This window comes from Roseibium sp. Sym1 (genome assembly GCF_027359675.1).
GTDB lineage: Bacteria > Pseudomonadota > Alphaproteobacteria > Rhizobiales > Stappiaceae > Roseibium.
This window is the reverse complement of sequence record NZ_CP114786.1, coordinates 2505367-2563037: the sequence shown is the minus strand read 5'-3', so window position 1 is coordinate 2563037 and position 57671 is coordinate 2505367. Positions and strand designations below refer to the sequence as shown.

49 protein-coding genes and 1 tRNA gene (1 of these 50 running past the window's edge) are annotated in these 57671 nt (G+C 61.8%); 19 read left to right on the top strand and 31 right to left on the bottom strand.

Annotated elements, in window-relative coordinates; genetic code table 11:
• Window positions 1-120: 120 nt before the first annotated feature.
• Both O6760_RS11700 and pyk read left to right on the top strand, forming a co-directional pair.
• Window positions 121-552, top strand: a complete 432-nt coding sequence (locus O6760_RS11700; protein ID WP_269585537.1) for a DUF1036 domain-containing protein — start codon at window positions 121-123, stop codon at window positions 550-552.
• Complete coding sequence (pyk, locus tag O6760_RS11695; RefSeq protein WP_269585536.1) at window positions 549-1985, top strand: pyruvate kinase; 1437 nt, start codon at window positions 549-551, stop codon at window positions 1983-1985. Before O6760_RS11700 ends, pyk begins: the two co-directional genes overlap by 4 nt.
• An 80-nt stretch (window positions 1986-2065) precedes the next feature.
• Here pyk and O6760_RS11690 read toward each other — a convergent pair whose 3' ends face one another.
• The 5 genes from O6760_RS11690 to cpdR all read right to left on the bottom strand — a co-directional run bounded on the left by O6760_RS11690 (window position 2066) and on the right by cpdR (window position 4849).
• Complete coding sequence (locus tag O6760_RS11690) at window positions 2066-3091, bottom strand: alpha/beta fold hydrolase (protein WP_269585535.1); 1026 nt, start codon at window positions 3089-3091, stop codon at window positions 2066-2068.
• A 47-nt stretch (window positions 3092-3138) separates the two neighbouring features.
• A complete protein-coding gene (locus tag O6760_RS11685) occupies window positions 3139-3801 on the bottom strand; it encodes a tetratricopeptide repeat protein (protein ID WP_269585534.1) in 663 nt (220 codons plus the stop codon).
• A gap of 162 nt (window positions 3802-3963) precedes the next feature.
• Window positions 3964-4089, bottom strand: coding sequence for a type B 50S ribosomal protein L36 (gene ykgO, locus O6760_RS11680; RefSeq protein ID WP_006932207.1), 126 nt, complete (start codon window positions 4087-4089; stop codon window positions 3964-3966).
• Window positions 4090-4242: 153 nt separating this feature from the next.
• Window positions 4243-4317: transfer RNA gene (locus O6760_RS11675), tRNA-Val, on the bottom strand.
• 172 nt (window positions 4318-4489) lie between these two features.
• Complete coding sequence (gene cpdR, locus O6760_RS11670) at window positions 4490-4849, bottom strand: cell cycle two-component system response regulator CpdR (protein WP_068409675.1); 360 nt, start codon at window positions 4847-4849, stop codon at window positions 4490-4492.
• A gap of 263 nt (window positions 4850-5112) precedes the next feature.
• On the opposite strand from cpdR, the gene O6760_RS11665 reads away from it, so the two are divergent.
• Both O6760_RS11665 and hisN read left to right on the top strand, forming a co-directional pair.
• The gene (locus tag O6760_RS11665; RefSeq protein WP_269586263.1) at window positions 5113-5976 is read left to right on the top strand and encodes an N-formylglutamate amidohydrolase; all 864 of its coding nucleotides are present in this window, start codon (window positions 5113-5115) and stop codon (window positions 5974-5976) included.
• 275 nt (window positions 5977-6251) lie between these two features.
• Window positions 6252-7049 (top strand): histidinol-phosphatase, encoded by a 798-nt coding sequence (gene hisN / locus O6760_RS11660; RefSeq protein WP_269585533.1) that lies wholly within the window; start codon window positions 6252-6254, stop codon window positions 7047-7049.
• Window positions 7050-7054: 5 nt separating this feature from the next.
• On the opposite strand, the gene O6760_RS11655 is transcribed toward hisN, so the two are convergent.
• Both O6760_RS11655 and O6760_RS11650 read right to left on the bottom strand, forming a co-directional pair.
• Window positions 7055-8176, bottom strand: a complete 1122-nt coding sequence (locus tag O6760_RS11655; protein ID WP_269585532.1) for an alpha/beta fold hydrolase — start codon at window positions 8174-8176, stop codon at window positions 7055-7057.
• Between the two features lie 173 nt (window positions 8177-8349).
• The gene (locus tag O6760_RS11650) at window positions 8350-8793 is read right to left on the bottom strand and encodes a hypothetical protein (RefSeq protein ID WP_269585531.1); all 444 of its coding nucleotides are present in this window, start codon (window positions 8791-8793) and stop codon (window positions 8350-8352) included.
• 275 nt (window positions 8794-9068) lie between these two features.
• On the opposite strand from O6760_RS11650, the gene O6760_RS11645 reads away from it, so the two are divergent.
• Window positions 9069-9515 (top strand): Hsp20 family protein, encoded by a 447-nt coding sequence (locus O6760_RS11645; protein ID WP_269585530.1) that lies wholly within the window; start codon window positions 9069-9071, stop codon window positions 9513-9515.
• 279 nt (window positions 9516-9794) lie between these two features.
• On the opposite strand, the gene O6760_RS11640 is transcribed toward O6760_RS11645, so the two are convergent.
• From O6760_RS11640 to O6760_RS11620, 5 genes are all read right to left on the bottom strand, one after another.
• Window positions 9795-10853 carry a threonine aldolase family protein gene (locus tag O6760_RS11640; protein WP_269585529.1) on the bottom strand — a complete coding sequence of 353 codons (1059 nt, stop codon included), beginning with the start codon at window positions 10851-10853 and terminating at the stop codon, window positions 9795-9797.
• 42 nt (window positions 10854-10895) lie between these two features.
• Window positions 10896-11474 (bottom strand): DoxX family protein, encoded by a 579-nt coding sequence (locus O6760_RS11635; RefSeq protein WP_269586262.1) that lies wholly within the window; start codon window positions 11472-11474, stop codon window positions 10896-10898.
• 36 nt (window positions 11475-11510) lie between these two features.
• Window positions 11511-12302: an HvfC/BufC N-terminal domain-containing protein gene (locus tag O6760_RS11630; RefSeq protein ID WP_269585528.1), complete on the bottom strand. Its 792-nt coding sequence runs from the start codon at window positions 12300-12302 to the stop codon at window positions 11511-11513.
• Window position 12303: 1 nt separating this feature from the next.
• Window positions 12304-13200: an MNIO family bufferin maturase gene (gene bufB, locus O6760_RS11625; RefSeq protein ID WP_269585527.1), complete on the bottom strand. Its 897-nt coding sequence runs from the start codon at window positions 13198-13200 to the stop codon at window positions 12304-12306.
• Between the two features lie 109 nt (window positions 13201-13309).
• Entirely contained in the window at window positions 13310-13609 is a 300-nt protein-coding gene (locus O6760_RS11620) for a BufA1 family periplasmic bufferin-type metallophore (RefSeq protein ID WP_269585526.1), read from the bottom strand.
• A 721-nt stretch (window positions 13610-14330) separates the two neighbouring features.
• On the opposite strand from O6760_RS11620, the gene gltB reads away from it, so the two are divergent.
• Window positions 14331-19064, top strand: a complete 4734-nt coding sequence (gene gltB, locus O6760_RS11615; RefSeq protein ID WP_269585525.1) for a glutamate synthase large subunit — start codon at window positions 14331-14333, stop codon at window positions 19062-19064.
• A gap of 84 nt (window positions 19065-19148) precedes the next feature.
• Window positions 19149-20579 carry a glutamate synthase subunit beta gene (locus O6760_RS11610; RefSeq protein WP_269585524.1) on the top strand — a complete coding sequence of 477 codons (1431 nt, stop codon included), beginning with the start codon at window positions 19149-19151 and terminating at the stop codon, window positions 20577-20579.
• Between the two features lie 38 nt (window positions 20580-20617).
• Here the strand turns inward: O6760_RS11610 and O6760_RS11605 are convergent, their stop codons facing one another.
• The 3 genes from O6760_RS11605 to O6760_RS11595 all read right to left on the bottom strand — a co-directional run bounded on the left by O6760_RS11605 (window position 20618) and on the right by O6760_RS11595 (window position 24698).
• Window positions 20618-21895, bottom strand: a complete 1278-nt coding sequence (locus tag O6760_RS11605; protein WP_269585523.1) for an SGNH/GDSL hydrolase family protein — start codon at window positions 21893-21895, stop codon at window positions 20618-20620.
• Window positions 21896-21925: 30 nt separating this feature from the next.
• On the bottom strand, window positions 21926-23212 hold the full coding sequence (locus tag O6760_RS11600) for a lytic murein transglycosylase (RefSeq protein ID WP_269585522.1): 1287 nt from the start codon (window positions 23210-23212) through the stop codon (window positions 21926-21928).
• A 76-nt stretch (window positions 23213-23288) separates the two neighbouring features.
• Window positions 23289-24698: an outer membrane beta-barrel protein gene (locus tag O6760_RS11595; protein WP_269585521.1), complete on the bottom strand. Its 1410-nt coding sequence runs from the start codon at window positions 24696-24698 to the stop codon at window positions 23289-23291.
• A gap of 297 nt (window positions 24699-24995) precedes the next feature.
• Here O6760_RS11595 and O6760_RS11590 point away from each other — a divergent pair, with 297 nt between their 5' ends.
• From O6760_RS11590 to O6760_RS11580, 3 genes are all read left to right on the top strand, one after another.
• Window positions 24996-25964: a KpsF/GutQ family sugar-phosphate isomerase gene (locus tag O6760_RS11590; protein ID WP_269585520.1), complete on the top strand. Its 969-nt coding sequence runs from the start codon at window positions 24996-24998 to the stop codon at window positions 25962-25964.
• A 159-nt stretch (window positions 25965-26123) separates the two neighbouring features.
• Complete coding sequence (locus tag O6760_RS11585; protein ID WP_269585519.1) at window positions 26124-26891, top strand: motility protein A; 768 nt, start codon at window positions 26124-26126, stop codon at window positions 26889-26891.
• A gap of 24 nt (window positions 26892-26915) precedes the next feature.
• Entirely contained in the window at window positions 26916-27773 is an 858-nt protein-coding gene (locus O6760_RS11580) for an OmpA/MotB family protein (RefSeq protein WP_269585518.1), read from the top strand.
• A 35-nt stretch (window positions 27774-27808) separates the two neighbouring features.
• Here O6760_RS11580 and O6760_RS11575 read toward each other — a convergent pair whose 3' ends face one another.
• From O6760_RS11575 to O6760_RS11530, 10 genes are all read right to left on the bottom strand, one after another.
• A complete protein-coding gene (locus tag O6760_RS11575) occupies window positions 27809-28264 on the bottom strand; it encodes an NfeD family protein (protein ID WP_269585517.1) in 456 nt (151 codons plus the stop codon).
• A complete protein-coding gene (locus O6760_RS11570; protein WP_269585516.1) occupies window positions 28261-29250 on the bottom strand; it encodes an SPFH domain-containing protein in 990 nt (329 codons plus the stop codon). The genes O6760_RS11575 and O6760_RS11570 overlap by 4 nt, the downstream gene beginning before the upstream one ends.
• A 200-nt stretch (window positions 29251-29450) precedes the next feature.
• Window positions 29451-30530, bottom strand: coding sequence for a ferrochelatase (gene hemH, locus O6760_RS11565; RefSeq protein ID WP_269585515.1), 1080 nt, complete (start codon window positions 30528-30530; stop codon window positions 29451-29453).
• 285 nt (window positions 30531-30815) lie between these two features.
• Window positions 30816-32054 (bottom strand): phenylacetate--CoA ligase family protein, encoded by a 1239-nt coding sequence (locus tag O6760_RS11560; RefSeq protein WP_269585514.1) that lies wholly within the window; start codon window positions 32052-32054, stop codon window positions 30816-30818.
• A 40-nt stretch (window positions 32055-32094) separates the two neighbouring features.
• Window positions 32095-32949 carry an ABC transporter ATP-binding protein gene (locus tag O6760_RS11555; protein WP_269585513.1) on the bottom strand — a complete coding sequence of 285 codons (855 nt, stop codon included), beginning with the start codon at window positions 32947-32949 and terminating at the stop codon, window positions 32095-32097.
• 58 nt (window positions 32950-33007) lie between these two features.
• Complete coding sequence (locus O6760_RS11550; RefSeq protein WP_269585512.1) at window positions 33008-34339, bottom strand: ABC transporter substrate-binding protein; 1332 nt, start codon at window positions 34337-34339, stop codon at window positions 33008-33010.
• Between the two features lie 106 nt (window positions 34340-34445).
• Window positions 34446-35522, bottom strand: a complete 1077-nt coding sequence (locus tag O6760_RS11545) for a branched-chain amino acid ABC transporter permease (RefSeq protein ID WP_269585511.1) — start codon at window positions 35520-35522, stop codon at window positions 34446-34448.
• A 17-nt stretch (window positions 35523-35539) separates the two neighbouring features.
• Window positions 35540-36493, bottom strand: a complete 954-nt coding sequence (locus O6760_RS11540; RefSeq protein ID WP_269585510.1) for a branched-chain amino acid ABC transporter permease — start codon at window positions 36491-36493, stop codon at window positions 35540-35542.
• Window positions 36494-36508: 15 nt separating this feature from the next.
• Entirely contained in the window at window positions 36509-37330 is an 822-nt protein-coding gene (locus tag O6760_RS11535; protein ID WP_269585509.1) for an ABC transporter ATP-binding protein, read from the bottom strand.
• Complete coding sequence (locus O6760_RS11530; protein WP_269585508.1) at window positions 37327-39312, bottom strand: AMP-binding protein; 1986 nt, start codon at window positions 39310-39312, stop codon at window positions 37327-37329. The genes O6760_RS11535 and O6760_RS11530 overlap by 4 nt, the downstream gene beginning before the upstream one ends.
• Before the next feature lie 369 nt (window positions 39313-39681).
• On the opposite strand from O6760_RS11530, the gene O6760_RS11525 reads away from it, so the two are divergent.
• A complete protein-coding gene (locus tag O6760_RS11525; protein WP_269585507.1) occupies window positions 39682-40077 on the top strand; it encodes a VOC family protein in 396 nt (131 codons plus the stop codon).
• Window positions 40078-40353: 276 nt separating this feature from the next.
• Complete coding sequence (locus O6760_RS11520; protein ID WP_269585506.1) at window positions 40354-42321, top strand: C1 family peptidase; 1968 nt, start codon at window positions 40354-40356, stop codon at window positions 42319-42321.
• Between the two features lie 41 nt (window positions 42322-42362).
• Here the strand turns inward: O6760_RS11520 and O6760_RS11515 are convergent, their stop codons facing one another.
• A complete protein-coding gene (locus O6760_RS11515; protein WP_269585505.1) occupies window positions 42363-43391 on the bottom strand; it encodes a LacI family DNA-binding transcriptional regulator in 1029 nt (342 codons plus the stop codon).
• A gap of 154 nt (window positions 43392-43545) precedes the next feature.
• On the opposite strand from O6760_RS11515, the gene O6760_RS11510 reads away from it, so the two are divergent.
• The 3 genes from O6760_RS11510 to O6760_RS11500 all read left to right on the top strand — a co-directional run bounded on the left by O6760_RS11510 (window position 43546) and on the right by O6760_RS11500 (window position 46639).
• Complete coding sequence (locus O6760_RS11510; protein ID WP_269585504.1) at window positions 43546-43848, top strand: hypothetical protein; 303 nt, start codon at window positions 43546-43548, stop codon at window positions 43846-43848.
• A gap of 97 nt (window positions 43849-43945) precedes the next feature.
• Entirely contained in the window at window positions 43946-45904 is a 1959-nt protein-coding gene (locus O6760_RS11505; RefSeq protein WP_269585503.1) for a PAS-domain containing protein, read from the top strand.
• 9 nt (window positions 45905-45913) lie between these two features.
• Window positions 45914-46639 (top strand): response regulator transcription factor, encoded by a 726-nt coding sequence (locus O6760_RS11500; protein WP_269585502.1) that lies wholly within the window; start codon window positions 45914-45916, stop codon window positions 46637-46639.
• A gap of 29 nt (window positions 46640-46668) precedes the next feature.
• Here the strand turns inward: O6760_RS11500 and O6760_RS11495 are convergent, their stop codons facing one another.
• From O6760_RS11495 to O6760_RS11480, 4 genes are all read right to left on the bottom strand, one after another.
• The gene (locus tag O6760_RS11495) at window positions 46669-47067 is read right to left on the bottom strand and encodes a GFA family protein (protein WP_269585501.1); all 399 of its coding nucleotides are present in this window, start codon (window positions 47065-47067) and stop codon (window positions 46669-46671) included.
• A 130-nt stretch (window positions 47068-47197) separates the two neighbouring features.
• On the bottom strand, window positions 47198-49864 hold the full coding sequence (locus tag O6760_RS11490) for a TRAP transporter large permease (RefSeq protein ID WP_269585500.1): 2667 nt from the start codon (window positions 49862-49864) through the stop codon (window positions 47198-47200).
• Window positions 49865-49885: 21 nt separating this feature from the next.
• Window positions 49886-50920, bottom strand: a complete 1035-nt coding sequence (locus tag O6760_RS11485) for a TRAP transporter small permease subunit (protein ID WP_269585499.1) — start codon at window positions 50918-50920, stop codon at window positions 49886-49888.
• Between the two features lie 76 nt (window positions 50921-50996).
• On the bottom strand, window positions 50997-52097 hold the full coding sequence (locus O6760_RS11480) for a TRAP transporter substrate-binding protein (protein WP_269585498.1): 1101 nt from the start codon (window positions 52095-52097) through the stop codon (window positions 50997-50999).
• A 188-nt stretch (window positions 52098-52285) separates the two neighbouring features.
• Here O6760_RS11480 and O6760_RS11475 point away from each other — a divergent pair, with 188 nt between their 5' ends.
• The 3 genes from O6760_RS11475 to O6760_RS11465 all read left to right on the top strand — a co-directional run bounded on the left by O6760_RS11475 (window position 52286) and on the right by O6760_RS11465 (window position 55152).
• On the top strand, window positions 52286-53647 hold the full coding sequence (locus O6760_RS11475; protein ID WP_269585497.1) for a cache domain-containing protein: 1362 nt from the start codon (window positions 52286-52288) through the stop codon (window positions 53645-53647).
• 7 nt (window positions 53648-53654) lie between these two features.
• The gene (locus O6760_RS11470; RefSeq protein WP_269585496.1) at window positions 53655-54323 is read left to right on the top strand and encodes a response regulator; all 669 of its coding nucleotides are present in this window, start codon (window positions 53655-53657) and stop codon (window positions 54321-54323) included.
• Window positions 54324-54393: 70 nt separating this feature from the next.
• Window positions 54394-55152, top strand: coding sequence for a gamma-glutamyl-gamma-aminobutyrate hydrolase family protein (locus O6760_RS11465; protein ID WP_269585495.1), 759 nt, complete (start codon window positions 54394-54396; stop codon window positions 55150-55152).
• Between the two features lie 25 nt (window positions 55153-55177).
• On the opposite strand, the gene O6760_RS11460 is transcribed toward O6760_RS11465, so the two are convergent.
• Window positions 55178-57055, bottom strand: a complete 1878-nt coding sequence (locus O6760_RS11460) for a HoxN/HupN/NixA family nickel/cobalt transporter (RefSeq protein WP_442969923.1) — start codon at window positions 57053-57055, stop codon at window positions 55178-55180.
• 293 nt (window positions 57056-57348) lie between these two features.
• Between O6760_RS11460 and O6760_RS11455 the strand changes: the two genes are divergently transcribed.
• A protein-coding gene (locus O6760_RS11455) for a Glu/Leu/Phe/Val dehydrogenase dimerization domain-containing protein (protein WP_269585493.1) crosses the window boundary here: on the top strand, window positions 57349-57671 show its 5' end (the start). 751 nt of this gene lie beyond the right edge of the window; only the first 323 of its 1074 coding nucleotides appear in the window; its start codon is at window positions 57349-57351; the stop codon falls past the right edge of the window.

The window sequence follows — 57671 nt, the reverse complement described above, 5'->3', positions numbered from 1 at the left end:
ACAAGTTCCTCTTGTCCACGCAAAAAGCAATTGTCTGTGAAGCAGCAAAGTGAACGACTGCATATGTTTAAGGTTGGGGAACGGTACCAGGGCAGGTCTCGGGCACGCATGAACGCGCCCATGAAAGCTGTCTTTGCCAGTATCCTCAGCGTGCTGCTTCTTTCCGCCTTCAGTGACGAAGCCAGGGCCGATCTGCGTCTGTGCAACAAGACGGACAGCCAGGTTGGGGTAGCCATCGGTTACAAGGACAAGACCGACTGGGTCACGGAAGGCTGGTGGAACCTTGCTTCAAATTCCTGCGAGACCCTGGTGCCGGGTGCGCTCGTATCGCGATACTATTACATCTACGCGGTCGACTATGACCAATTCGGCGAATGGGGTGGCCGGGCCTTCATGTGCACCCGGGAAAAGGAATTCACCATTCGCGGAATTGAAGACTGCGTGGCACGCGGATTTGAGCGGACAGGCTTCTTTGAAATCGACACGGGCGAACAGAGCAGCTGGACGGTCCAGCTGACCGAACCCGTGCAACAAGGGACAGGTGGGCGATGAGGCGTAACCGACGAGTCAAGATACTGGCAACTCTCGGACCCTCCTCCTCAGAACAAGACATCATCGAAAAGCTGTATTGCTCCGGTGCGGATGTGTTCCGCATCAACATGAGCCATACTGACCATGATCGTCTGAAGATGCTCGTCGAACGCATCCGTTCTGTTGAGGAGAAACTGGGGCGGCCGATCGGCATTCTGGCGGATCTGCAAGGACCGAAACTGCGTGTTGGGACCTTTGCCGACGGACCGGTAATGCTGGAAACAGGCGAGACCTTCACGCTGGACGCGGACACCTCGGGCGGCACCGTCAAACGTGTTCACCTCCCACATCCCGAAATTCTTCAGGCTCTCGAGCCCGGCCACAGGCTGCTGCTCGATGACGGCAAGATCCAGCTGAAGGTGACCGAGGCCAGCGCGACCAAGGCCGTCACCGAAGTGATTGTCGGCGGCAAGCTTTCGGACCGCAAGGGCGTCAGCGTTCCCGATTCCGAAATCAAGACCAGCGCCATGACCGAGAAGGACCACAAGGACCTGATCGCGGCACTGGACCAGAATGTCGACTGGGTCGCCCTGTCCTTCGTGCAGCGCCCCGACGACATTGCCGAAGTGCGCAAGATCACGCGCGGCCGCGCCGGTGTCCTTGCCAAGATCGAGAAGCCGCAGGCCATTGGCCGGCTGGACGAGATCATCGAATTGTCCGACGCCATCATGGTCGCCCGCGGCGATCTGGGTGTGGAGCTGCCACTGGAACAGGTCCCGGGCCTGCAGAAGCGCATCACCCGCGCCTGCCGCCGCGCCGGCAAGCCGGTCGTGATCGCGACCCAGATGCTGGAATCGATGATTTCCGCGCCGGTCCCGACCCGTGCCGAGGTTTCCGATGTTGCAACGGCGGTGTTCGAAGGCGCCGACGCCGTGATGCTGTCGGCCGAGTCCGCTGCCGGCGAGTTTCCGCTCGAAGCTGTCGCCACCATGGACAAGATTGCCCAGCAGGTGGAACAGGACAGCAACTACCGCAACATCATCTACGCACAGCGAACGGAGCCGGAAGCCACCGGTGCCGATGCGATTTCCGCCGCGGCGCGCCAGATCGCCGAAACGCTCAACCTTGCGGCCGTCGTCTGTTACACGACATCCGGCGCCACGGGCCTCAGGGCCTCGCGCGAACGGCCGGCCTCACCGGTGATCGTGCTGTCTCCCGTTCTGGCAACCGCGCGCCGCCTGGCCCTCGGCTGGGGCCTGCACTGCGTTGTCAGTGAGGATGCCGCCAACGAGGAAGACATGATCGACCGCGCCTGCCGCATCTCCTGCTCCGAGGGGATCGCCAAGCCCGGTCAGCGGATCATCGTCACGGCCGGCGTGCCCTTCGGCACACCCGGTTCCACAAACATGCTTCGGATTGCCTTTGTCGGCAATGACGGCCAGGGCGGCATTTGACGATCTAATCGGTTGAATGCCGGACTTGCATTGCATGCAAGCACGCAGTTTGAAAAAGGCGGCCTTGAGCCGCCTTTTTTTCAGGAAGCGATTTTCGACGCGACCTTGCCGCGATCGCCCTCCTTCCGAGAGGTGCTCTCGATCCGATCGACCAGTTTCTCCAGAGCCTCGACAACGTCGGATTTATGGGTGTGATGCGGCATGTGTCCCCCATTGCTCAGGACGACGAGTTCCGCATTCGGCAAGTCCCTCAGCAAACCCTCACTGTGGATCGACGGCCAGACCACGGTGTCATCGGTACCGGTGATGATCACCGCGGGTTGATCAAGTTCATGATAGCTGGCCGAATGACGGGTCACGTCTTCCTTGAGAAACGCGATGTCCGCGGAATTCGCCCTGAAGGATCGCGGCCGGAACAGGAGCGGCAGGTTGATGGCTTCCGCATAGCCTTCGGGTGCCTCTCCTGGGGCGAAGACACGCAGTATCGCGGCCGGCGCCAGCCGCTCGGCCAGCGGCAAGGTCACCGTGCGCGTGAACAGTGGCCCGACAACGGGAAGAGCCGCGATCCTGTAATAAAGGTCAACCCCTCCCGGCCAGGGATGGCTGACAGGCGCGATGAAGGCGAGACCCGCGACCCTGTCCGGCTCGATCAACCCCAAAACGGCTGTCACGGCGGCGCCGTAGCTGTGGCCGACGACAATGGCCCGCTCGATTTCCAGGTGCTTCAGCAGCCCGCCGACCAGCCTGGCCTGTCCTTCCAGGGAGCTGTCCCTCGCGAAACTGCGCTCCGAAAAACCCAGCCCCGGCCGATCGATGAACAGCAATGGGTACCGGCCGGAGAAGGCTCCCTCGAATGCCAGTCTGGTGTCATAGGAATTTCCGCTCGCGCCATGCAGGAACACCAGAACGGGGCGCTCCGGATCAGGATCGCGCCCGGGCGTGAAATGATAATGCAGGTCGACGCCGTCTATCTCCGCAATGCTGCCATCGGGTTCGAAACGCTCGGAGATTTGCTGGACACGCCACGCGGTGTAAATCGCGGACAGCGACAGCAGGAAGAGGATCAACAAGAAGAAATACATGACCGTGCGAACTAGAAACATCATGGGAGTACCGGTGCAGCTTCGCGAACCCTATCGGTACGTTGCCCCGGTCAGGTCGGTTCACCCTCGGCGTCCTTTTCCAGGCTCTCGATCGCCTCGGCGGCGTTTTCGAGACCCGGGTTGACCTCCAGCGCGCGCTTGAACGACTTCAGGGCATCGTCTTCGAAACCCAGGCGGCGCTGAATGATCGCAAGGCCCGACAGGGCGCCCCAGTGCCGCGGCTCCAGGGCCAGCGTCCGTTCGATGTCCACGAGGGATTTGCCGAAGTCCTCGCGCATGTAGTGCACGGTCGCCCGCCGGTTCCAGCCTTCCGCATAGGACGGCTTCAGGATCACGACGACATCGAGCAGATCAAGCGCAAGCGCGTGGTCTTCCAGCTGGATGGCCTTGCCTGCCCGCGACATCAGGACATCGACGGTGGCGCTGCCGGAGTCCATCCACATGAGCTGGATGTCCCGGGCGATGCGCTCGGCCTCCTGGGGGGTGTCCGCCTCGGCCAGGCCGGCAAAGAGTTCCTCCAGACGGGATTTCTCCTCGTCCGGGTCGCTTTCCTCGACGGCCACCTGACCGCCCTCCTCGGGCAGGTCTTCGGGCAACGAATGGAAATCCTCCGCAGACGGCGGCGTGGTTTCCGGACCGAGATCCGGCACCGGCTGGGCTCCGGCAGCAGCCGGTCCGAGGATCAGAAGAAGGGCAAACACAAAAATCCGCATGCAACGATTATGGGTCGCTGCATGCGGCGGTCAATCCGGGAATTTGACACATCTTCGTGCGCCGGGCCGGAAACCTGAACCACGCTTAGGGAAAAGGAGGCCTAACCGCCTCTTCCAGAACACGTTTTCAGGCCCAAAACCACCTTGGGCGCACCAACAGGATCAGCCCTGGCGTGCCTTGAAACGCGGGTTTTTCTTGTTGATGATGTAGACACGGCCTTTCCGGCGAACCATGCGGTTGTCGCGGTGGCGGGTCATGAGCGCTTTGAGCGAGTTCTTGATCTTCATGTCACTGTCCCCCTCAGAGGGTCCTGCTTCTGTAAAACCAAATGAGCGCCAAAGGCGCTCACATTCGATTGGATCGGCCTGGAAGCAGCAGCAGAAGATGCGCCTGTCTTCAGTTCAATCCGCGCTGCCTGAAACCTTCAACCAGCGCAATAATGGTGGGCGTGACAGGGATTGAACCTGTGACCCCTTCGATGTCAACGAAGTGCTCTCCCGCTGAGCTACACGCCCGAATTTCTCGGTAGTCCGGCGCCCCAACGCCGTGGTGGAGTGCGATATAACGGGGATCCGCATTCTGTGCAACCCCCCTTTTTCATCGAACCGTCAAAATTTCCCCAGTCCGGTTCGCAACTCCAATCGCCCCCTGGGGCAACCCGGAATGCGGGCCAATCAGACCCGGCATTCACGCTGCCAGCATGCGCTCCACTTCCTGCACCAGATCCTTCAGGTGGAACGGCTTTGAGAGAACCTTGGCGTCCTTGGGAGCATCGGATTCCGGGTTGAGGGCAACCGCGGCGAATCCGGTGATGAACATCACCTTGAGATCGGGATCGAGTTCCGTCGCCCGGCGCGCCAGTTCGATGCCATCCATTTCCGGCATCACGATATCCGTCAGCAGAAGCGAAAACGGTTCCTCGCGCAACCTTTCATAGGCGCTTTTCCCGTTATCGAACGACACGACGTCGTAACCGGCATTCTCCAGCGCCTTGGCCAGAAAGCGGCGCATGTCATTATCATCTTCGGCAAGCAGGATACGCGGCATTGTTATCGACCATTTCCCTTTTACTTCGGTGGCGGTGCGGGTTCCCCGGAGCGCAACACGCTTGCTGCCGGTTATAGCTCGAATTCCACAGAATGATAGGGAGAATTGGTTCTCCTGAGGTTTTGATGGCACCACTGTGGACTGAGTGTTGATTCCTTGGCACGATAGGCAACGGCCTGAGCCGGGTGACAAACGGAAACCATCATTTGACGGACGACAACCAGCCCCCTGCGAAAGCATCCTTCGAAGCCGACTTCAATGGCTTGCCAGCCTTCGATGTCCTTTGCCCGGCCGACCAGCGGGTTCCGTTCGTGTTCAATTCGCCCCATTCCGGGCGTCAGTATTCCAAGAGTTTCCTTCAGTCCTCCAGACTTGACGAAAAGGCCATCCGCCGCTCCGAGGATGCCTATGTGGATGATCTTTTCGCCCATGTGGTTCCGCTCGGCGCTCCGCTGTTGAGAGCCCATTTCCCCAGGGCGTACCTGGACGTGAATCGCGAACCCTATGAACTTGATCCGAAGATGTTTGACGGCAGGCTGCCGGCCTATGCCAACGTCCGTTCGATCCGGGTCGCCGGGGGGCTTGGGACGGTGGCGCGGATCGTCAGCGAGAATCACGAGATCTACCGGCACAAGCTGCCCGTTGCCGAAGCCCTCGGCCGGGTGGAGGAACTCTACAAGCCCTATCACTCGACATTGCGGCGCCTTCTTGCACAGACCCATGTCACGTTCGGCTATGCGGTCCTGATCGACTGCCATTCAATGCCGTCCAGCGTCAAATGCCAGACGACTGACACCCGCCCGGACTTCATCCTCGGCGACCGGTACGGCACGAGCTGCAGCAGCGACCTGACCGAATTCGCCTGCACCATCCTGAGAGGCATGGGGTACACCGTCAGCCGCAACAAGCCCTATGCCGGCGGTTTCATCACCGAGCATTACGGACGACCGGCGAGCGGCCTGCATGCATTGCAGATCGAGATCAACCGGGGCCTCTACATGGACGAGGTCACGCACGAGCCCTCGTCGGGCTTCGGCGACCTGTTCCACAATTTGCGCAGCTTTGCCCGCGAGCTGACATCGATGCCCGACGCGGCCCTTCCGGCAGATTCCATCGCAGCAGAATAAAAAAAAGGCCGCACTCAAAATATGAGGCGGCCCGAGTCTAGGGAGGAAACGCCCAAGGAGGGCGGCGCGACACAACGTATCGCACCGCAATAATTTCGCATTGCACCGCACAAAGGTCAATACTGAGCCACCCGTTAAACTGAACAAAATATGAGCAGATAGTCAGGTTTTGCCGATCCATTTTTTTGCAGAACAGGTTATACAGGCGGCAATTCGAATAAAGCCGTTGTCAGGCGGCCCGAGTCTGGCGGCCCGCCGTCCGGTGGAGGATATTGATGTCGCAGCCTTTTTCCAGCCCACACCCGTTTGCCCCTTTTCTGGACAGGCTGGCCGATGCCGCCAGCGGCGCCATCATGCCGCACTTCCGGCAGGGGTTCGACATCGACAACAAGTGGGAGACCGGCTTCGATCCCGTCACCGTCGCCGACAGGAATGGTGAAACCGCCATGCGTGCGCTCATCAACAGCACTTATCCCGACCACGGAATTCTGGGTGAGGAGCACGGCCCGGAAAACCTGGATGCCGAGCATGTCTGGGTTCTGGATCCCATTGACGGCACCCGGGCTTTCATCACCGGCCTGCCGACCTGGGGCACGCTGATCGGCCTCACGAGCGCGGGCAAGCCAAGCCTCGGCATGATGATCCAGCCTTATATCGGCGAACGGTTCGGCGGTGATGGTTCCATGGCCTGGTACCGGGGCCCGCTCGGCACGCAGCCGATCAAGAGCAGATCCTGCGCCCGGCTGGAAGATGCCACGATTTTTACCACCACCCCGGCCCTGTTCAACGACACCGAGCGCAAGGCCTTCGACCGCGTCGAGGAACAGGTAAGGCTCTCCCGCTACGGCACCGACTGTTATGCCTATTGCATGGTGGCTGGAGGTCATGGCGACGCTGTGATCGAGTCCGGACTGCAGGCCTATGATATCGTTGCCCTGGTCCCGATCATCGAGGGAGCCGGCGGCGTCGTGACCACCTGGACGGGCGGGTCTCCTGCCGATGGCGGCCAGATCCTCGCGTCAGGCGACCCGAGGCTGCACGAGGTCCTGCTGAAGGAACTCTCAAGGGTCTGAGCGTCTCAGGCGTTGCTCAGGCGCTCCAGGTCCTGTTCCGCTTCAAGACCGGGCACGAAGGCATCGAACGCCGCCCAGAACTGATCCCGATAGACATCCCGCTCGGTCAGGAGTTCATGCTCAGCGCCCGCGATCTCCACATAGGCCGCGGACTTCGTTCTCGAAACAAAATCCTCGATCATCGGCGTGGAAACGATCCGGTCGTTGCTGGCCGCCAGGACAAGGCAGGGCAGCTTGATTTTCGGCCCCGCGTCCCGCCGCCTGAGGGGCATGACCGTTCTGCCGACAGCGCCGAGCCACCCCAGGGTCGGCGAGCCGATGCCCAGTTCCGGTGCTGTTTCAAGGACCTTGTTGAACCTGTCGAACCGGACCCGGTCGGAAGTCTGCCGGTTCTTCTCGAACGAGACAAAGAGTTTGGCATTGCCACCTGGAACGAACAGGCGCCCGAATCCGGCAAGCGAGAGCAGCCTGGCAACCGGAAACGCCACAGTGTCGATGATCCAGGACGTCTTCGGGGCCTGAGCCTTCAGCTTTTGCCTCCCGAGAAGGCCCAGGCTGAAGATACGCAACATGCGCCGTCCCATCCCCTGCAGGCCCGGAGGCAGGGCGTTGGCTGTCAAGCCAAGCAGGGGAGAAGTCAGCACGGCCCTGTCCAGCATGGTGCGCAACCGGTCGGTGTCGGACAGGAGCACAAGCGCACCCGTGGAATGGGCCAGCGCGAAATGCGGTCCGGGATAGGTCGCCAGCGAAACATCCTTCAGGACCGTTCTGAGATCCGTCCGGAATTTCCTGAAACTGGAAACATGCCCCCGTCTTGGATTGCGGGTCAGCCGCTGCGAGCCGCCTTGCCCGCGCCAATCGAAGGTGACAACGGCAAAGCCCCGCGCGCGCAGGTCCTGCACCACTTCAAAGTATTTTTCGATGAATTCCGCCCGTCCCTGCAGCAAGGTCACCGTGCCCTTGCGCCGTGCCCCTGCGGCCGGCCAATGAGCATACCGGATCCGGATACGGTCCGGCGTGGTGACGAAGCCGCACCGGGCACCGTCGGGCACCGGATTTTCGGGAATATCAACAAGCTTGGCGCGCTCTGTTGCGCCCGGATCCGCCGAGGTCTTTTTCTTTTTCAATCGAATACCCGTTTCGCTCAGCACATCTGGCGCCGGACGGCTTGCCGTGTCTGCTCTCCGGCGCCCCCGACCATGCATCCTTCAAGTGATAGCGGGCTTGCGGGTCGCCGACAACAGACTTCAGGCCGGTTCCGGGAGGGAACCGGCCCTGAAAGGTCATATTCCGTACCGGCTCAGTACCAACGGCCCGACCAGTGTCCGTGCCGCCCGCCGCGATGACCGATCGGCCGGCTGCGAACAATCTGGGCATTGCGCGAATCGACCACCAGCCGGAACTTCTGACCACCCCAGGCGCGGGCCTTGACGATGAACATAGGGCCGCGGCGGTCCAGGATGCGGATCTTGTGAAAACCGCGGTGACGCAGGCTCCGGCGGATCTGCCTCGGGCCCATGGCATGGTGACCCCATCCCTGGTGACCGTTCCAGCCGCCGCGATCATGGCCCTTGCGGCCGTGTTTCTTGCGATGGTCGACCTTGACGACCATTTCGGACATCGGAGCCTGCAGCAGCAGGCCGTTTGCCTGCGGCGCGGCGGAGGCGGTGGTCGTGAACCCGACGGAGGCCAGCAGAATGGCGCCGGCGATCGGGGCGGACAATTTCGAAACTTTGGTGAACATCTTGGTCTCTCCTGTGTGTTCCGCCAGCGCCGCGCTGACGTTGGAAAGACATTGCACCGGGCCACTTGAACGCAGTCGGAAGGCCCCGTTCATGTGGCATTCATTTTCGAAACGCCCGCTGTCGCCGCCCTCTTGAAATGAAAAACCGAATTCCCAGATTCACAAGTGCAGGCGCCAATGACGGGTCTGCGCCGCTTTCCTGTCCCGCCAGACCGGGGGACACCGGATTGCACACAACCAGTGAAGTATCAGTTGCTCAAAGAGAGGACAGACACATGCGTCACTTCGACTTTTCCCCGCTTTACCGCTCCACCGTCGGTTTTGACCGGCTTTTCTCGATGCTGGATTCCGCCGGCACCGACACGCCGAGCTATCCGCCCTACAACATCGAGCGCACCGGCGAAAACGCCTACCGCATCACCATGGCCGTGGCCGGCTTTACCGACGACGAACTGAGCGTTGAAGCCAAGGAACACGTGCTCACCATCAAGGGTGAGAAGGCGGAAGAGAGCGAGGACCGCGAGGTTCTTTACCGCGGCATTGCCTCACGCACCTTCGAACGCCGTTTCCAGATCGCCGAACATGTGCGGGTGGAAGGCGCGAGCCTTGAAAACGGCCTGCTCCATGTCGATCTCGTCCGCGAGATCCCGGAAGCCATGAAACCGCGCAAGATCGAGATTTCCTCGGGCGCGGCCAAGCAGATCGAATCGACGGCGCACTAAATCGCCGTCACTGCAACGGCAGTTGATGAATGTGGGGCGCCTGGGAAACCAGGCGCCCTTTTTGGTATTGGCGTGATGTAATACCAACCGCAATTAATAGGAACCCATCTGACCGCGGATGGAAGCGTCACCCCGGACGACCGGAAGGAGAGCCGGGGCCTACTCGTTTCCAGAGCGCTGACGCTTTGACAAGCGGATCGGAGAGTGGGTGCCGGATCTGCGCTACGCTTGTCCGGGACGACACCGGGGATGACGTAATTCCCGTATCAAAACGGAAATTCAGTCAGTCTGTGCCAGCACCTTCAAAAACGCGTCGACCTCCTCCCCGGTCGTGGCGAAGCTGCAGACCATACGGAAGCAGACCTCGTCATCGGACGGGGCATGATCGGCGGCAAGATCCTTGGCCGGCCACTCGTAGATCATGGCACCGGCAGCCTGCAACGCATCGAACCGGCTGCGCTTCAGGATCGGGAAGAGTTCGTTGGCCTCCACGGGCCAGGCCGTCCGGCCGCCGAGGTCCCGGATGCCTTCGGCAAGCCGGGTTGCCATGCCGTTGGCGTGAGCCGCGGTTTCGAGCCAGCTACCCTCCTCGAAATAGCCTTCGAACTGGGCGGCCACGAAGCGGCTCTTGGAAAACAGATGCCCGCCGCGCTTGCGGAAATACTCAAACCCGTTCGCGGCTTCCGGGTCGAAAAAGACAACCGCTTCCGCGCACCAGCAACCGTTCTTGGTGGCGCCGAAGGACAGGACGTCGACACCGGCCTTCCAGGTCATGTCGGCGGGCGAACAGCCAAGCGTCGCCAGTGCGTTGGCAAAGCGGGCGCCATCCATGTGCAGCGGCACGGAGCGGGAATTGCAGACCTCCTTGATCGCGGCGATCTCGTCGAGCGTGTAGACCGTGCCGCTTTCCGTCGCCTGGCTGATCGACACCGTGGCCACCTGGCCATGGTGCACGACGCCGTCGGGAAACGCGGCCATGGCGTCGCGCAGCGCGTCTGCCGAAAACTTGCCGCCGCCGCCATAGACGCTGACCAGCTTGCCGCCCGAGGTCATGAACTCGGGGCAATTGCATTCATCCACCTGGATGTGGGAATCCCTGTGGCAGAAGATCGCCCCGCCCGGCTTGGCGAAAGCTGCCAGCGACAGGGCGTTGGCCGCCGTGCCGGTCGCAACGAAAAAGACCGCGACCTCGCGTTCGAAAATGTCGTTGAAGGTTTCAGATACGGACGCCGTCAGGGGATCCGTTCCATAGGCCGGCGAAACGCCGGTGTTGTGGCGGGACAGCGCCGACATCACCGCCGGAGCCGCACCCGCCCAATTGTCGCTGGCAAAATTCATGCGCCGGTTTAAGCAGTTGGTGCGAAACCCGGCAACCTGAATTTAATCGTAGTACATTTCCCGCCGGCGATAGGACCGGCCGAACAGCCAATCCAGGGAAACGACACCCGGACCCTTCAGGGTCGGCACCAGCAAGAGGAAGATCCACAGAAGACGCACGCTGATGATCTGTTTGTCTGGGGTCGTACTGAACAAAATTCCTATGTCAACGCCGTGACCGGTCACATCGACATAGGTCATTACGCAGATAAACACGATCATACCGAGGCTAGCAAAACGTGTGAACAGACCAAGAACGACAAGCGCAGGTAAAATGAACTCAGCCCATGTCCCAAGGAGCACGATCAGACCATAAGGGAAGAAAGCAATTTGGCTGATATCATAACTCACGGCTTCCGTCATTTTTGGAAGGATCTGGGCATACGCTCCGGCCCCCGGCGTAAAGATATTCATGATACTGCCGTCAATCTTGATCTTGGCGGAATTCCAGAAATACTGCAGCAGCACGGCCGCAAAAATGAAGCGCGCGGCCAATCCCAGGAACCAGCCGTTGGTCAGCCGTTCCAGGGCCCCGAAAACCATCGTGTACAATCGCACGAAAAACCCGATCAAAGCACCCATCATATCCCCCTTCCCGGCTTCCTTGTCCTGCCGGGTTCAGTCGGTTTCATCAGTTGAAAGACGTGCAAACGCACCTTTTGAAAGACAGTCCGACAGACTGTCGGACAATGAAAAATCACCGTTTTGCTCCTGGGCGGTCATGGCAGCGACTGCGAGGTCGGCTCCACCGAACAACTCCTTCAGGAAACAGTCCGCACCGGGCCGGAGCAAGACAAGTTCCACGTCCAGTGCCGGTCGTGAAACCAGCACGGACTGTGCCTCATCGAGGTCGATCTCGATAGTGCTGTCATGCTCGAACCGGTTGGCCCGCAGGAGATCCCAGACCGGCCAGTCCGAAGACAGCACGTCAACCGCCGGATGTCTCACGAAACGGCACGCGCCCACCCTTTCCGGTGCGATGTCGGCCAGGGCGGTCGGGTCCAGCGGTACGACGTCCTCGGCATGAAAGGCCTGCACCCAGGCCCATTCGACGCGGGCGACATCTCCAAGATAGGGATAGGCGGCCAGCGGCGGAAACGCCTCGATGAACCCCGGGAATTCGCCGCCGTACCAGATCAGGACCGGCGACTTCGGCGGATGTTCACTCACGAAGGCACGGGCCAGCGCGTTGAAAAACTCCTCGCCCAGAAGGGACTTGATCGCCGGAAAGGTTTCCCCGAGCGCCTCGGAAAGGCTGACGATCACGTTGTTCCGGTAGACATTGAACCGCTTCGGCGCGGGTTTCCCGTCCGGACCAACGAGCCCTGACGGCACAGGCTGTTCCGGATCCAGCAAGGCCGCACCGAACAGGTCTTCGGCAACGATTTCGGGGACCTGTGAGGAACTCATGTCAACCCGCGCGCCGGATGCCGGGCTCTTCTGCCCGGGCAAGGATTTCGTCAGCCATCCGCGCTTCGGCCAGCAGCACCGGCCAGGCGGGGATCTCGCTGTCCCACTCGACCAGCGTCGGCACCGCTCCGTGAGCGCGAACCACCTGTTCGTAGAGTGCCCAGACGGCATCGTCGACCGCGCGGTCATGTGCGTCGATCAACAACGGCCGCCCGGCATCGTCGGTGTCGGGCGCGTGACCGCCCAGATGGATCTCGCCTACGGCGTCCATCGGGAAACCGGCCAGGTAGTCTTTCGGCGAGCGCTGGTGATTGGTGCAGGAGACAAAAACGTTGTTGACGTCGAGCAGCAGCCCGCAGCCGGTGCGGCGGGCGACTTCCCGGAGGAACTCAAGCTCGCTCATCGTGCTTTGCGCAAAGGCGACATAGGTCGAGGGATTTTCGAGAAGCATGCGCCGCCCGACGATCTCCTGAACCTCGTCGATATGATCGCAGACCCGGCTCAGCGTCGCTTCGTCATAGGGTACCGGCAGCAGGTCGTTGAAATAGGTCGTGTCATGGGTCGACCACGCCAGATGCTCGGAAAAGAGACCGGGTTCATAGCGCCTGTTCAACGCGGCAAGACGCTGCAGATGGTCCTTGTCGAGCGGGTTTTCGCCTCCGATCGACAGGCCGACACCATGCAACGACACCGGATAAGTTGACCGGATGGCTTCCAGTTGCTGATGCGGCACACCGCCCGCGCCCATGTAGTTCTCGGCGTGAACCTCGAAAAACCCGATCGGAGCCTGCGTTTCCAGGATTTCGTTGACATGCTCCGGCTTCAACCCTGCGCCTGCGCGCGCCGGAACCACATCCGGTACACGGGGCTGTTTGTCGACAGAGGTCAGGGCACGCATGGGAATCTCCGGTCATTTTCCGAAAGCGGCGGGGCGGAGAATTCGGCAGGCGGTCCAGGTCCGCCTGTCCGAAACAGTTGGCCGTCTTGACGGCCCGTACAGACCGGACTCAGGCTTCCGGCAGGTCGCGTTTCAGTTCGGTCAGCGAACCGTGACGGCCACCCGGCACTTCCATGGTCGTGCAGGTGCCCTTGGGAACGAGCGTCCAGGCGTTGCCCTGGTAGTCGACAGTGGAGGTGCCTGCACAGGTGGTGCCCGCACCGGCCTTGCAGTCATTCTGGCCCTTCAGGGACACGCCATAGCATTTTTCCTTGGCTTGCGCGTGTGCCGGCGTCGTGGTCGACAAGCCTGCGACAGCGGTTGCCACCGCGCCTGCGACGATTGCTGCGGACATGGCCTTGTGTTTCATCTCGATCTCCTCTGGTCGAACCTGATGTTCAGTCTCGGCCACGACAGGTCTGCAACCGCGCGGCTCACCCCGAAAGTGAGCATATTGCGGATAAATAGGAAATCAAACGGCTGTGACTATATTGCGAGCAGACGTGCCCATTTGGCATTCAGCGGCGGCCCGTATTTGACCCATGATCGCATTTTCTTCGCCGCCGCGCGAGCCGGACCGGTCTCGTGGAGGTAAAATGCGGAAATTGCGGCACGGCCTGCCCAAAGATTAACAAACGCAAGATTCTTACCCAAAACCTCGCGGAAATGACCTTTCCGGACGAATGGAACTTTTCGCGCGAAACAATTATAATGACCCCGAACAGAAAGACACTTGCTCCAGGCTGCGAAATCTGTCATGGTCGCGCCGCTTGGAATAGGACAGGTATGCTGTCCCAATTGCCGAAGGGCGCCGGTCGGTCCAAAGGGACGCGGTGGACAGGGCGACCAGGCTGACCATTCGGCGGTTCCGGGGAGGAATCGCATAGAGGCGAGACGGAACGTTTCGGCAGCGGAGTACCCGCTGCGTCAATGCGGCGGTTTGTTTTGATGGACCACTGCAGTTAATACAACAACAGAGCCGGGGCATATCGAGCCAGGGTTCGCCGAGCCGCATTCTTGATGGAATGCGACCCGAACGGAACCGGACGCTTCAAACCACGGCGACACTGGGGTTTACAGTGAGGGCGCACATGACGAGACAAGAGCTGACGACCAGCACAGCCATGCAAGCCGGAGGACAGGTCTTGAAGACAACGACCACCAGCCGAACTCTTGCCGAAAGACTGGGCACGGCCGCCGACAAAGGGCTCTACTCTCCGTCGCGCGAACACGATGCCTGCGGCGTGGGCTTTGTCGCGCACATGAAAGGCAGCAAATCCCACCGGATTGTGGCCGACGGCTTGCAGATTCTCGAGAACCTGACACACCGCGGCGCGGTCGGAGCCGACCCCCTGATGGGTGACGGCGCCGGCATGCTGGTGCAGATCCCGCACGGATTCTTCGCCGACGAATTGGCAAAGGCCGGGACGCCGCTTCCCGATGAAGGCGACTACGGCGTCGGGTTCATCTTCATGCCCCAGGACGATGCGCTGCGCGCGAAATGCGAAGCCATCATCGAGCGTGTCATCGAGGAAGAAGGCAAGAACCTGATCGGCTGGCGCGACGTGCCGGTCGACAATTCCTCGCTCTCCAAGGCACCCGACATCGCCGCCACGGAACCGGTCTCCCGCCAGGTCTTCATCCGGAATTCCGGCGGCGACCAGGATGCATTCGAACGCCGCCTCTACGTTCTGCGCAAGGTGATTTCCAACCGTGTCCGCGCCGAGACCGACGCGGTTTCCAAGGGCTTCTACATCGTCTCGCTGTCGTGCCGCACCATTGTCTACAAGGGCATGTTCCTGGCCTATCAGCTCGGCGCCTATTACGCGGACCTGAAGGACGAGCGCTTCACCTCCGCCCTTGCCCTCGTGCACCAGCGCTTCTCGACCAACACCTTCCCGTCCTGGGACCTGTCGCACCCTTATCGCATGGTCGCCCATAACGGCGAGATCAACACCCTGCGCGGCAACGTCAACTGGATGGCGGCCCGCCAGGCGTCCGTGTCGTCCACGCTGCTTGGAGACGACATTTCCAAGCTCTGGCCCATTTCCTACGAAGGCCAGTCGGACACGGCCTGCTTCGACAACGCCCTGGAATTCCTCGTCATGGGCGGGTATTCGCTTGCCCATGCCGCGATGATGCTGATCCCGGAAGCCTGGGCCGGCAACCCGCTGATGGATGACAACCGCCGGGCCTTCTACGAATATCACGCGGCTCTCATGGAACCGTGGGACGGGCCCGCCGCCGTGGCCTTTACCGACGGCCGCCAGATCGGCGCGACGCTTGACCGCAACGGTCTGCGCCCGGCCCGCTACATCGTCACGGACGACGATTTTGTCATCATGTCCTCCGAGGTCGGGGTTCTTCCGGTCGAGGAAGAGCGCATCGTCCAGAAATGGCGCCTGCAACCGGGCCGGATGCTGCTGATCGACCTCGACGAGGGCCGGATCGTCTCCGACGACGAGATCAAGCGCCAGCTGTCCACGGCCAACCCCTACAAGGACTGGCTGCACCGGTCCCAGATCGTCCTGGAAGACCTGCCGGGCGTGCGCCAGCGGGCGCCGGTCGCCGGTGAAAGCCTGCTCGACCGCCAGCAGGCCTTCGGCTACACGCAGGAAGACATCAAGCTTCTGATGACCCCGATGGCCACGGTCGGCCAGGAAGCCATCGGCTCCATGGGCACCGACACGCCCCTTTCGGCGCTGTCGGACAAGTCCAAGCTGCTCTACACCTATTTCAAGCAGAACTTCGCCCAGGTCACCAACCCGCCGATCGACCCGATCCGCGAGGAACTGGTGATGAGCCTGGTCTCGTTCATCGGCCCGCGCCCGAACATCTTCGACCTTGAAGGCGCCTCGACCTCGAAGCGCCTGGAAGTCCGCCAGCCGATCCTCTCCAACGAGGACCTGGAGAAGATCCGGGCCATCGGCGACATTGCCGACAACCAGTTCTCGGCCAAGACCCTGGACATCACCTACAATGCCGAAAAGGGCGCCGGCGGCATGGAGGGCGCGCTCCGCGAGTTGTGCGAACGCGCCGAAAAGGCGGTCCTGGACGGCTACAACATCATCATCCTGTCCGACCGGCTGATCAGCCGCTCGCGGATCGCGATCCCGGCCCTGCTGGCGACGGCCGCCGTGCACCACCACCTGATCCGCAAGGGCCTGCGGACTTCCGTCGGCCTCGTGGTCGAAACCGGTGAAGCGCGCGAAGTGCACCACTTCTGCGTTCTGGCCGGCTTCGGCGCGGAAGCGATCAACCCCTATCTCGCCTTCGAGACGCTCCTGTCCATGCACATGGAAATGGACTTCCCGGAGGAAGTAGACCAGTACGAGGTGGTCGAGCGCTACATCAAGTCGATCGACAAGGGCATCCTGAAGGTCATGTCGAAGATGGGCATTTCGACCTACCAGTCCTATTGCGGCGCCCAGATCTTCGATGCCGTCGGCCTTTCCTCCGAGTTCGTGAAGAAATATTTCTTCGGCACGGCGACCATGATCGAGGGCATCGGACTTGGCGAGGTCGCCGAGGAAACAGTCCAGCGCCACGAAGAAGCCTTCGGAGACGTTGCGATCCTGCGCCGGTCCCTGGAAGTCGGCGGCGAATACGCCTACCGGACACGCGGCGAAAGCCACATGTGGACGCCGGAATCCATCGCGACGCTGCAGCACGCCGTCCGCTCGAAGCTGCCGGACATGTACCGGGCCTTCGCCAAGCAGGTGAACGAGGACAGCGGCCGCTACGCGATCCGCGGACTGTTCCGCATCAAGTCCGCCGAGGAAATCGGCCGGACGCCGATCGAGCTTGACCAGGTCGAACCCGCGGAAGACATCGTCAAGCGCTTTGTCACGGGGGCCATGTCCTTCGGCTCGATCTCCCGCGAGGCGCACACCACCCTGGCGATGGCCATGAACCAGATCGGCGGCAAGTCGAACACCGGTGAAGGCGGCGAGGAACCGGAGCGTTTCAACCCGCTTCCGGACGGGTCGACCAACCCGCAGCGTTCCGCAATCAAGCAGGTTGCTTCGGGCCGCTTCGGCGTGACCACCGAATATCTCGTCAATTCCGACATGATCCAGATCAAGGTGGCTCAGGGCGCCAAGCCGGGTGAAGGCGGTCAGCTTCCCGGCCACAAGGTCGACGCTGTCATCGCCAAGGTCCGTCACTCCACCCCGGGTGTCGGCCTGATTTCGCCGCCGCCGCACCACGACATCTATTCCATCGAGGATCTGGCGCAGCTCATCTACGACCTGAAGAACGTCAATCCGCAAGCCGACATTTCGGTCAAGCTGGTGTCGGAAGTGGGCGTCGGCACGGTTGCGGCAGGCGTTGCCAAGGCACGCGCCGACCACATCACCGTGTCGGGCTACGACGGTGGCACGGGCGCTTCGCCGCTGACGTCGATCAAGCATGCCGGCAGTCCCTGGGAAATCGGCCTGGCGGAAACCCAGCAGACCCTCGTCCTGAACGGGTTGCGCTCGCGCATCGCGCTCCAGGTTGACGGCGGCCTGCGCACGGGCCGGGACGTCATCGTCGGCGCGTTGCTGGGAGCCGACGAATTCGGGTTCTCGACCGCGCCGCTGATCGCCGCGGGCTGCCTGATGATGCGCAAGTGTCATCTGAACACCTGCCCGGTCGGCATCGCCACCCAGGACCCGGTCCTGCGCAAGCGTTTCAAGGGCACCCCGGAACACGTCATCAACTACTTCTTCTATGTCGCGGAAGAAGTCCGCGAACTGATGGCCAATCTCGGGATTGCCAGGCTCGACGACATGATCGGCCGCTCCGACTTCCTCGACAAGAACGGGGCGCTCGAGCATTGGAAGGCCAAGGGACTCGATTTCTCCCGCATCTTCTTCCAGCCCGAGGCGGCTCCGGAGGAAACGCGCTGGACCGAGCGTCAGGATCACCCGATCCACGACATTCTCGACCGCCGCCTGATCGCCGCTGCCAAACCGGCGCTGGAGAACAAGACGCCGACGGTCATCGAGGAGACCATCTGTTCGGTCGACCGTTCGGTCGGCGCGATGCTCTCCGGTGAGATTGCCAAGCGCTACGGCAACAAGGGCCTGAAGGAAGCCGACACGCTGACGGTCAACCTGAAGGGAACCGCCGGTCAGGCCTTCGGCGCCTTTGTGTCGCGCGGGGTCACCATCAATCTTGTCGGCGACGCCAACGACTATGTCGGCAAGGGACTTGCCGGCGGCAAGCTGATCGTTCGGCCTCCGGAAAATGCCCGGATCGTTGCCGAAGACAGCATCATCGTCGGCAACACCGTGCTGTACGGCGCGACCGAGGGCGAATGTTATTTCCGCGGCGTCGCGGGCGAACGTTTTGCCGTGCGCAACTCCGGCGCCATCGCCGTGGTCGAGGGCGTGGGCGACCACGGCTGCGAATACATGACCGGCGGTGTTGTCGTTGTCATCGGCCAGACAGGCCGCAACTTCGCGGCTGGCATGTCCGGAGGCATCGCCTACGTGCTCGACGAGGACGGATCCTTCGGCTCCCGCTGCAACCTGGCCATGGTCGATATCGAACCCGTGACCGAAGAGGATGACCTGCTTGAAAAGCTGCATCACCACGGGGGCGACATCGAGCACAAGGGCCGCGTCGACCTGTCTTGCGACATGACCCGCCACGATGACGAGCGCCTGCGCCAGATGCTGGCCAAGCACGCCAACTACACCGGCTCGGCCAAGGCCAGGGCCATCCTGGACGACTGGACGACCTACCGTCCGAAATTCGTCAAGGTCATGCCGGTCGAATACCGCCGTGCGCTCAGGGAAATGGAAGAGCAGCGCCTGGGCATGGTCGCTGCCGAATAACCCGGCACTTGAACAACTGGGCTCTCGGCCGCCTCGCGGCCGATCGAGCCGCCTTGTGGACAAGAAAAGTTTGAGGAGGTCGCCTTGGGTAAGGTAACCGGATTTATGGAAATCGACCGGCAGGAACAGAAGTATCAACCTGCCTCCGACCGCATTCGCCACTTCCGCGAATTCACCATCCCGCTGAACGACCAGGAAGTCGCCAACCAGGCGGCGCGTTGCATGGATTGCGGCATTCCCTTCTGTCACGGACCGGACGGCTGTCCCGTGAACAACCAGATCCCGGACTGGAACGATCTGGTCTACCAGGGGGACTGGGACATTGCCCTGCGCAATCTGCATTCCACCAACAACTTTCCCGAATTCACCGGCCGGATCTGCCCCGCCCCGTGCGAGGAAGCCTGCACGCTCAACCTGGAAGACATTCCGGTGAACATCAAAAGCGTGGAACAGGCGATTGCCGACAAGGGCTGGGAGAACGGCTGGATCCAGCCCGAGCCTTCCGCGACCAAGACCGGCAAGGCCGTTGCCATCATCGGCTCCGGCCCGGCCGGCATGGCCGCGGCGCAGCAGCTCGCGCGCGCCGGCCACACGGTTCATGTCTATGAGCGCGAACCCAAGGCCGGCGGCCTGCTGCGCTACGGCATTCCCGACTTCAAGATGGAAAAGCATTACATCGACCGCCGGGTGCAACAGATGGAAGCCGAAGGGGTCACCTTCCATTACGGCGTCAATGTCGGCGTCACCGTGAGCCTCGAGGAACTGACCGCACGCCACGATGCCGTGATCCTGTGCGCCGGCGCCGAGCGCCCGCGCGATCCCGGCGTCTCCGGAATGGAGATGGAAGGTTGCCATTGGGCAATGCCCTACCTTGTCCAGCAGAACCGCCGCGTCGGCGGCGAGCCGGAAGGCGACGATGCCCCGATCTGGGCCGGTGGCAAGCATGTGGTCGTCATCGGTGGCGGCGACACCGCCTCGGACTGCGTCGGGACGGCTTTCCGCCAGGGCGCCCTGTCGGTGACCCAGCTCGACATCCGGCCGATTCCGCCGTTGAAGGAAGACAAGCTGGCTGTCTGGCCCTACTGGCCGACCAAGTTCCGCACCTCCTCCAGCCAGGCGGAAGGCGCGGAGCGCGAATTCTCCGCCGCGACCCTTGGCCTGGTCGGCGAGGACGGCAAGGTCGTTGGTGTCAAATGCGCCCGGGTGGACGAAAAGCGCCGTCCGATCGAAGGCACGGAATTCATCCTGCGCGCGGACCTTGTCCTGGCAGCGATCGGTTTCTCCGGCCCTCTTCTGGAGACCTATATTGCCGAGGCCGGCGACAACCTGGAACTCGATGGCCGCACCAACGTGAAGGCCAATACCGACGACTACAAGACAAGCATCGACAAGGTGTTTGCAGCCGGCGACGTGCGCAAGGGCCAGTCTTTGGTGGTCTGGGCCATCCGCGAAGGCCGTCAGGCCGCCCGCTCCGTCGACCTCTACCTGACCGGCGCAACCGACCTGCCGCGGTAAGAAGTTCCGGCATCAGCCGGACGGGTGGGGACAGAACCTCATTCCCCGCCGGGTTGAAGGGTCACCGAGACCCGGCTCCCCTGCTCCGAGCGGGAAATGCCGGACAGGGGTCCGCGCAGCCCGGGAACCCTGGGCGGGGCTGCAGTGCTTGCGGGCTCATCCAGAGGAATGGCCGGTCCTTCCGCCCGAACGCGTGGGTCATCCACCCTGCCGCGCATGGGCTGCAGCGGTTCGCCGTTGACGAAGAACCGGTAGGGCCGGCTCTTCGGGTCGATGGACGTGTCTTCCTCGCCGCCAAGCAGAAGGGCTTCGGGCGAGGTGGTCCGCCCGGTCAGAACAATGAAATTCGGGTCGTCTTCCACGCCCTCGAACGCCAGGCCTCCATAGCCGCCCAGCAGACGCAGCAATTCGCGCTCGACAAAAAACGCGACCTTCTGATAGCCGGCCCAGGTGAAACCGATCCGGTCATTCGTCCTCAGCCGCGTATTCTTCCCGTCCACGTCCGGGCCATATGAGGAATAGGTGCTGTCCTCGGCCAGGAAGATATCCCAGATGTCCACGTAGCGTACGCGGCGGTCCTCGGCGCTTCCCTGGAAAATGGAGTTCAGCTGGGTAAAGTCCGCATTGACCAGCTCGTCGTTGGTCGGAGGCAATCCCGCCCAGACCAGGGGCTTCTTCTCCTGCCTCACGACACGCACCAGCGCGGCGACCTTGTCACGATAGGTGTCCAGCCACTCTTGCGTCATGAATTCGATCGGCGGCTCTCCCGGAAAGGTCTTGCCGAGGTCCCGGTGGCCGATCATGACAACGACCGCCTTCACGTCGCCGCCCCGGATCTTCGACAGGACTTGCGTCGTCCAGTCAGGAGGCGTTTCGCCGGTAAATCCGCCCTTGTCGTCCGTAATGGGTTCGACCCGGATCTGCGGTTTTTCCGACAGCATGAACTTCAGGCCGTCGGCAACGCCGCGCGCCATGCGGTCACCGACCACGAGGATCAGGCCGGCGTCCGGGTCCTTTTGCACCGTCTCGAATTTCGGAGCCGCACCGGCCGGGCGGGTTGCCCGCGGACGTTGCTGGCGTTGCGGCTGTTTCTTCGTACGCCGCTGGCCGCCGCCGAAAAGCCGCTGCAACGGCGCGAACGGGTTGAAGCCCCTGAACGGCCCGTTCTGTGCAACCACGATTTCTTCATCCGGGATCGCTTGCGCGGCGGCGCCGGCGGGTTCAAGGACAAAGGCGAGGGCGACGGCAAGCGCGACGAGCCGCAAGACAGGTCCTGTCCCGACCGAGCATTTGTCATGCCACTTCCAGAAACGCACGCAGGGCTCCCAAGGTTTGTTTGGCCCAGTCTAGCTGCCAAGCTTCAGCCGTGCCAGCAAAACCACGGAGGCATAGCCATCCGGAATCATGCCTCTGGATTTCTGGTAGGCCCGGATACCCCGCCTGGTTGCCGGACCGATCTTTCCGTCCGCGCTGCCAACGGAAAACCCGTGCCGGTTCAGCAGGGCCTGCAATTCGGCGGTTTCGGATCGGCTCAACGGCAGATGTTCCCTCGACCAGTCCCCTTCCAGCGGGCCGCCACCGATGAGCCGGTCCGCGAGGTGGCCGACCGCAAGCGCATAGGCGGTCGCGTTGTTGTAGCGCTTGATGACATAGAAATTCTTCAGCATCAGGAAGGCCGGGCCGCTGGCACCGGCGGGCAGCACCAGGATGGCATTGTCGGCGGGACGCGGAAAGCCCTTGCCGTTTGACCGGCGGATGCCGTAACGGCTCCATTCGCCGAGCGTCAGCGTCTTGTCGCCGTCGGCCAGGTGATAATCGAACCCGGCCGGCAACTTGACCTCGTAGCCCCAGGTCTTGCCGGTCTGCCAGCCATGCTTCTTCAGGTAATTCGCCGTCGAGGCAAGGGCGTCGGGAATCGAGGTCCAGATGTCACGGCGTCCGTCACCATTGTAGTCCGCCGCATAGGCCTTCCAGCTGGACGGCATGAACTGGGTGTGGCCCATGGCGCCCGCCCAGGAGCCTTCCATGTCTTCGAAACGAACATGACCCGCCTGGACGACGCCGAGCGCAGTGATCAGTTCCTTTTCCCAGAAACTCTTGCGCCTCGGCGCGGCATAGGAAAGCGTCGCCAGTGCCTGGATGACATTGTGACGGCCCATGAAGCCGCCATAGTTGGTCTCCATGCCCCAGATCGCGAGCACGGCTTCGCGGTCGACGCCGTAACGGGCCTCGATCTGCTGCAGGACGGAACCGTATTCCTGCAGCATCTCACGGCCCTTTTCGACACGGGTGTCGGAGACCGCGCTGTCCAGATAGTCCCAGATCGGCTTGACGAATTCCGATTGCTTGCTCATCAGCCGCAACGTGTCGTCATCGGGCTGCATGCCGGTGAAGACGGCATTGTAGGTCTGCGCGGAAATTCCGGCGGCCTGCGCCTTGGGCCAGAACCCCCGGACGAAAGTGTCGAATCCCGGATCGGCCCTGGCAGGCAGGATGGTGCCCGCAAGGACAGTTCCCAGCAGTGCGGTCCCTACGAGAGCCGGCTGCAGTCCGCGGCGCAGCGGTTTTCCAAGAATTCCAAATCGGGGCAACGACATCATCACTTCGGCGGTTCGCCGCGCAAAACTCCGCATCAGGGCCTCCTTGACGCCCAGGTCCGTATTGTTTCTGCCCCCGCCCATGAATGGTCTTGATTTGGTTACCGTAAAGTTAATGCCGGAATCTGAGCCCGGCTTCAACCGCGTTCTCGGTATAATCGCTGCCATCCTGCGAGCTGTCGAACCGGCGGTGGGTGTAATCCGCCGTCAGCGCGACGTTCTGTGTCAGTGCAAAAGTGACACCTCCGAACCCGGTCAAGGTACGCTCCTCGATGGAAACGCCTTCATAGGTCCGGTAGCTGTAGCCGAGCCCGGTTTCGGCAACGAGGCGGTCACTGAAGCCATGGGCAAGCCTCAGATCCCCGGAATAGATAATCGACCCGCTGGCACCGTCAATGTCCGTGGCGGAGAAATCCGTGCCCAGACCCGCGGTCACCGTCGTCAGGCGGCTCGGCGACCAGACCAGGGACGCGTCGAGCACAAGCCCGGAGAGGGCATCCAGGCGGCTGTCCTCTATGTTCTCGATCCGCCAGCCCGCGCCGAGTTCCCCGGTCAGTTTGGGTCCGGACGCGATGGTGACACCGGCCTTGACCTCATAGCCGTCGGCATTGCGCTTTTCACACAGGCTGTCGCTGCAGGCCTGGTCATAACGCCGGAGCAGCAGCGCACCCTCGACAAAGGGCGTCACGACGCTGCCGGTGTTTCCGTCAAGCCTCAGGCCCGCCGAATAAAGCGTGTTGTCCCGCCCGCTTTCCGATCCGCTGTCGGCAAAGTAGGTGTTGCGGTCGACGCCGAGCGAGGCCGTCGCCGCGACAATGCCAATAGCCCGAGTCCCGCTGAGATCGCCGGAAATACTCTGGTTCTGGTCATTACCGGAAGACGTGGATTCCGCGCTGCCGTCTTCTTCCTGGGTGTAGCTGTAGCTGACGCTGGTCGTCACCTGGGTCGCTTCGCTGATATCAAGCCTCAGGTTGCCGGCGGCAAAGACACTGGCTTGGTTGTCGTCGGCGTCGCCGGGATAGCCCGTGTAGGACCCGCGCAACGATAGGTCCAGCTCGTGTCGCGACCAGTCCGATGTCAGGGAAAGGTCCGGGGCAATCCTGTAAAGCCCGCCCGGCGTTCCGGACGAGGACTGGGCCCTGTTGTCCGTCCAGCCTCCGGACAGCGTCACCTGGGGCGTGAACGTGAACGAACCGAGCCGGATACCTTGCGCCGCGTCGAAGGTCGTGTCGCCGCCGAAGACGCTGTCGTCGATCCCGCCACCCGACAAGGGAACCGACCGGCTGACGGCTGCAATCCTGTCGGAGAACGGACGCACTGGAGTGACACGCCCGGCCGTGCCCAGGCCGCTCGAGCCTGTTTCCGCGTTGGCCGCGTTGAGCGTGCTGCGCAGCGAATAGACATCGGCCTGCGTGGGATTGGGGTCCACGGCCTCGTCGACCGTGTCTTCCGCTTCCCGTGCGCCTTCCGGGTCATCGCTGCCGCGCAAGTCGCCAAGCGCCGTCTGCCCGGCCGCAGGCACGGCCGACACCACGGCAAGACACAATAGGAGTAGCAAGAGGCGATGCATAAGGGTCAGGAACCAGTCGACGTCGTGTTCCCACCCAAATTGACCAAGCTTGGTTAATCCTTCGTTTCTTTTTCGCAAATTGACAAGTTACACGTTGTTACAGAAAGTCAGGTTCCCTAAATCGATTTAACCTTCCACGGGAGCTTGATCCCGCTGGGCGTCTGGCCTAGAGCTGGACCAGCAAAACAATAAAGTTTAAAAATTATGACAGTCACGCGCTCCGACCTCGCCTCCGAAGAAGATTTCGACATGACCTCCCAAAGTCTGGTGTCCGCGGAAAGGACCCTGGAAACGGAGATTGCCGGTCTGAGCGCAGTACGCGCTGCCCTGAAAAACGGTCTTGCCGCCCCCTTCCAGCAAACCTGCGAGCTCATTCAGAAGAGCCCGGGCCGTGTCATCGTGACGGGCATCGGCAAGAGCGGCCATATCGGCACCAAGATCGCCGCCAGCCTGGCGTCGACCGGAACACCGGCCTTTTTCGTCCACGCCAGCGAAGCCAGCCACGGCGATCTCGGCATGATCACGGAAAACGATGTGGTGCTTGCCCTGTCCTGGTCCGGGGAAACCCAGGAGCTTGCCGGGATCGTGAGTTACACGCGCCGATTCAAGGTCTCGCTCGTGGCAATCACGTCTCGCCAGGACAGCACGCTCGGCCGGGCGGCCGACATCGTCATGAAGTTGCCGAGTGTCGCCGAAGCATGTCCGCACGGGCTTGCACCGACGACCTCCGCGCTGATCCAGCTGGCCATCGGCGACGCTCTCGCCGTTGCGCTTCTCGAAGGCCGCGGCTTCACGGCGCAGGACTTCCGCGTGTTCCATCCCGGAGGTCGCCTGGGCGCGAGCCTGAAGTCCGCCAAGGACATCATGCACACCGGAGAGCGGATGCCGATCGTTTCGGCCGACACACCCATGAGCGAAGGCATCGTGCTGATGACGCAACGCGGCTTCGGTGTTCTCGGGGTCGTCGACGAACTGCGGCAGCTGACCGGCATCATCACCGACGGTGACTTGCGCCGCCACGTCTCCTCAAATCTGCTGGACAAGACCGCCGGCGAGATCATGACGCGTTCGCCGAAGACGGTTTCCCTCGACACCCTGTCCGCCTCGATCCTGGAGCTGGTCAACAGCCTGTCGATCACATCCGTCTTTGTCATCGAGGACGGACGTCCTGTCGGCATCGTACACCTGCATGATCTGTTGCGGATCGGCGCCGCCTGAACGACGGACCTGCGCCTTCACAATCGCATCACGAACGGTAAAATCGTTTCTTTCTGATGCCGAACTCGATCGGCATTAGGATTTGATTAGCCATAAGCCACTTACACTGCCCAAAAGTTTCCTTGGCTCGACAGCCACAGACCTTGGTGTGTGTACAGAATGGATCTGGCGACATTAATCGGTATTATCGGCGCATTCGGCGTCGTGATCACCGCCGTTTTTCTCGGCGGCAGCTTTACGCAATTCGTCGACATACCCTCGATCCTGATCGTGTTCGGCGGCGGCCTCGCGGCCACACTCATCCGCTTTCAGCTGTCCGACGTCATCGCCGCCTTCGTGACCGGCTTCAAGATCGCTCTTGCCGGCAAGAGCGCCAGTCCGCGCGACCTGATCTCCGAAATCACCAACCTGGGTGAAATCGTGCGCAAGTCCGGCCCTCTGGGCCTGGAAAACGTCGACGTCTCCGATCCGAATCTCGCCAAGGGCGTTCAATACATCGCCGATGGTTACGAGCTGGAATTCATCAAGGAATCGATGGAGCGTGAGCGCGACCTGCAACTGTCGCGCCTGTCGGAAGGCCGGCGTGTGTTCAAGGCGCTCGGCGATTCGGCACCGGCCTTCGGCATGATCGGGACACTGGTCGGCCTGGTGCAGATGCTGGCCAACATGGACGATCCGGCCGCCATCGGCCCCTCCATGGCCGTCGCGCTGCTGACGACGCTGTACGGTGCGCTCGTGTCCAACATCATCTGTCTGCCGCTGGTGGACAAGCTGGACGCCAAGTTTGACGTGGACGACCTCAATCAGACGCTGATCATCGATGGTGTTTGCCAGATCCGCGAATCGAAGAGCCCGGCCTTGATCAAGGAAATGCTGATCGCCTACCTGCCGGAAAAGGCGCGCGCCGAACTGGTCGACGCGGCGTAGGGCGGAAACGGACCGGACCAAGGCATGGCCAAGAAGAAAAAACCTCAAAGCGGCGGCGGCGCACCGGACTGGCTGGTGACGTTCGCCGACCTGATGTCCCTGCTTGTGTGTTTCTTCGTCCTGATCATTTCCTTTTCCATTCAGGACAAGGAAAAGCTTCAGGTCGTGGCCGGGTCGATGCGCGAGGCCTTCGGCGTCAAGGACACGTCCCGCAAGACCGGCATCATCGAGGTCGAGGGCATCCCCATTCGCGACTACATGAAGGACATCAGCCAGGTCGAACAGGAAAACGACTCCGACTTTTCCCAGGAGCGTCACGAGAAGAGACGCAAGCAGGGACCGGAAGCCAACACCCACGACACCCTGGAAGCGGACATCGAAAAGCCGCGCCAGTTTGCCACCGCGGCCGCCTCCTTGCGCCAGGCCTGGCAGGAGATGCCGGAAATCACCGAGATTTCCAGCAACATTATCCTTGAGGAAACCGAGGAAGGGCTGAACATCATGCTGGTCGACCAGGACGGCCGGTCAATGTTCCGCGAAGGCTCCAAATACCCTTACGAAACGACCCGGCGCCTCATCGCCAAGATGGCTCCGGTGCTTGCCCAGATGCCCAACCGGGTCGAGATAACGGGCCACACGACCGCCGGGCAACTGTCGGCAAATCCGAGTTACACCGGCTGGGACCTGTCAAGCGAACGCGCCAACGTCGCCCGGCAGATCCTCGCCGAATACGGCGTGCAGGACGACCAGTTCTTTGCCGTTGTCGGCAAGGCGGACACGGAACCGCTGTTTCCGAACGACCCGTATCTCGCGGCGAACCGCCGGATCGGCATCCTGCTCAAGGCCGAGGAACCGCCACTCCCCGCGGGCCACAAGCCCTGACACAGCCCGGCCGGAGGTTCGGCAACGCGCGGTGATCACTCGGCGCGTGTCACCACCAGTCTGACACCGTCGATGGATTCAACGCGCACCTTCGTTCCCGCCGGCAGGTCCGGGCCGGTGATCCGCCAGATCGTATCGTCGATGGAGAGGTTCCCGGCCCCTTCGCTCAAGGGCGTCGCAAGCGTGAATTCCCGGCCGACATAGCGGCTGCCGCGCTGATTGAGGCCGGGGTCGCCTTTTTCGGAGATCAGACGGATCATCAGCCTGCGGCCGATCAGAAGACTGACCAGCGACAGGACAATGAACAGGCTGACGTCGATCTGCCAGGCGAAATCGTACACCAGCGACACAATCCCGACGACAATAGCCGACAGGCCGAACCAGAGGAAAATCGTTCCGGGCGCGAGGATCTCGAGACCCAGAAGGAGGAGGCCCAGGACAAACCAGCTCCAGGGTCCGAGCGCCTCGATCGTGCTTTCAATCAGGCTCACCGTTCCGGACCTCCCTCGCCCGCACCGGTATTCGGAATCCGGGAGGAGGCCCGGGCGCCGCCCATGTCGTCGCCAAAGGCTTCCTTGGCGATTTCACCGATCCCGCTGAGCGCACCGAGAAGGGACGTGGCCTCCATGGGCAGGATCAAGGTCTTCTGGTTGCGCGACGTCGCCAGCTCCTTAAAGGCTTCAACATACTTGTTGGCAACAAAATAGTTGATCGCCTGAACGTCGCCCGACGCGATCGCCGCGCTGACCATCTGTGTCGCCTTGGCTTCGGCTTCTGCTTCGCGCTCACGGGCTTCCGCATCGCGGAACGCGGATTCGCGCCGGCCTTCAGCTTCCAGGATGAGGGCCTGTTTTTCGCCTTCGGCCTTCAGGATTTCCGACTGCCGCTTGCCTTCCGCTTCCAGGATATAGGCCCGCTTTTCGCGTTCCGCCTTCATCTGACGCGCCATGGCGTCGACGAGGTCGCGCGGCGGGTTGATGTCCTTGATCTCGATTCGGGTGATCTTGATGCCCCAGGGCTCGGCGGCCGCATCGACCACGCGCAGGATCTTGGCATTGATCTCGTCGCGGTTGGACAAAAGCGCATCGAGATCCATGGACCCCATCACCGAGCGGATGTTGGTCATCGTCAGGTTGAGTATGGCGTTCTGCAGACCCAGAACTTCATAGGCGGCCCGGGCGGCATCAAGCACCTGGTAGAAGGTGACACCATCGGCGCTGACCGTTGCGTTGTCCCGGGTGATGACCTCCTGCGTCGGAACGTCGAGCACCTGCTCCATCATGTTCAGCTTGTGGCCGACACGGTCGATGAACGGAATGATGAAATTGAGGCCCGGAGTGAGGGTCTTCCGGTATTTCCCGAAACGCTCGATGGTATAGTTGTATCCTTGGGGGACGGTCTTCACCCCGGCGAAGAATACCAGGATGACCAGCACCACCAGGCCGATCAGGACAATATCGAATCCAGCTATGGGCATGGATGTCTCCCGTATTTTTTGAAATTTATGCGGGCACTATGCTTCGAATTCAGGATCTGTTCCAGCGTAATTGACGCGGAATGCACATGCGCGGCCCTTGCGCAGGCAGCAGCCGGAAACGGACGGCGTCCTGCCCGTGGACAGTTCTGTCCCCTTGATAATCCGGGATGGGCACGCCGAAACGGCGTGGACGAGGGCGGTCAGATCCAGCCGCCCAGTTCCCGCCTGACCACACTGGCAATCACGTCCATGCCCAGGTCGCTGTCGTTGAGACAGGGAATGTGGCTGAAATTCTCGCCGCCATGTTCCTCGAAGATCTCTGCGGCCTCACCGGCAATTTCTTCCAGGGTTTCCAGACAATCGGCGACAAATCCGGGGTTCATCACGGCGATGTTCTTGACCCCGTCTTTGGCGAGTTTTTCGACGGTCTTGTCCGTGTAGGGCTGCAGCCATTCCTCCGGCCCGAAACGGGACTGGAATGTCACCCGGAGCTTCTCCTTGTCCCAGCCGAGCACCTCGCGCATCAGCCGCGTCGTCTTCATGCAGTGGCAATGATAGGGGTCGCCGCGATGGAAATAGGATTGCGGAATGCCATGATACGAGGTCAGCACCACGTCCGGTTTGAAGTCGAGGCTTTCCAGATGCTGCTCGACCGACTTCGCCAGCGCCGTCACATAGACCGGATCGTCATGGTAGGGCGGCACCGTGCGGATCGCCGGCTGCCAGCGCATCTTCAGCAGTGTCTTGCACACGACATCGTTCACGGTCGCCGTGGTCGTCGCCGAATATTGCGGATAAAGCGGATAGACCAGGATCCGGTCGCAACCCGCGTCCTTCAGCGCCTTGAGCTTGTCGGGGATCGACGGCTGACCGTAGCGCATGGCCCAGTCGACCGTCAGCCGGCCGTCGCTGTCACCCAGCATTTCGGCAAGCTTGTCCGACTGGTTGCGCGTGATCGTCCGGAGAGGCGACTCGTTTTTCTCGTGATTCCAGATTTCTTCGTAAGCCTTGCCGGATTTGCCGGGCCGCGTCATCAGCACGATGCCGTAGAGGATCGGGTACCAGATCGCCCGGGGCCACTCGATGACACGTTTGTCGGACAGGAATTCGCGCAGATACCGGCGCATCGGCCAGTAGTCCGTGGCATCCGGCGTCCCCAGATTGACCAGCAGCACGCCCACCTTGCCGCTCTTGACGGACGGATGGTCGTTCGGCAGCTGCAGTTTCCTGAACTCGGCTTCCTGGGTCGCGGTCACGGGGGCGGACGGCTGAACGGTCATGTGCGGGGCAATTCCTTGGGCGCGTGTCTCAACTTCCGCCTTACATAGGCCATGTGGCGATGCAGGCCAATGCGGCATTTGTCATACGCATTGGAACCAAGGTGGATCATCCATTATTTCAGCCACGCGAACAAAAGCCCTCATCCTGAGTGTCTGGCCCGAAGACGTGGCCGCTTGTCCGGTATATGCAGCCCTTCCTTCGAGACAGCGCCAGCGCGCTTCCTCAGGATGACGTTGATTTTGTTTGCTCCCGCTTTCCAGAAAAAGCAGGTCTTCAAACACCCCTCAGCCGTATTCCCGCTCGTCGGCAATGACCTTGCCGTCATTGGGCAGGTCGCCCGGAGGGACCAGCAGCACCTCGCCCTTGAGACGGGTCACGTCGCGCAGGGTCGCGGCGATGCGCTCCGACAACCCGTTGCCGGTCACCTCCGTCTCGACGGTCAGGGTCATGGCATCGGTCTCGCCCTGGCGGCTGACGGCAAGGCGCGCCTTGCCGACCTCCGGATGCGCGGCCACGATCTGGGCGACCTGTGCCGGATCGACGAACATGCCCTTGACCTTGGTGCGTTGGTCGGCCCGCCCCATCCAGCCGGCAAGACGCATGTTTGTGCGCCCGCAGGCGGACTGGCCGGGAACGATCCTGGACAGATCTCCGGTGGCAAACCGGATCAGCGGATAAAGGCTGTTGAAATTGGTCACCACCAGTTCGCCGACCTCGCCGTCGGGCACAGGCTCGCCGGTGCCCGGACGGACGATCTCGACGATATAGTCCTCGTTGACCACCATGCCGTCCCGGGCGCCGGTCTCATAGGCGATGACACCGAGATCGGCGGTCGCGTAGCACTGGCCGACGGTGATGCCCTGGTCCTCGTATTCCTGCCTGAGCGAGGGGAAAAGAGCGCCGCCGGAAACAAGGGCTTTCTTGATGGAGGAAACATCTTTCCCCTGTTCCCGGCCGCGGTCCAGGAGGACCTTGAGATAGTCGGGCGTGCCGACAAAGGCGGTCGGCTTCAAGACCTCGATCGCCTCTACCTGGGTATCGCTGTTGCCGACACCGGCCGGAAAGACCGTGCAACCGAGCGCGATCGCGCCCTGGTCGAGAATGAAGCCGCCCGGCGTCAGGTGGTAGGAGAAGGCGTTGAGCACCACATCGCCCTTGCGAATACCGGCGGCGAACAGGCTGCGTGCTCCGTTCCACGGATCAAGGCCCGGCGCCTGGGGTTCCCAGATCGGCCCCGGAGACATGAACACCCGCGCCGCGCCCGCAAGGTCTCCGGCCAGGAAGCCTCCGAAAGGCGGATTGGCGCGTTGCTTTTCCATCAGGTCGGACTTGCGCAGCACCGGCAGGCCGGCCAGAGCCTTCCGGCCGGTCACGATAGCGGGATCGTGCCCCGCGAGATGCGACGCCCAGCCCGGTGACTTTGCGACCGCATGGGCAATCAGGTCCGGCAAGCGGGCAAAAAGATCCTGCTCGCGCAGAGCGGGGTCCTGCCGCTCGCGCGCGTCAAACTGCGTATCGCTCATGGTCGTCTCCGCGTTATGAGGCCCTGGGATCGAAACCCGGTCAGGCCAGCCAGCGCTTCCTTCGTTTGTAGTGTTTCACGTTCCGGAACGAGCGGCGGCCCTCGCCGCCGACACCCAGATAGAATTCCTTGACGTCCTCGTTCTCCCTGAGCGCCTTGGCATCGCCGTCGAGCACGATGCGGCCGGATTCGAGGATATAGCCGTAGGTGGCGTATTTCAGCGCCACGTTGGTGTTCTGCTCCGCCAGCAGGAAGGACACGCCCTCGTTCTGGTTGAGCTGACGCACGATCTCGAAGATCTCTTCCACAAGCTGCGGCGCAAGGCCCATGCTCGGTTCGTCCAGCAGGATCATTTTCGGCCGGCTCATCAGGGCGCGGCCGATCGCGCACATCTGCTGTTCGCCGCCGGAGGTATAGCCCGCCTGGCTCTGGCGCCTTTCGCGCAGGCGCGGGAAATACTCATAGACCATTTCCAGGTCTTTCTTGACCGCGCCGTATCCGTCCTTGCGGGTATAGGCTCCGGTCAGCAAATTCTCTTCGATCGAAAGGTGGCCGAAACAGTGCCGGCCTTCCATCACCTGGATGCAACCGCGCCGGACCAGATCGTTCGGCGACAGGGCCTGGACCTCCTCGTTGTCGAACAGGATCTTGCCCTTGGTGACTTCGCCGCGTTCCGCGCCCAGAAGGTTGGAGACGGCTTTCAGCGTTGTCGTCTTGCCGGCGCCGTTGGCGCCCAGCAGCGCCACGATGCCGCCCTTGGGAACCGTCAGCGAAACCCCCTTCAGGACGAGGATCACGTGGTCGTAGATGACCTCGATATTGTTCACCGACAGGATCGTTTCCGCCGTCTCCTGTTGAGGCCCCGAACCGGGCTGTTCTACATCCAAAAGTGCCATTCCGTCCTCTCCTGAGAGACCCCGCCGCACACGAGCGCGCGGCGGGGCAGACTGCCGATCAGTTCGGGCAGGGTTCGGTACGCGCCGGCCACGGCGCATTCTTTTCGGCATATTCCGCAGCGGCTTTTTCAAGCAGCGGACGGACCAGGTCGGTCATCGGCTCGATCCAGCCCGACGCCTGCTGCCATTGCTTGCCGTCCCACTCCTGGATGAAGACCGGGTGGCTGCCTGCATGGTCTTCACAGGTCACCTTCATCGGATGGGCAAAGCCTTTCAGGCCAAGCTCTTCCAGGCGGGCTTCGTCCAGGTTGAGCGCTTCCAGGCCCATGCGCATGTCTTCACCGGTGATGACCTTCTTGCCGGTCAGCTCCTGCGCGGTGCGGATGCCCTCGGCGATGATCACGGAGTTCAGGACACCGCGGTTGTAGAGCGTGCCGCCAATGGTTTCCGCGTCTGTCGACGACAGTCCCGCATCGACGACATGCTTCTTGATGTCGTCGAGTGCCGGGAAATCGGAACCGACGCCGGAGAAGTTCATGGCCTTGTAGCCCTTGGCGCCTTCGCCGCCGGCCGCGGCATCGTCATCGCCCGCGGACCACCACACGCCGATGAACTTGTCCATCGGGAAGCGGATCTTGACGGCTTCCTTGATGGCGGTCGGGTTCATCGCACCCCAGCCCCACATGACCATGTAGTCCGGACGGTCCCGGCGCACATTCAGCCACTGCGACGACTGGTTCTGCATTTCGGCACCCGGCACCGGATACTGCAGCAGTTCGAAGCCGTATTTCTCGGCCAGCTGTTCCAGCAGCGGGATCGGCTCGCGGCCATAGCCGGCATCCAGGAAGATGTAACCGATCTTCTTGCCCTTCAGGTTTTCCAGTCCGCCTTCCTGCTCACCGATATACTTGATGACCACGGACGCGCCGTCCCAGTAGGTGTCCGGCACGTTGAAGATCCACGGAAAGGTCTGGCCGTCAGCGGCGGCCGACAGGCCGTAGCCCATCGAGAGCACCGGGATCTTGTCGACACTTGCCTTCGGGATGAGCTGCAGGGTGATGCCCGTGGAATACGGGTTGTAGACCAGTGCGCCCTTGCCCTTGGTGGCTTCGTAGCACTCGACGCCTTTCTGGGCATTGTAGCCGGTCTCGCATTCCTCGGTGACCAGCTTGACGCCACCGATGCCGCCATCGCGCTCGTTGAGCATTTTCAGGTAATCATGCATGCCGTTGGCGATGTGGATGCCGGAACCGGCATAGGGCCCGGTCCGATAGGTCAGCAGCGGTACGTAGTTGGCGTCCTGGGCCTGAACCGCTGTCGTCATGGCGCCGGTCAGACCGACCCCGAGGGCAACGGCGGTTCCCAGCGCAAGTTGCTTGAAGTTCCTCATGTTTTTCCTCCCATGCGGGCCGGACAATCCGACACCGCCAGACCGGTTGCGCCATTCCTCACCGGATCGGTCCAAATCCGGATGGCGGGCGAAAAGGCTGGCCCCGTCAGTACGGGAAGGGCCAGACCCTGAGCTTCTGCTTCGCGATCTGCCAGAGCCGCGCAAAACCGTGCGGTTCGACGATCAGGAAGAAAATGATCAGCGCGCCGACGATCATGAAGGTCGCGTGCTCGATCGTTTCGGCGGCCAGGTCGATGCCGATCAGGCCCGGTACGAATTTCAGGATGACCGGCAGGATCCAGATGAAGGCCGCCCCCATGAAGGCGCCGCTGAGGCTGCCCAGTCCGCCCAGGATCACCATGAACAGGATCTGGAAGGACAGCCGGATCGAATAGGACGACGGCTCGGCCGCATTCAGCCAGAAGAACACCATCATCGCGCCGGCGACGCCGCAGATATAGGACGACACCGCGAAGGCCATCAGCTTGGTCCTGAGCGGGCGGATGCCCATCAGTTCGGCGGCGATGTCCATGTCGCGGATCATCATCCAGGACCGCCCGATCCGGCCGCGCAGCACGTTGGCGATTAGGAGGGCAATCACCGTGGTGATGCCGAGCACGATGAAATAGCGGGCGAGCGGGGTGGCCTCCGCGCCGGAGGCGACGATGCCGAAGACTTCGCGATGCGGCACCTCGATGGCACCCGAGGCGTTGTAGTTGTAGAGCCACGGAATGCGGATGAAGCACCACTCGAGAAAGAATTGCGCCGCCAGCGTGGTCACCGCCAGGTAGAGCCCCTTGATCCTGAGGCTCGGCAGGCCGAACACGGCACCGATCGCGGCCGAGAACACCCCGGAGATCAGCACCATGACGATGACATTGGCCTCCGGAAAGATCGACGTCAGCTTGTAGGCCGCATAGGCGCCGACCCCCATGAAGGCTCCCGTGCCGAGTGACAGCTGGCCGCAGTATCCGGTCAGGATGTTGAGACCGATCGCCGCCAGGGCAAACACCAGGAACGGGATCATGATCGAGGTCAGGAAGAAATCATTGGCCAGGGCCGGAATAACGGCAAAGGCAATGATCAGGATTACGGCCAGACCGACCCGGTCCTGCAGGATCGGCATGAGCGCCTGATCCGCCTTGTAGCTCGTCTTGAACTGGCCAGCTTCGCGATAAAACATGTGCTACAGCCCTACCCTTAAATCCGCTCGATGATGCGTTCGCCGAAGAGACCTTGCGGGCGGAACAGAAGAAAGATCAGCGCGATGATGTAGGCGAGCCAGCTTTCGATGCCGCCGCCGACCAGACCGCCCCAGTAGAGTTCGCCGATCTTCTCGCCGAAGCCGATGATCAGCCCGCCGACAATCGCGCCCGGGATCGAGGTAAAGCCGCCCAGGATCAGCACCGGCAGGGCCTTGAAGGCGACGATTTCCAGCGCGAAGGAAACATCGGAGCGCGCGCCCCACATGATCCCCGTCGCCAGCGCCACCAGACCGGCGGCGAACCAGACGATCGCCCAGATCTGGTTGAGGGAAATGCCGACCGAGAGCGCGGCCTGGTGATCGTCGGCCACCGCGCGCAGCGCCCGGCCGATCCGGGTCTTGTTGAAGAAGATGCCCAGCGCCGCCACCATCAGCACCGCGATCAGCGCCGCGGCAATGTCGATATGCTGCAGGATGACGAGGCCGCGTTCACCGATCTCGAAGGCGGTCGAGCCGGTCGGCAGGCCGAGCTGTTCGGTGATCATCTGCTTGGGCTCGCCGCCGAAGACGAACTCCCCGAAGCCGACCAGGAAATAGGTCAGGCCGATGGTCGCCATCAGAAGGATGATGTCGGGCTGGTTGACCAGCGGCCGCATCACCACGCGTTCGACCCCGTAGGCCAGGACGCCCATCACCCCGATGGTCAGGATCAGCGCCAGATAGGCCGGGACGCCGTTTTCGTTGAGGCCGACCAGCGTCAGGCCGGCAAACACCACCATGATGCCCTGGGCGAAATTGAAGACGCCGGACGCCTTGAAGATCAGCACGAAGCCGAGCGCGATCAGCGCATAGAGGATCCCCGCCACGAAGCCTTCCCACAGAACCTGCAGAAAGAAATCCGGCATGTCGTACATCTGCACGAAGGGATCGATGAAAATGTCGTAGAGCATATGAAAATCCCCCCGTTAGTGGCTCACGCCGAGATAGGCATCGATGACGTCCTGGTTGGCCTGCACCTCTTCCGGCGGGCCATCGGCGATCTTCTTGCCGTAGTCGAGAACGACCACGCGGTCGGAGAGATCCATGACGACGCCCATGTCGTGTTCGATCAGGGCGATCGTCGTGCCGAACTCCTGGTTCACGTCCAGGATGAAGCGGCTCATGTCCTCTTTTTCTTCCAGGTTCATGCCCGCCATCGGTTCGTCGAGCAGCAGGAGATCCGGCTCCATCGCCAGTGCCCGGCCGAGTTCCACGCGCTTTTGCAGCCCGTAGGGCAGACGGCCGACCGGCGTCTTGCGGATCGCCTGGATCTCCAGGAAGTCGATGATGTCCTCGACCTTGCGGCGATGCTCGATTTCCTCGTTCGCCGCGGGACCGTGCCACAACAGCTGCCAGAAGAAGTTCCTGTGCATCTTCAGCGAGCGGCCGGACATGATGTTGTCCAGCGTGGTCATGCCCTTGAACAGGGCAACGTTCTGGAACGTGCGGGCGATGCCGTTGCTGGCGGCCTCGTAGGGTTTCATCTTGCGGCGGACCTTGCCCTGCCAGGTGATGGTGCCTTCCTGGGGATGGTAGAAGCCGTTGATGACGTTCAGCATCGACGTCTTGCCGGCGCCGTTCGGCCCGATGATCGCCCGGATCTCGCCCTTCTGGATGTTGAAGGAAATGTCGGTGATCGCCTTCACGCCGCCGAAGGACAACGAGACATTGTCGACCTTGAGCAGAACCTCCCGCTCGGCCGTATCCGCCTCCGGAGCTATGGCCTTTTCCGTTACAAAGGCATTCATTCGGCGGCCTCCTGTATGCCCTTGTCTGCATCGTAGGCTGTCATGTCGCGAATCTCGACCGTCGCCTCGAGCGCACCCTTGCGGCCGTCCTCATAGGTGACTTCGGTGCGGACATGCTTGGTCGTCGAGCCGTCATAAAGCGCCTCGATCAGCGGCGCGTAGCGCTCTGCGATGAAGCTGCGGCGGACCTTCTGCGTCCGGGTCAGCTCGCCGTCATCGGCGTCGAGCTCCTTGTGCAGGATCAGGAACCGCTTGATCTGGGCGCCCGCCATCATCGGCTCCTGCGCCAGGTCCCGGTTGACCTGGTCGACATGGCTTTCGATCATGCCGTAGACGTCCGGATGGGCGGCCAGTTCCTGGTAGGAGGCATAGTTGACGTTGTTGCGCTCCGCCCAGGAGCCCACGGCGGTCAGGTCGATATTGATGAACACACCGACCATGTCCTTCTCGTGGCCAAAGGCGACCGCCTCCTTGATGTTCGGGAAGAACTTGAGCTTGTTCTCGATGTATTTCGGCGCGAACAGCGAACCGTCGTTGAGCTTGCCGACATCCTTGGCACGGTCGATGATCTTCAGGTGGCCGTTCTCGGCAAAGATACCGGCGTCGCCCGTGTGCACCCAGCCGTCAGGGGTCTTGGTGCTGGCGGTGGCCTCGTCATTCTTGAAATAGCCGACGAACACGCCCGGTGAGCGGTACATGACCTCGCCGCTTTCGGCGATCTTCAGTTCCACGTCCGGGGCCGGCTTGCCGACCGTGTCGCCGTAGATTTCGCCGTCGGGCTGCAAGGTGATGTAGACGCTTGCTTCCGTCTGGCCGTAAAGCTGTTTCAGGTTGAGGCCCAGGGAACGATAGAAGCGGAAAATCTCCGGTCCGATCGCCTCACCGGCCGTATAGCCGACCTTCATGCGGGTGAGGCCCATGCGGTTCTTCAGCGGCCCGTAGACCAGGAACTCGCCGAGGCCGTACAGCAGACGGTCCTTCAGTCCGACCTGCTCTCCGTTCAGGATCTTCTCGCCGACCTTGTTGGCGACAGCCATGAAGTAGTCGAACATCTTGCGCTTGGTTTTGCCGGCGTCCTCCATGCGCACCATGATCATGGTCAGCATGTTCTCGAAGACGCGCGGCGGGGCGAAGAAATAGCTCGGGGCGATCTCGCGCCGGTCGACATCGATCGTGTCCATGCTTTCCGGGCAGTTGACGCAGTAGCCGGCCGTGAAGGCCTGGGCGAGCGAGAAGACATGGTCGCCGATCCAGGCCATCGGCAGATAGGCAAGAACCTCTTCCGTCTCGTCCAGATGATCGAAGGCGTTGCCGTTGCGCGCCGAGATGACGAGATTGTCGAAGGACAGCATCACGCCCTTGGGACGGCCGGTCGTGCCGGAGGTGTAGAGCATCACCGCGATATCCGGGCCCTTGCCGCCGGCAAAGCCCTGCTCCCATTCGCCGGCGAGCGCGGGCGCCTTGGAGAGCTTCTCCCGCCCGATCTGCTGGACGGAGGCATAGTCATGCAGGTGGGTATGATCGTAGTCGCGCAGGCCGCGCGCCTCGTCGTAGATGACATGTTTCAGCGACGGCACGTCGTCGGACATGGACAGCAGCTTGTCGACCTGCTCCTGGTCCTCGACGACGGCGAAAGTGACCTCCGCGTGGCCGAGCACATAGGCCATTTCCTCGGCGACGCTGTCGGAATAGACCGGTACCGGCACCGCCCCCACCGCCTGGGCAGCGACCATGGCCCAGTAGAGCCGGGGCCGGTTCGCGCCGACGATGGCGATCTTGTCCCCGGCCGAAAGGCCCAGGGACTTCAAGCCGATGGAGAATGCGCGGATTTCATCGAGCACCTCGGACCAGGTCCAGCTTTGCCAGATCCCGAAATCCTTTTCCCGGAACGCTGTCCGGTCACCGAAGACTTTCGCGTTGTGCAAAAGGATCTTCGGAAAGGTGTCCTCCCCGCGCGGCGAAGCGCTGGCCGACCCTACCATATGATGTTTCTTCCCTTTAGAAGGCGCCCCGGTTGTCCGGAGTCGTTGCCTGGTGGGTATGAAACGCTCTGCCGCTCCAACCTTCAACCAGTAAATTGTTAAAGGCGAACCGGCAGGTTGTCCCAGCCCGTTAAAAAGCAGGCTAGGGTGCCGCGTTTTCAGCAATATGTTTCAATCATGTCGAATTGTTTCAACTGCGCTGCAGGTGCGAAAACCAGGTTGAGGCGGTCCGTACGGGTACGGCAGAACCCTGGCCCGACCGGCGCTTGCCACCACCGGACCGCCGGGTGAAATACACTGTTGACCTCACCTTTACTTGAGGTGGCACCTTTCCGGCTCCGAAAAAATTTCAGGCATTTGGAGACGGCAATGGATTTGAACCAGGTCACGCTGGAGGCGGTGGATTTCGACGCATCGGTGGACTTCTACAAGACCCTCGGCTTGCATCTGATCGTATTGAGCGAGGGCCGCTACGCCCGCTTCGAGCGTCCCTCGGGCTCAAGCACGCTGTCCCTTCACAAGGCCGAACAGCCGGTTGCCTCGGGCACTGTCCTTTATTTCGAGGTCGAGGATGTCGAGCGCCGCTGCCGGGAGCTGGTTGGCAAGGGTGTAACCTTCGACACGACACCGACAGAGGAACGATGGCGCTGGAAGGAAGCCCGCTTCACCGATCCGTCGGGCAACAGGCTCTGCCTGTTTCACGCCGGTCCGGACCGCCGGTTCCCGCCCTGGCGATTGACCGGGCGGACGCACAAAGCAGTCTGACGGCAGGCAACGGCACCCGCGCTTGCCGTTAGGCCTTCGAGCCACCTGCCAGGTTTCAAGTTGGATGCTCGCCGCAACGTGTTGCTCGTGGCGCAAAAAGCGGACCACAGGCATTGAGTTGCCTCTTGCCTCCATCGATTTCGTTTGGGCACCGCTACTCTTAGGCCGGGCACATTTGCCTAAAGGCAACAGCAAGTCTATACTCGTCAAGCGCACAAATTTTTCGATTACAACCAGTATTTAATTCATCCATATTTGTTTAAGTCAGGAATCATCATGAGCAAGCGCCCAACTAAAACCAGGAAACCCAAGAAATCAGCATCGCGGCCTCAGCAACAAAAGCTGCCTGCCTCCCAGACATTGGACGCTGCCCCCCGGCTCGGCAACAGGGTGCTGAATGTTCGGGCCGACGCGACTGACTTGCGTGATCGTGTCTATGAGCCTGCGCTCCTCGACCTCAAACTCACAATGGACCCGCCGCCCTCCGAGTTCAGCCCGATCAGGAATCAGAAAAGCGAAGGCGCCTGTACGGGTTTTGCGTTGTCCAGTGCAATCACGTTGCTAAATAGGCAACGCCACGCACTTCTGTCGATTCCTAGCGTACCTCCCTTGGCAAGCCCAAGAATGCTGTATGAGATGGCCAAGCTGAACGACCAGTGGCCCGGCGAAGACTATGAAGGCTCCAGCATTCGGGCTGCCCTCAAAGGTTTTTTCAACAACGGGGCATGCAGCGACGACCTTGCTCCTTATGTCGAGGGAGAAAGGGGCTGGTTTCTAACAAAGGATCAGGCTGAAGACGCACGTAAACTCGGTCTAGGTGCCTATTTCCGGCTGCGCCCCCAGATCATCGATTATCACGCTGCCCTCAATGAGACAGGCGTAATCTACGTCTCCGCAAAAGTTCATCGGGGCTGGCAAAATCCTCGCAACGGAGACATACCCACCTCCAATCTGACTGAAGGCGGCCATGCCTTTATCATTGTCGGGTACGACGCAGAAGGATTTCTGATTCAGAATTCCTGGGGAGAGACCTGGGGCGGTTTCAATGGCCGCCCGGGCATCGCCAGATGGCGCTACGAAGATTGGGCCAGCAATGTCATGGACGCCTGGGTATTGCGGCTGTCGGTTCCGACACCGGAGGCATTTGACCTCACGTTCCGTGAAGCCGACGCTGCAAATGTCAGCCTGTTTGGCGCTTCAAAAACGCGTGCGCCCCGCTTTGAAGAAATCGTCGGCCACACCATCCATCTGAATGACGGCAAGCTCGTAACGCGTGGGAAATACCCCACACCTGTTTCAACTATTCAGGAAACCGCTGACTTTCTGGCGGATGAGGCTGCAACCGCGAAACGCAAATACAAGCACCTTGCCCTGTATGCCCATGGTGGCCTCAACGACAGGAATGCCTCTGCAAATCGCGTGCGGAAAATGAAAGAAGTGTTCAAGAGGAACGGCATCTACCCGATTCACTTCATGTGGGAGACCGGCTTCTTTGAAACCCTCAGCGATGTGATCTTCTCCTCAAACGCCAAGGCTGAAGCGCGCGTGGGCAGTGCATCCGATTTCTTTGACCGCATGCTGGAATTTGCGGCACGGAGTCCTGGGAGGGCAATCTGGCGTGACATGAAACGAGACGCGGCACAGTGTTTCACAAACACCGGTGGCGGCACGGAAGCCCTGAAGGTTCTGCTCAAAGGCAACGCCCGGCGCAAACACCCTCTGAAGATACATCTGATTGGCCACAGCGCGGGCGCCATCCTGCTGGGGCATCTCCTTGCGAAGTTGAACACGGTCAATCCACTCAAGGAGCCCGTACAATCGTGCTCATTGATGGCTCCGGCCTGTACGATCGATCTGTTCAAGGATTTCTTTCTGCCCCGGATCGGAGAATTGGGATCAGCTTCCGGAATTGCAAAACTGTCGCAATATAATCTCATCGATCAGCGTGAGCAGGACGACTCTGTTGGCCCTTACCGGAAATCACTGCTTTATTTTGTTTCCAATGCCTTTGAGGAAAAAAAGAAAATGCCTCTTCTCGGCATGGAGACATTTTGCGCCGACCTAACCCTCAAGCCGCAGCATACGCTGCATTATGCAGGGCGTTCTGACACGATAACCAACAGCAAAACACATGGTGGTTTCGACAATGACCGGGCAACCATGAACAATGTCCTCAAAAACATTCTCGGCAGGAAACCGTCTGCCGCCAACGGCTTTCAACCGGAGGACGTAACGGGATACTAAACCCGTTGAACCAATCAAGCTGACCGCTCCACGATCTGAGGTCAGCGGGCGGGCGCCGTGCTCTTGCGCACCACCAGCCAGGGCTCGAGCTGGATGCTGCCCTCGTCGGGTGGCCCGCCCTCGAGCAGGCTCAGCAACAGGCTGGCGGCGCGTTCGCCGACCGCCCGGCGGGGCTGGTGAATGGTGGTCAGGGGCGGCACGAAGTGCCCCGCGATATCGATGTCGTCGAAACCCACAACGGACACTTCGTGTGGAACCCGCACGCCTGCGTCACTCAACGCGGAAATGAACCCGAAGGCGGTGCGGTCGCTGGCGCAGAAGACCGCGCTCGGCCTGTCCGGCAGTTGCAGCCAGGCCTCGGCGGCCCTGGTGCCGGCACCAAGCGTGTAGTCGCCTTCGAAAATCCACGCCGTCGACGGATCAAGGCCGGCGCCGCTCAGGGTCGCCTTGAAGCCGTCGCGCCGGTCCCGCCCCGGCTTGTGCGAGAGCAGTCCGGTGACATGTCCGATACGTGTGTGTCCAAGGTCAAGAAGGTGCGAGACAGCCAGATCCGCTCCGAGCAGATTGTTGACGACCGCGATCGGCACCGCCGGATCGTCGCTCCATTCGCCGGCGGTCACGATTGGCGGCAATTTGGGGTTGGACGCCCGGATTGCCGAAATCGAGAAATGCCCGTCCAGGATCACGATGCCGTCGCAATTGTTCTTGCTGAAGACCTCGCTCAGGTTCGAGCGCTTCATCGATGGCTTGCGGGTGTCGGCGATCAGGACCTTCAGTCCGTGTTCCGCGCAAACCGTTTCGATGCCCTGCAGGATGTTGGAGAAGTGCGAGTTCCCGATGTCGGGAACAAGGGCCACGATCGTGCCCGTGTCCCGGCGGCGGAGGTTCCTTGCGGCGTGGTTGAGCACATAGCCGGTTCGCTCGACCGCAGCCGCGACCCTGTTGCGGGTTTCGACCGAAACGCGGTCCGGCGTTGACAGGGCACGGCTGACCGTTGCCGTGGAAACACTGGCTGCACGGGCAACGTCCTGAACCGTTGGATTTTTCTTTTTAAGTTCCGATTCGGGCATCGTTCGTATGGTAGCGGATAAAGACAGTGTTGACGGTTATTCTTCTTAGGTCTCAGAAGAGATGCAATACCGACATTTAGCCGCATGACAGGTCCAAAGTGACTATCGTCGCGGCCGGCGGGAATCTTCAGGCCTGAACCCAAGGGAATGCATCATGCCGAACGCAACGCAAATGGACCTTTCCTTCCCGTACCCGCCCGAAGACTTCGCTTCGTCCCTGAAAGCGCTCTGGTGGCTGAAAAAGGGAAACCTTGGTCTCGGACAGGAATGGGAAGCGGCGCACAATATTTGCCAGGGTGCGGAAGGCGATCCGGTCCACGACTGGATTCACGCCCTGTGTCATCTCATTGAAGGGGATGCGGGCAACGCGGCCTACTGGTTCCGGCGCGCCGGCAAACCCCGGACATCGTCCGAGCCGCGCGTTGTCTGGGAGGAGATTGCCGCCGCGCTCCGGTAGGCTTCCGGTTCACACATCGGTTCTACCACGAGGACTTCCCCATTCGGACTACCATTCACCAGTTCAGTCTCCCTCCGTTTTGATCTACTCTCCGCCCATGGAGGAGACACGGCAACTCAGAACGCAGCTTGATCTGATGCAGGCGGCGCTCGATCACATCAACCAGGGTTTCTCGGTATTCGATGCCGATCTCCGGCTGGTCGCCTGGAACCGCGGCCTGTGGGAGATGCTCGACTTTCCACAGAAGCTGGCCCGGCGCGGCACGCATCTGGAAGCCTTTCTGCGCGTCAACGCCGAACGCGGCGAATACGGCCCGGGTGACATCGAGGGCAAGATCCAGCGCCGGCTGGCACGCGCAAAACTGTTCGAGCCGCATTATTTCGAACGGATCCGGCCGAACGGCCAGGTAATCGCCGTGTCCGGCACCCCCCTGCCGCAGGGCGGTTTCGTCACCACCTATTCCGATGTCACCGAAGACCGGCGCCGGCAGGAGAAACTGGAACGCACGGTCGAGGAACGCACCCGGGCGCTGCAACAGTCCGAGGACTGGCTGCGGCTCGTGACCGACAACATCCCTGCCCTGATCGCCTATCTGTCGCCCGGCCCGGTGTTCCGCTTCGCCAACCGGCGCTATGCCGACTGGTTCGGCCAGTCCGTGGCCTCGATTGCCGGACGGCCCGCACCCGAGGTCGTCGGCGACGACCTGTTCAACGAAATTGCGCCCCATATTGAACGGGCCTTCGAGGGCAACGCGGTCAGTTACGAGTATCAACGCAGACGGCCCGACGGCACCCCCGCCTACATGCGCTCGACCCTGATCCCGGACATGACCAAGGACGGCCGCACGCTCGGCATCTTCGTGCTGTCGCTCGACGCCACCGACCAGAAGCAGGCCGAGGCCGCGCTGGTCCAGTCCCAGCGCATGGATGCCGTCGGCAAGCTGACCGGAGGCCTTGCGCATGACTTCAACAACCTGCTTGCCATCCTGATGGGCAACCTGCTCACGCTGAGCCGGATGGATGATCCCGTTTCCAAGGAGACGCTCGACAGGAAACTGTCGCCCATGCTCGAGGCGACCAAGCGCGGTTCGGATCTCATCCAGCGCCTGCTGGCCTTCAGCCGCGGCAAGGCCATTGATCCGCAGACTGTGTCGCTCGCGGAGGTGATCGCCAACGCGGGCCGCCTGCTTGAAGGCTCGCTGCCTTCGTCGGTCGACGTGATCATCCCGCCGGCGGACCGGAGCATTGCGGCCCGGATCGATCCGACGCAGATGGAAACCGCCCTGATCAACCTTGCCTTCAACGCCCGGGACGCGATGCCGGAGGGCGGCACGCTGACGATTTCCCTAGACGACACAATGCTGGATACGAGGGAGGCAAAGGAACTCGACATTAAACCGGGCGCCTATGCCCGGATTTCGGTCGGCGACACCGGCAGCGGCATGGATGCCGACACGCAGCTGAAGGTGTTCGAACCGTTCTTCACCACCAAGACCTTCGGCACCGGCAGCGGGCTCGGCCTGTCGATGGTCTACGGGTTCATCCACCAGTCGGGTGGCGCGATCCAGGTCAGCAGCGCACTCGGCGTCGGCACCTGGCTGACGCTGTATCTGCCCCTTGAGCGGGTCCGGGCCGAGGCCGTGTCTCAGGGCACCGGAAGGACCGAAACCGTGAAACGCGGGCAAGGCGAATTGCTGCTGCTGGTGGAAGACGACCTGGACGTGGCCAATACGGTGACGGACCAGTTGCAGAATCTCGGCTACAGTGTCCTTCTCGCGGAGAGCGCCGAGGATGCCCGCGCACTCGCACTGGATCTTCCCGAACTGCGCGGCGTGCTCAGCGACATCATCATGCCGGGACAGGTCAACGGTCTCGCCCTGGCCCGGGAGATCCGGCAAAAACGGGCGGATCTCGGCATTGCGCTCATGTCCGGCTATGCCGACTGGTCCAAACTTTCAGGGCAGGAACGGACATGCGAGTTTCCGGTCTTGGCGAAGCCCTTCGCCGATGATCAACTTGCAGACACCCTGCAGCAGATTCTGTCAGCAGAAGGATAGGAAACAGTCTTGCAGACACGTTCCGCGCCGGCGGCCAACCGCCTGGTATTCATCGTCGATGACGAACCGGAAATCGGCAATCTGCTGTTGGATGCCATGCTGCAATTCGACATGAGCGGAAAGGTGTTTTCGACCGCGGCCCAGATGCTCACGGCGCTTGATCTTGAAACGCCGGATGCCTGTATCGTCGACCTGGGCCTGCCGGACATGGAAGGCATGGCCCTCATCAACGAGATCCGGCGCCGGTCTTCCGTGCCCATTATCGTGTTGTCCGCGCGCGGCCATTCCACGGACCGGGTTCTGGGGCTTGAACTGGGTGCCGACGACTACGTGGTCAAGCCGTTTGACCCGCGCGAGGTCGTCGCCAGAATCCGCTCCATCCTGCGCCGCGCCGCCGAGCAGGCTCCGGCGCAGTCGCGGGAAGATCTCGCCCGCTTCGAGGGCTGGACCTACCAGCCTTCCTCCCATTGCCTGACATCGCCGGAAGGCGTCGAGACATTCCTTTCGACGGGCGAGGCCACGCTCCTGGAGGCCTTGCTGCGTGCCCCGAAACGGGTATTGACCCGCGACTACCTCCTGGAGCACGGCGGCCGGGACGAAAGCCTCGACCGGTCGATCGACGTGCGGGTGTCGCGCCTGCGCAAGAAACTCACACGCAAGGGCGAAGCGGAAGTCATTCGCACGATTTACGGTTCCGGCTACATGTTTGCGACCGGAGTCAGCTGGACCGCGTGAACCGCCGGCCGGCGCCTGGCACTGAGCGCTCAGCCTTTCCTGAAGGTTTCCCGAAATTCCGCGGCGGTCATCTGCCGGGTCTCATTCGCGAAGGCATAGCAGCCCGGTTTCTGGTCGATGAAGAACTCCGTCTTGAACGGCAGGCCGGTCTGGTCGTCGAACAGACCTATCGGAATGCCGTGCAGGCCGCTGCCTTTGGGATGAAAGAACAGGCTGGAGCCGCATTCGGAACAGAACCCGCGTTCGAACCCCTCCGACGAGGCATAGCGTTTGACCGGACCGGAAAACGTGGCCTGTTGGCACGGCACCGCCATGAAGGGTCCGCCAACCCATTTCCGGCACATCGAGCAATGACAGGCCTGCAGTCTTTCCAGCGCTTCGGCCGTGAATGTCGCCTGCCCGCAAAGACAGCTTCCGGTTCGTCTCATCCGCGTCTCCACGCCTTGGCGTCCACGCATTGGGTCGCGGAACCAACATCAGCACAAGTCGCGCAAACCTCCAAAACAAAAGGCGGGAAGATCGCTCCCCCCGCCTTGTGGTCTTTCATGTCCGTCCGGATCAGAAGCTCAGGGAAACGTCCCTGTGGTCCGACAGGCAGGCGGCGACGTCGAGCGCCATGTCCGTCGGCAGACGGTTCTGCGCGCGCAGGCCGATGTTGTTGATCACCGCCGCATCATAGGCTTCCAGCTGCGGCAGGATTTCCTCGGCCCCTTTCCGGCGCCAGGCGAGATCCGCATCCAGCGCGGCAATCGAATTGTCGATCTCCGCGATCGCCTCGTCGGCGTTTGGCGTCTTGCTGCGCATGATCTTGCGGGCTTCGCTGAGTCCATCACGGATGTCGCTGGTGCCTTCCGCGTCGCCGACGCGCGACCGCATCTCGGCGATCGCATCAACCGCCGCGGCCGGCTCGAGTTGCCGCACCTGCTCCTTCAGCGCCTCCAGCTCCGGCTTGAAGCTGGCAACGAGATCGGCATCCGCCAGAACCGCCTTCAGTTCGAACACCGGCTCATAGGCCTGGTCAACCGTGCGGCGATAGGTCAGGCGTGCCGTGTTCTCGGCCTTCTGGATCTTGGCGAAGGTCTGGTAGGTCTCCTCCCAGGTGTCCGGGATCTGGGCCAGGATGGCATCGTGCCGCTCCTTGAGCGCATCGATGCGTGCCTGGGCCCTCTCGCCCTGCGCCACCGTGTAGACGGCACCCTCGCCGGACCGGTCAACGATGACCTGGAGTTCCTCGATCCGCTCGTCGAGACGACGGGCGTCCCGCTCCAGGGCACGAACCTCGACATGGATCGGCTTGTAGTCGCCCGAAGCGGCCTCAACAGCACTTTCCGCGTCCTTGATCGCCTGCATTTGCGGCAGGGCCTCGCGGGCCTTCTCGAAGCCCTCGGCCATGTCCTTCTGCAGATTCTCCGGCAGGTAGCTCATGTCGATCGATTCCGCAGCGCCGATCGCCGACACGATGCGGTCGCCATTGGCCTGGAAGTCCTCGTGCACGAGCTGTTCCATGCAGTATTGCAGCCGCGGGTTCTTCGGCGGCGGTGCCGTTTCCGACAGCAGCGACGACCGGTTGGGCAGATAGTTCACCAGCTGCGGATAGAGGCCGACGATGCCGAGCGCCACCAGCTGCAGACAGATGAACGCGATCACGCCCTTGTACATGTCCAGCGTCTTGACCACGGCCGGGGCGACACCCCGAAGATAGAACAGCGCAAAGCCGAAGGGCGGGGTCAGGAACGATGTCTGGATGTTCAGGCCGATCATCACGCCGAGCCAGACCGCGGTCACGTTGGCGGACGGGTCGGCGAGCAGGATCGGCGCCACGATCGGCACCACCACAACGGCGATCTCGATGAAGTCGAGGAAGAAGCCGAGGACGAAGATCACCAGCATGACGATCAGGAACTGCGCCCAGAACCCCCCCGGCAACCCTTGCAGGAAGTTCTTGACCAGCTCTTCCCCGCCGAAGGCACGGAAGGCCGATGTCAGCATCGCCGCGCCGAGCAGGATGATGAATACCAGCGCGGTGGTCTTGGCGGTCTCCACCATGACGCCGCGCAGGGTGTTCTCCAGCGTCAGCGTGCGCCAGCCTGACCAGAAGATCGCAATCAGCAGCAGCGACACGGCGATGATCGCGAGGATCAGCGCCAGCAAATCGTCGCTGGTCTGGATCAGCTTGATGTTGACCGCACCGAAGAAGCTGATCACCACGGCCAGCCCGAGCAGGGCCAGGATCGCGATCATCGCGGGCGAATAGGCGCCGCGCTTGCCGTCGCGAAGCCGGTAGCCGGCCATGACCATGGCACCGACGGCACCGATCGCGCCGGCCTGGTTCACGGTGGCGACCCCGGCGATGATGGAACCGAGCACCAGGAAGATCAGCGCCAGCGGCGGCACCAGGGTGATCACCACCTTGACGGCGAATTTCCGGGTGAACGTGCCTTCTTCATGCACGGCCGGTGCGGATTTCGGATTGAGCAGCGCAAAACCGAGAATGAACAGCATGTAGAGCCCGACCAGGACGATGCCCGGAAGGAAGGCGCCGAGGAACATCTCGCCCGCGCTGGTCGACACCACGGAGAAATCCGAGGGCATCGACAATTCGCCGGTATTGGCCTTGTAGAGCGTGGTCCGCAGCGAGCCGGCCTGGTCGACGGCGCTGGCCAGCTGGTCGGCCAGGATGATCAGCACGATGGACGGCGGGATGATCTGGCCGAGCGTGCCGGAAGCGGCGATCGTGCCGGTTGCCAGCGGAACCGAGTAGTTGTTGCGCAACATGGCCGGCAGCGAGATCAGGCCCATGGCCACCACCGTGGCGCCGACAATGCCCGTGGTGGCAGCCAGCAGCGCGCCGACGAAGACAACCGAAATGCCGAGACCGCCCGGCACCGGACCGAACAACCGCGCCATGGTCACCAGAAGGTCCTCGGCGATCTTGGACCGCTGCAGCATGATGCCCATGAAGACGAAGAGTGGAATCGCAATCAGCGTATCGCGCTCCGCCTCCCAGTAAATGCCGCGGAAGTTGGTGACCCCGGCGCTGAGCCACTGGCCCGGACCACCGTGAGAGAAATACGCATCAACGTCGCCGGCGAAGAGATAACCGGAGCCGGCGGCAATGCCGATGGTCAGGATTGCAGAACCTGGCAGCGCGAAGGCAACCGGAAAACCGGAGCCAAGTGCAAACGCCATCAGGAGCACAAGAAGAAGAAGGAAAAAGAGTTCCATGTCTGTTGGTCTCGTCAGGCGCTATTGAACAGTGTGGCTGTCATGATCCCGGCCACCCGGCTCGCCGCGAATGTCGGCAACCGCGTCCAGGAAATACGACACGAACTGGATCAGCATGGAAACGGCGAACACACCCAGGAAACCGGCCATCAGGTATTTCACGTAAAGGCCGAAACCGGCCTGCGTGACCTCGTAGGTCAGGATCGGGCTGTTGATGATGTTCTGCTTGCCGCCCATGCCGATGACGAGAATGACCGTGCAAAGGCTCATGCCGAGCACCACGGAGCCAACGGCATTGACGTAGCCCTTGGTCTTCGACGACATGCCGGCATAGAAGACGTCGACGCGCACATGCCCCTCCTCAAGGAGGGTGTAGGCGCTGGCGAACAGGAACAGGGCGGCGTACCAGAAGCGGACCAGGTCCGCCAGGAAGGCCTGTTCATAAGAAAACACGAACCGGCCGATCACGATCAGCAGCTCCGCCCCAACGACCAGCAGTGCCAGCCAGGTAAAGCCGAGCGTGCGCGTGAAGGCGGCGATCACGACCGACAGCCCGATCAGCGGCATGTGCACATAGGCGCCGCGAAATCTCGATTTGCCCAGATCCTCGGCGAGCTGCTCGCCTACGATGTCCGGCAGGAACCCTTCGATGCGCAGAAACGAAATCGCGCTGTCGACGAGGCCGACGATCAGCACCGCGAAGAAGGCGGCACGGATCAAAAAGGCATTGAAGTCACTGATCCGTTTGCTGTCCGCGCGCAAGTCGTCAGCGCTGCGCAGGACATAGGCTATGGCCGAAAGGACCAGAGCCCCGTAGAGAGCCAGCTGCAGCCAGGACCACAGGATCGGCAGGGAACCGTTGCCCGGCTTGCCGAAGATCGGGTCGATGCCGGGAAGATCCTGCCAATATGTCAGGTAGTTGTTGATCAGATACGCTGCCATGACCGCAAGCACGATCCAGCCGAACAGGCGGAATTTGCGGGAGCCGCCGGGAGCAGGTGCGTCACCGGACTTCATGGCAGGCGAGCCGTCTTGAACCGCGTCCAAGGCCGTCATCGTGGCTGTGCCTTTTTATCTTGTCAAAGCAAAGAGGGACGGGATTGCTCCCGTCCCTTTATCCCCCAAGTCGCGCTTAGGACGGAATGCCCAGAACGCGGTTCCGCTTGTTGCTGTAGGCAACGTCGGAAATCGCCATCCAGCTGCCGATTTCCTGGCGGGCGGCAATGAAGCTTTCGAAGATCTTCTTGGAGAGCGGGGAATGATCCATCGCTTCTTCCAGAACTTCCTGTGCGGCTTCACCGAAGCTGTCGTAGATCTCGTCGGAGAATTCACGCAGCTCGACGCCGTGCTCGTTGATCAGGCGGTTGAGGTAGGCACCGTTGTTGGCGTTGGTTTCCGCCATGGTGTTGGCGTTTTCCTCGGCACAGGCAGCGATGATGATCTGCTGGTCGACCTTGTCGAGGCCGTCCCAGAACGCCTTGTTCATGCCCATGGCCAGCATCGCGCCCGGCTCGTGCATGCCCGGGAAGTAGTAGTACTTCGCGGCTTCGTAGAACTTCATGAAGTAGTCGTTGAACGGACCAACCCACTCGGTTGCATCGATGGCGCCGGAGACGAGGTTTTCATAGATCTGACCGCCCGGCAGGGACACCGGAGACGCGCCGAGTTTCGCCATGACGTCGCCGCCCTGACCCGGAATACGCATCTTCAGACCCTTGAGGTCGTCGGCGGTTTCGATTTCCTTGTTGAACCAGCCGCCCATCTGGACGCCGGTGTTGCCCATGGCAAGGTTCTTCAGGCCGAACTCACCAGCCAGCTCGTCCCAGAGCTCCTGGCCGCCGCCATATTTGATCCAGGCGTCCATCTCGGTCACGGTCAGACCGAACGGCACGGCGGTGAAGGCTGCCCAGCCCGGATGCTTGCCCTTCCAGTAATAGTCAGCGCCGATATAGGCCTGAGCATTGCCGGATGCGACTTCGTCGAAAGAGTCAAACGCGCCCACGCGCTCGCCAGCAGCAAAGTACTGGACGTTGAGGCGGCCTTCGGTCAGCTCGGCGATACGGGCGGCAAGACGCTGTGCCGGGATACCCAGACCCGGGAAGTCCCGCGGCCAGGTGGACACGATCACCATGTCCTTGGTGCCCTGGGCGATTGCCGGAGCAGCCAGAGCAGAACCGGCTGCGATACCGCCGGCGCCAATGCCAGCCTTTTTGATAAACGAACGACGATCCATTAGTTTCCTCCCTAATCGGACCCGAATGCGGACCGGGTACACACTTGCACCGATCTCGGCGTATGTCTAGTTGACCCGGGGGGCTGAGCGCTATTCGTGGTTCTGCGCAGCTTCTCAGTAATACTACCGAGACTTACGCAACAGTTATTCGGTGCAGCGCGTGTCAGCGCAACAAGAGGGCGAATGAGGTGACGTTCAAGACAAAATTGCTGCTCATCACGATCCTGCCGCTGATCGCGGTGTCCCTGCTGATCGGCGGCGCCACCTACTACCAGTCCCGCGAATTGATCAACGCGCAGACGCAGGAGGTGGAGCAGCGCATCCTGGCCGCAAAGCGTCAGGAGATCCGCAACTATGTCAGCCTGGCCCTGACCTCTATCGAGAAAATCTACCAGGACGAACCCAACGGGCGGGCGGCCGCGCAAAGAGAGGTCAAGGAGATCCTGCAGCATCTCACCTTCGACTATGACGGCTACTTCTTCGTCTACACGCTTGACGGCACCAATATCGTGCACCCGAAACTGCCGCACCTGGTCGGTGGAAACTGGTGGGACCTCCAGGACGACAACGGTGACCATGTCATCCGCAACCTGATCGCGGCGGCCAAGCGTGGCGGCGGCTTTCATCAATATGTCTGGCACAAGCCGTCGACGGGAACGATCGAGGAGAAACTCGGTTACGCCATTCTGCTCGACAAGTGGGACTGGATGCTCGGCACCGGCCTCTACACCGACGACATTGCCCGCGAGGTCACCGCCATCCGGGCAGATTTCGCCCACTCGATTCGCCAGACGCTGTTCGTGATCTTCATGATCACCCTGGCCGCGATCATCATCGCGGGCATGCTGATCGCCGGTGTGCGCTTTTCCGAACAGCGTTTCGCGGACAGCAAGCTGAAAGAGCTGACCAACCGGATCTTTCAGGTTCAGGAACAGGAGCGCAAACGCGTCTCGACCGAACTTCACGACAGCATTTCCCAGTTGCTGGTCTCGGTCCGCTACGGCGTTGAACTGATCCACAGCGAGGCCAACCGCGAACCGGATCTCCAGGCACAGGCGGCGAAATGCCTGATGACCCTTGACGGGACGATTGCCGAGGTCCGGCGCATTTCGCGCGACCTCCGGCCCAGCGTGCTGGACGACATGGGCCTCGCCGCGGCTCTCGGAAGCCTGGGCAAGGAGTTCCAGAACCAGTCGGGGATCATCGTCGACGTGACGGCCGAACAATGCCACACCCGGCTGTCGGAAGGCGCGAAGACAGCGCTTTACAGGGTGGTGCAGGAATGCATGACCAATGTGGCGCGTCACGCCCACGCAAGCGAGGTCAGTATCAGCCTCAAGGTCGGCCTTCAGCATCTGGTGTTGTGCGTGGAGGACAACGGTGTCGGTCTGCCGCGCCCCCTCCCCAAATCCGGAGGCCTCGGGTTCCGCAACATGCGCGAACGGATCGAAACCTATGGCGGCAAACTGACCCTCAGCCGGCGCGCCGCGGGCGGCACCAAGATCAAGGTTCAGATGCCGCTCGACAACACCGCGGCAAAAGCGGCATGATGGCATCATGACAGTGCATTCACCTTCACCCAGGTCTTTCACGAGACCCATCCGTGTTCTTCTTGCGGACGATCATGAACTTGTCCGCGACGGCATTCGGGCAAGGCTGCTGAAGGTTCCGGAACTGGAGGTGGTCGGCGAAGCGACCAACGGCCGGGACGCCCTGGCCCTGGCCAGGGAATTGCGGCCGGATGTTCTGCTGATGGATGTCTCGATGCCGGTGATGAACGGCCTGGAGGCCGCGACCCAGATCCGCAAGACACACCCCGACGTCGCCGTGCTGATCCTGTCGGTCTACGACAATCCGGAATATGTGCGCGGTGTCGTCCAGGTCGGCGCGCGCGGCTACATCCTGAAGGACATTTCGGCGGCAGAAATGATCACCGCGATCACCAGCGTGGCCAATGGCGGCTATTATTTCTCCTCCGCGGTCGGCCCGACCCTCGTCGGCGCCGGCACCTCGGCCCCGGTGGAGGACCCCTACGGGCTGACCGACCGGGAACGTCAGGTGCTGACCGCGATCGCGAAAGGCCAACCCAACAAGGAAGTTGCCAAGGAGCTCGGCATCAGCGTGCGCACGGTCGAATCCCACCGGCTGAACCTGCGCGAAAAGGTCGGCAACAAGAATGCCGCCCAGCTCTACAAGGTCGCGCAGGATCTGGGATTGCTGGACTGACATTTCCAATCTATTTTGTGATCACATTCCCGTTTCGGGGCATGTGTCTCAACTTTCCGCAGGCTTTCAAATGACCAAACCGCTCGTCCTGGTGACCGCCGACGTGAAATCCTTCGAGGGCTATAACTGGCACGCCGCCACCTCGACCTACCTGCAGGCCGTTCTCAAGGGCTCTGACGCAATCCCCATGATCCTGCCCTCGCTCGGGGCCGACCTGGACCTGGACGCCGCACTCGACCAGGTGGACGGAGTGCTCGCGACCGGCTCCCGTTCCAACGTCAATCCGGAACTCTATGGCGAGGTGCCGACGGAAGAAAACGGCCCCTACGACCCTGCCCGCGACTCGACAACATTGCCGTTGCTCAAGCGCGCCGTGGAGCGCGGTATTCCGGTATTTGCGATCTGCCGCGGCATGCAGGAGCTGAATGTCGCCCTTGGCGGAACCCTTCATACGGAAATCCAGGCGATGACCGGTCGCCAGGATCACCGGGCACCCACTTCTGACGCGCAGGACGAACGCTTCCGCATTGCCCATCCAGTGGAAGTGACCACCGGCGGCTGCCTTGCTGCGGTCCTCGGCGAAGAGCCGTTCGAGGTCAATTCCCTGCACCGGCAAGCCGTCGGCGACCCGGGCAACGGCCTCGTGACGGAAGCCGTCGCCGAAGACGGCACGATCGAAGCGGCCTCGGTCCGCGACAGCGCGGGCTACGTGCTCGCCACCCAGTGGCACCCCGAATACTGGGTGACCACGGACGGCCCGTCAAAGAAGCTGTTCGAAGCGTTCGGCGACGCCGTGCGCGCCTATCGGGTCAAGCGGCTTGGTCTTTGAACCCGCCGCGTGACGGCAAGCCCGGTCATCCCCAGCCGACCGTCGCGATCAGAAGCGTCAGGCCCAGCAGGAACACCACCGCCGCCCCGACGATCTCGATGCTCCGATGGATCCGGACGGCCGTCGGGCTGCCTTCGCCGAACAGTCTGACGGCAAGGTCCTTGGCACCGACCGCGAGACCGGCCAGCAGCGACACCGTTATGCCGGTTCCCACCGCCATGGCGAGCGTGGAGGCGATTCCGGCAGCGATCATGCCCTGGGACAGCGCGAACACCAGCACGACCAGCGCACCGGTACAGGGTCGCAGACCGACGGCCAGGATGATGGATGCGGCGCGGGCGATGGTGATCCGGCCCGTCAGCATGTCGGGTGTCGGCGCATGGGCGTGGCCACAGGTCGAACAGACCCCGTCGGGTCCGATTTCGTGATCGTGATGATGCCCGTGGTGATGGTGCCCATGGTGATGGTGCATGTGATCGTGGTGATGAGGGTGCCCGTGACCGGCGCCGGCCAGGGCCAGCTCATTTTCCGCTGAACGGGCAAGCAGGCCTGCGGCAAGCGGGCGAACTGCCTTCTGCCAGAGCAGCCAGCCGCCAAGGCCTGTGATCAGCACGTAGGAGCCGATCTCGAACCAGCGCGCCGTGTCCTGGATGGCGATGCTGGTCAGGTTGAACACGACCGCCAGCCCGCCCACCAGCACGATGGCCGTCAGCGCCTGTGCGAAGGCAGACGCGAAGGACAGGACAATGCCCTTGCGCAGCGTCTCGTTGTTCGCGACCACGTAGGAGGTGATGATTGCCTTGCCGTGACCCGGCCCGGCCGCATGGAAAATGCCATAGGCAAAGGACAGGCCCATCAGCAGCCAGGCGGCATTCGGATTGTTCCGGAATGTCCTGAGACTGGCAACAAGCGCCTGGTAGAATTCCTTTTGCTTGACGGCGATCGTACCGAAGATCCCGTCCAGGAAACCGGTCCGGACCGCCGGAGGGGCCGCCCCGTCGATGACGGCCACGTCCTGTTGCACGGCGGCTGTTACCTCCTCCGCCCGTTTCTGTTCAGCCGCTGAAGGACCGGCAGCCTCCGGGTCGGATGTCGCGGCCGCGATCGCCTCGGCGGCCGTTGCCGGCGGCACTGTGCCCGCAGGTGCCGCGGCCGCATCACCACACGTCACGATCATCTGGTTGATCTGGGACGAGGCCGCCGATTGCAACTCCGGCGGCAGGTCGCGCTGGTCGGCACCGATTTGCGCCAGGGCATAGGCCGTCGCATCGTCGAGGGGCGGCGGCTCCCGCCGGGTGACCTGGCAGGCGGACGGTGCGTTCACCGTGCCAACGGCCTCTTCCTCCGCGCCGAAACGGAAATCGACATAGTAGGTCGGGTCATAGACATCGAGCGTGATCGGATGAGCCGCGTCGCTGGCATCCTTGAGCGGCAGCGTGAAATGCAACTCGAGCAGGTCGACATCCTCGGGCATCGAGCCGCCGTTCATCTCGATGTCTTCCTGCATGGCCTCGAAGTCTTCCGGCTTCATCGCCCAGTAGTTTTCGAGCGGAACGTTCGCCACTTCGAGCCAGTAATCCGTCGGCGCCTTGAAATCGAGCTCGATACGCGTGTTGTCGCCAAAGGTGAAATAGCCGAAATCGGCCATGCTCTCGATATTGACCTTTGCCAGCTCGCTCAGTTCCTCGCGCGAGTAGATCCCGTCATTGTTTTTGTCGAAGCCCTGGATCGCAAAGGCTGTGAAGGCATCGTCAAAGCGGAAGATATGGCGAACGGCAACGGCCTCGCCGGCGTCGTCGAAGACCAGCTTGGACCGCGCCTCCACGAAAACATGAGGATGAGCCGAAAGTCCGGTCAGGGTGCCCAGGACAAGCAACAGGCCCATGAACAGCCGGCCGCCCATTTTCAGGCAGGTCCTGCACGCACGGGCAATGAGGAACCGTAAGATCATCATTCACCAGGTATCAGATGTAACATGTTTACATGGCACGCTCCGCTTCCCTTGGCCAGAGAAGACGGCAGGAAGATGACAGGATGGTTTCGCAACGCAAAACCGCAAGGAAATGATTTTCGTGATATTTGGCTAATTGAGGAACATACAAACCGCTCAGAGGTCGGAATTTAGGAGATTAAAGACAAAATTCCCTGATTCAGGCGTAAAATATTCATAACAATAACCAAACTGCCGAGCCAGCCATGAACGCCATGCACACAACCGTCTACCACAGCGCGGTATTCGATCATCCGGAACTGAACGGCCACGAGGATGTGGTTTTCGTCCAGGACACGGCCACCGGTCTGCGCGCAATCATCGCCATACACGACACCACGCTCGGACCTGCCCTCGGCGGCTGCCGCGTCTGGCCCTACGAGAAGCCGGCGGACGCACTGACCGACGCCCTGCGCCTGTCCCGCGGCATGACCTACAAGAACGCCCTGGCCGGGCTCGATCTCGGTGGCGGCAAGGCGGTGATCATCGCCGATCCGCGCAAGGACAAGACGCCGGCCCTGATGGAAGC

Coding starts and splice junctions, on each gene's coding strand:
- O6760_RS11545 (WP_269585511.1), bottom strand. CDS start 35,522: ATGTTTTATCGCGAAGCTGGCCAGTTCAAGACGAGCTACAAGGCGGAT.
- O6760_RS11620 (WP_269585526.1), bottom strand. CDS start 13,609: ATGAAACACAAGGCCATGTCCGCAGCAATCGTCGCAGGCGCGGTGGCA.
- O6760_RS11640 (WP_269585529.1), bottom strand. CDS start 10,853: ATGAATTTTGCCAGCGACAATTGGGCGGGTGCGGCTCCGGCGGTGATG.
- hisN (WP_269585533.1), top strand. CDS start 6,252: ATGTCGCAGCCTTTTTCCAGCCCACACCCGTTTGCCCCTTTTCTGGAC.
- cpdR (WP_068409675.1), bottom strand. CDS start 4,849: ATGCCGCGTATCCTGCTTGCCGAAGATGATAATGACATGCGCCGCTTT.
- hemH (WP_269585515.1), bottom strand. CDS start 30,530: ATGACCGTTCAGCCGTCCGCCCCCGTGACCGCGACCCAGGAAGCCGAG.
- O6760_RS11635 (WP_269586262.1), bottom strand. CDS start 11,474: ATGGGTGCTTTGATCGGGTTTTTCGTGCGATTGTACACGATGGTTTTC.
- O6760_RS11490 (WP_269585500.1), bottom strand. CDS start 49,864: ATGGAACTCTTTTTCCTTCTTCTTCTTGTGCTCCTGATGGCGTTTGCA.
- O6760_RS11685 (WP_269585534.1), bottom strand. CDS start 3,801: ATGCGGATTTTTGTGTTTGCCCTTCTTCTGATCCTCGGACCGGCTGCT.
- O6760_RS11570 (WP_269585516.1), bottom strand. CDS start 29,250: ATGCCCATAGCTGGATTCGATATTGTCCTGATCGGCCTGGTGGTGCTG.
- gltB (WP_269585525.1), top strand. CDS start 14,331: ATGACGAGACAAGAGCTGACGACCAGCACAGCCATGCAAGCCGGAGGA.
- O6760_RS11555 (WP_269585513.1), bottom strand. CDS start 32,949: ATGGCACTTTTGGATGTAGAACAGCCCGGTTCGGGGCCTCAACAGGAG.
- O6760_RS11700 (WP_269585537.1), top strand. CDS start 121: ATGAAAGCTGTCTTTGCCAGTATCCTCAGCGTGCTGCTTCTTTCCGCC.
- O6760_RS11515 (WP_269585505.1), bottom strand. CDS start 43,391: ATGCCCGAATCGGAACTTAAAAAGAAAAATCCAACGGTTCAGGACGTT.
- O6760_RS11485 (WP_269585499.1), bottom strand. CDS start 50,920: ATGACGGCCTTGGACGCGGTTCAAGACGGCTCGCCTGCCATGAAGTCC.
- O6760_RS11580 (WP_269585518.1), top strand. CDS start 26,916: ATGGCCAAGAAGAAAAAACCTCAAAGCGGCGGCGGCGCACCGGACTGG.
- O6760_RS11525 (WP_269585507.1), top strand. CDS start 39,682: ATGGATTTGAACCAGGTCACGCTGGAGGCGGTGGATTTCGACGCATCG.
- pyk (WP_269585536.1), top strand. CDS start 549: ATGAGGCGTAACCGACGAGTCAAGATACTGGCAACTCTCGGACCCTCC.
- O6760_RS11630 (WP_269585528.1), bottom strand. CDS start 12,302: ATGAGTTCCTCACAGGTCCCCGAAATCGTTGCCGAAGACCTGTTCGGT.
- ykgO (WP_006932207.1), bottom strand. CDS start 4,089: ATGAAGATCAAGAACTCGCTCAAAGCGCTCATGACCCGCCACCGCGAC.
- O6760_RS11550 (WP_269585512.1), bottom strand. CDS start 34,339: ATGAGGAACTTCAAGCAACTTGCGCTGGGAACCGCCGTTGCCCTCGGG.
- O6760_RS11540 (WP_269585510.1), bottom strand. CDS start 36,493: ATGCTCTACGACATTTTCATCGATCCCTTCGTGCAGATGTACGACATG.
- O6760_RS11645 (WP_269585530.1), top strand. CDS start 9,069: ATGCGTCACTTCGACTTTTCCCCGCTTTACCGCTCCACCGTCGGTTTT.
- O6760_RS11600 (WP_269585522.1), bottom strand. CDS start 23,212: ATGCGGAGTTTTGCGCGGCGAACCGCCGAAGTGATGATGTCGTTGCCC.
- O6760_RS11465 (WP_269585495.1), top strand. CDS start 54,394: ATGACCAAACCGCTCGTCCTGGTGACCGCCGACGTGAAATCCTTCGAG.
- O6760_RS11650 (WP_269585531.1), bottom strand. CDS start 8,793: ATGTTCACCAAAGTTTCGAAATTGTCCGCCCCGATCGCCGGCGCCATT.
- O6760_RS11495 (WP_269585501.1), bottom strand. CDS start 47,067: ATGAGACGAACCGGAAGCTGTCTTTGCGGGCAGGCGACATTCACGGCC.
- O6760_RS11505 (WP_269585503.1), top strand. CDS start 43,946: ATGGAGGAGACACGGCAACTCAGAACGCAGCTTGATCTGATGCAGGCG.
- O6760_RS11530 (WP_269585508.1), bottom strand. CDS start 39,312: ATGGTAGGGTCGGCCAGCGCTTCGCCGCGCGGGGAGGACACCTTTCCG.
- O6760_RS11535 (WP_269585509.1), bottom strand. CDS start 37,330: ATGAATGCCTTTGTAACGGAAAAGGCCATAGCTCCGGAGGCGGATACG.
- O6760_RS11560 (WP_269585514.1), bottom strand. CDS start 32,054: ATGAGCGATACGCAGTTTGACGCGCGCGAGCGGCAGGACCCCGCTCTG.
- O6760_RS11585 (WP_269585519.1), top strand. CDS start 26,124: ATGGATCTGGCGACATTAATCGGTATTATCGGCGCATTCGGCGTCGTG.
- O6760_RS11470 (WP_269585496.1), top strand. CDS start 53,655: ATGACAGTGCATTCACCTTCACCCAGGTCTTTCACGAGACCCATCCGT.
- O6760_RS11590 (WP_269585520.1), top strand. CDS start 24,996: ATGACCTCCCAAAGTCTGGTGTCCGCGGAAAGGACCCTGGAAACGGAG.
- O6760_RS11520 (WP_269585506.1), top strand. CDS start 40,354: ATGAGCAAGCGCCCAACTAAAACCAGGAAACCCAAGAAATCAGCATCG.
- O6760_RS11510 (WP_269585504.1), top strand. CDS start 43,546: ATGCCGAACGCAACGCAAATGGACCTTTCCTTCCCGTACCCGCCCGAA.
- bufB (WP_269585527.1), bottom strand. CDS start 13,200: ATGCGTGCCCTGACCTCTGTCGACAAACAGCCCCGTGTACCGGATGTG.
- O6760_RS11690 (WP_269585535.1), bottom strand. CDS start 3,091: ATGATGTTTCTAGTTCGCACGGTCATGTATTTCTTCTTGTTGATCCTC.
- O6760_RS11460 (WP_442969923.1), bottom strand. CDS start 57,055: ATGGGCGGCCGGCTGTTCATGGGCCTGTTGCTTGTCCTGGGCACCCTG.
- O6760_RS11480 (WP_269585498.1), bottom strand. CDS start 52,097: ATGGATCGTCGTTCGTTTATCAAAAAGGCTGGCATTGGCGCCGGCGGT.